Raw genomic sequence first — 43107 nt, 5'->3', positions numbered from 1 at the left:
AGCCGGCCCCAGCCTTTCCACCTCTCCGCGGGGCGGAGATGCCACCCCACCTTGTCTTCCCGGAAAACCGGCCCCGAAAACAAAGACGGCAAACCTCGTAATTTTACGAGTTGTTGTGCCAAAGCCTTTCTTATTAGCTGTGACAAACGAAAACGGACGTCGGGCCGCAGACGAAAAACTGTCTGCCCTGGCGTCGATACAATGTGGCGGCCGCCTAGTCCTGCATCAAAGGGGCGGCTGCAAAGGAGATTGGCATGGCGGACAAGAAAATCAAAAATGTCGTCTTCATCATGCTCGATACATTGCAGTACAACTATTTAGGCTGCTACGGGAACAAAACGGTGAAGACGCCGAACCTCGACCGTTTCGCGCGCAACGGCTTCCTCTTCGAGAACGCCTACAGCGAGGGTCTGCCCACCGTCCCGGTGCGCCGGGCCCTGATGACCGGCCGCTTTACCTTGCCCTTTGCCGGCTGGCAGCCCCTGTCCCAGGACGACACGACGCTCACCGACATCCTGTGGGGCCGCAAGGTGCAGACCGCCCTGGTCTATGACACCCCGCCCATGCGCCTGCCCAAATACGGCTACTCCCGGGGCTTTGACTACGTGAAGTTCTGCCCCGGCCACGAACTCGACCACACCACCTACGCCGACGAGCCCCTCGACCCTGGCATGCACCCCATCGACTACACGTCGCCGACCATGGTCTACAACGAGAAGGGCGAACTGATCGACGACGCGAGCAAGGCTCTGCTCGAGGAAATCGAGTGCTTCCTCAAGTTTCGGCAGCAGTGGCGCAGCGAAGACGACAACTACGTGAGCGTCGTGGCCCGCGAGGCCGACCGCTGGCTGCGTGACATCCGCATCAAGAGTCGCCCCTTCATGCTCTGGATCGATTCCTTCGATCCCCACGAGCCTTGGGATCCGCCATCGGTCTGGACCAAGGAGCCCTGTCCCTACGATCCCGAGTGGCCGGGCAACCCGCTGCTGCTCGCGCCCTGGACACCTGTCGAAGGCCGCATCACCGACGAGGAGTGCGCCCACATCCGGGCCTTGTATTCCGAGAATATCGAGCTCGTGGACAAGCAGATCGGCAAGCTCCTCGATTCCATCCGCGACCAGGGCCTGTGGGACGAGACCATGGTTATCATCACCAGCGACCACGGCCAGCCCATGGGCAAGGGGGAGCACGGCCACGGCATCATGCGCAAGTGCCGGCCCTGGCCCTACGAGGAACTCGTACACGTGCCGCTTCTGATGCACGTCCCGGGCCTTGAGGGCGGCAAACGCCTCAAGGGCTTCGTCCAGAACGTGGATGTCGCGCCCACGATCCTAAGCGCCCTGGGCCTGCATCAGGATGTCAACGACCTGGACGGCGGCCACGGTTTCCCGGTCTACGGCTGTATCGACATGCAGGGTAAGGATCTGCTTCCCATGATGCGCGGCCAGGTCGAGAAAGTGCGCGACTTTGCCATCGCCGGTTACTACGGCATGTCCTGGTCCATTATCACCGAAGACCACACCTTCATCCACTGGCTGCTGAAAGACGCCAGCCAGCGCGATTACGTCAGTGCCGACAGCCCCGCCAAGGAGATTATGAAGGACGAGGCCATGTGGTCCTGCACCGCCGGGGCCAAGCAGGAAGTGCCCGACAGCGACGAACTCTATGATCGCCGCAAGGATCCCTTCCAACTCGAGAACATCATCGCCGACAACAAGGATCTGGCCGCCGACCTGCTGCAAAAGATCAAGTTGTACATCGGTGAGCTCAAGACCCTCTAAGACAACACGCGGGGCCGCGCCTCGGCAGGCCCGGCCCCATCAGGGAGATGCGATGATCAAGGAAATCACCAATACCGACTACAAGGAAACGATCGCGGCCACGCCGGCCGGCGTGTGCATCGTGTTCAAGGAACTGTGCCCCCACTGCAAGAACATGGAGAAGGTCCTGGAAAAGTTCGGCCAGCTCATGCCCGCCGCCGTGCTGTTGGGGCTCGACATCCAGAAGAATCCCGACGCGGCCAAGGCGCTCGGAGCCGAGCGGGCCCCCACCGTGTGCGTCATCAAGGACGGGGCGGTGCGACGGACCAAGACCGGTCTCATGAATCCCAAGGAACTTCTGGCCCTGTACCAGATGGGGTAGCCACGCCATGAAACCGGAATACCACTACGACTGCCTCATCCTCGGCGGCGGGCCGGCCGGCATGACCGCCGCCATCTACGCCGCCCGGGCCAAGCTCAAGGCCATCGTCCTCGAATCCAACATCACGGGAGGCCTGGCCAATTCCACCTACACGGTGGAGAACTTCCCCTCCTATCCGTCCATCCATGGCATGGAGCTCATGGACCGGATGCGGCAGCACATGGACAGCCTGGACGTGCCGGTGGAGGAAGTCTGCGAGATCGAGCGCCTGGACTTGGCCGGCGAGGTGAAGACGGCCGAAACCGACGAGGCCGTGTACCGCGCCCCGGCCGTCATCCTGGCCACCGGACGCAAGCCCGTGCCGCTCGACGTCCCCACCGAATGCGACCAGATCCACCACTGCGCCATCTGCGACGGTGCGCCCTACGCCGGCAAGCGGGTCCTGGTGACCGGCGGGGGCAACAGCGCCTTCGACGAGAGCCTCTACCTCCTGTCCCTCGGCGTGGCCCACGTCACCCTTGTCGAGATCATGCCCAGGTTCTTCGCCGCGGCCACCACCCAGGAGGCGTTGTTCGCCTCGGGCAAGGCCGAGGGCCACACCGGAACCCGGGTGGTGGACCTGGAAACGGTCGACGGACGGCTGACGGCGGCCGTGCTGGAAGACACCGCCGCAGGCAGGACTTGGCGCGAGCCCGTGGACGGCGTCTTCGTCTTCCTGGGCCAGCTCCCCAACAATGCGCTGTTTAAAAATCAGATCGAACTGACCAAGGCCGGCTACATCCCGGCCGCGCCGGATGCGTCCACCAGCCTGCCGGGCGTCTTCGCGGCCGGCGACATCGTGGACAAGCCCTTCCGCCAGATCACCACCGCCGTGGCCGACGGCACCGTGGCCGCCTTGTCGGCGGAACGGTTTCTGCGCTGCCGGTAGCGGACGCTTGGCGGAAACGAGGCGACGGGCGTTTGCATTCTCAACCCGCAACGCACAGGGAGACTCCCCGGGACGCACCCGGCAACGGCGGGCCAACGACAGCCTGTTACCCGCAAAGGAGAGAAAAGCATCATGGCCGAATACAACATGGACCAGGTCCTCGAAAACGCCGGGAACGCGGCGTCCATGGGGCAGGACGAAGCCTGCGCGCCGGCACCGGACAGCGTCGGCGGGCCACTGCCCAAGGGTCGTTTCGCCAACAACTATTTCGACGGCATTCCCGTCACCGGCGTCCATAAGTTCCTGTTCTTCATCATCATGGCCGCCTACTTCTTCGAGCAGCTCGACAACTGGAACTTCGGCTTCGTGGCCCCAGCCCTGTCCCAGTCCTGGAACCTGGCCATGACCGACATCGCCACCATCGTCTTCTGGTATTTCATCGGCATGACCTCGGGAGGCTTTCTCGGCGGGGTCATCTCCGACCTGATCGGCAGGCGCAAGACGTTTTTGTGCTCCATCCTGGTCTTTTCCATCTCCTCCATCGTCACCGGCTTCACGGACAGCTTCGCGGTCTTCACCGTGTTCCGCGCCCTGACCGGCTTCGGCGTCTTCTGCATGATGGTCACGTCGCAGACCTATATCGCGGAGATGTCGCCCTGCGAGAGCCGGGGGAAATGGCAGGGCAAGGTGGCGGCCGTGGGGTTCTGCGCCGTGCCCGTCGTCGCCTTCCTGTGCCGCCTGATCATCCCCATGGGACCCGAGGCCTGGCGCATCATCTTCTACGCCGGCGGCGTCGGCCTGGTCGCCTTCTTCTTCGGCCTCAAATATCTCAAGGAATCGCCCCGCTGGCTCGTCTCCCGGGGGCGCGTCGCCGAAGCCGAGGCTGTGGTCGCCTTCATGACCCACCGCGACATCGACCTGTCCGCGGCCAGCCGAAAGGTCGAACCCAAAGTCAAGGTCACGGGCGTGATCACCGGCATGTTCACCCCGCGCTACCTGCTGCGGACCACGCTTCTGATCCTGCTTTTCGTCACCATCACCCCGGCCGGCTTCCTGCTGACCACGTGGACCACGCAGCTGCTCAAGATGAAGGGCTTCACGGTCACGGAGAGCCTCACCGCGGCCACCATCATCAGCATCGGCGTTCCCATCGGCTGCTTCCTGGCCTCCCTCGTCTCGGACCGGGGCGGCCGAAAGATCCCCCTGGCGCTTCTGAGCGTGGCCACGGGCTTAAGCGCCATCGCCTTCGCCTTCATGGACAGCCTCACGGGGCTCATCTGCGCCGGATTCACCGTGACCGTCGTAAACATGGCCGTGAACTTCATCCTGTTCTCCTATACGGCCGAATCCTACCCGACCACAATGCGCAACACCGCCACCGGATTTCAGAACGGGCTGGCCCGGCTGTCCGTTTCCGCCTCCCAACCGCTCATTCCGCTGATCCACCAGGCTTACGGATTCGCCGGCGTCTTCGACGCCGTGGGCATCCTGTACCTGGTGCCGGTCATTCCGCTGCTGCTGTGGGGCAAGCGGACCGGCGGCAAGAGCCTGGAGGAAATCGAATAGGTTGCGGCTCGGGCCGAACGGCGGCAGGGTCCCTTGACCTTGCCGCCGCTTGTCGGAGATGACAGAAGCGCCGACTGGGACGGGAGGTCCCGTTGCGAGGAAAACGCCTGAAAACACCTCTGTGGACGCCAGCTGCCCAGTTTTCCACAAGACGCCTGTGCCTGCTTCTTTTGTGGCTTGCCTGTCTGGGAAGCCCGGAGGCTCCGCTTTTCTCGTCGCACGGCGGGGACGCCTTGGCCGCCCCAGGCCCTGTTTCGGCCTGGACCGAAAAGCGGGTGGTGATCCTGTACTCCATGCCCCTGGATTTTCCGGCCACGCAAATGGCGGAGAAAGGACTGCAGGAGGCGCTCTCGGAGAAAGCCCCCTTCAAAATGCAGATTTTTTCCGAGTACCTGGACTTATCGCGATTTCGCCACGAGAAACAGCGACAGGCCCTCGCCGACCTGCTGCACCAGCGGTATGGGGCCATTCCCATTGATCTCGTCATCTCCGTCGATGTACCGGCGGCGCATTTCCTGATCGAACAGGCGGAGGAGGTCTTCCCGGGGGTTCCGGTCGTGGTCTGCGACATTCCCGAGCCGTACAAGGAGAATATCCTCGCCGCCTCCTTTGGCAAGCGCGTCAGCGGCGTCCTGGAGCCGGCGGAACTGGCCCGCCAGCTCGTGGCTTCGGCGTTGCGTTTCCGACCCGAAGCCCGGCATGCCGTGCTCATCTACGGGGCGTTCGAGAACGACGAGGTCAGGGCCGTGCTCTTGCGCCAGGCCATCGTGGCCTTGTACCCACGCGTCGAATGCATCGACCTCGGCGGCCTCGGGCTTGGCGAGATCCTTGACCGTTGCCAGTCCCTGCCCGCCGATTCCCTGATCTTCTTCTCGACGCTCTTCGTCGACGCCAAGGGCCGGTTCTTCGTTCCCCGGGATGTGATTCCGTCCGTCTCGAATTACGCCGGCTGCCCGATCTGGGGCATTTACGACTCCTACTTCGGCAACGGGATCGTCGGCGGACCGATGGTCAGCATGCGGCTGCAGGGACTCCAGGCGGGGAAGATCGCCCTGCGTGTCCTGGCCGGGCAACCGGCGGGCGAAATCCCTTTCGACGACGGGATGGATACGAAGGTCACGTTCTACGATTGGCGACAGCTCAACCGTTTCCAGCTCAACGAGAACCTGCTGCCGCCGGACGCCTTCATCGCCTACCGGGAAGCGACGACCTGGGATCGCTACAAGAAGTACATCATCGGCGCGGCTGTTCTTTTCGCCTTGCAGTCGCTGCTGGTCGTGGGCCTGTTTTTCAACCTGCGGCAGCGGAAAAAGGCGGAAGTCGCGTTGCGCTGCAGCCAGCGCGAACTGCAGACCCTGGCCAGACGGCTGATTTCCTCCCAGGAAGAGGAACTCAGCCGGCTGTCGCGGGAATTCCACGATGATTTCGTCCAGCGCCTGGCCGCCATCGCCATCGAGATCGGTACCGTGGAGCTGCACATCCGGCAGCCGGGAGCCCGGATACTGGACGAAATCATCGACGCGAAGGGAAAGATCATAAACCTTTCCGAAGACATGCATGCACTATCCCGAGAGTTGCACCCCTCGAAGCTCAAGGATTTCGGCCTCGTCAGGGCGATCCAGGCGATGTGCGGCAGTTTCTCCAACCGGGAAGGCCTGGTGGTGGATTGCAGTTTTGAGGGCGAGTTCGCGATAATTCCGTTGGATACGGCCCTGTGCCTCTACCGGGTCGTCCAGGAGGGCTTGCGCAACATCGCCAAGCACGCCCGTGCCGGTCGCGTTGACATTTCCCTGCAGGGTACGAAAGAGAAGCTGGTATTAACCATCAAGGACGACGGCGTCGGCTTCAAGCCGCAATGCGCCAAGCTGACTCCCGGCATCGGCCTGGCCAGCATGCGGGAGCGGGTCCAGTACGCCAAAGGGGAATTCGCCATCCATTCGGAACCATACCAGGGCGCCGTGATCCACGTGACGGTTCCCTTGGAGGAGAGGCGGCATGAAGAAGCCGAGAATTCTACTGGCCGATGACCATCGCATGGTGGCCGAGGGTGTACGCGGCCTGCTCGAACCCGACTACGAACTGATCGGGATCGTCGAGGACGGCCGTGCCCTGCTCGAGGCCGTCGACCGATTGCGCCCGGACGCCCTGGTGGTGGACATCTCCATGCCGCTGCTCAACGGCATCGACGCGGTGCGCCAGATAAAGAAGCGGCACAAGTCCGTGGCCGTCATCTTCCTCACCATGCATGTGGACGTCGATTATGCCGCCAGCGCCTTCGAGGCCGGGGCACTGGGCTACGTGCTCAAGCATTCCGCCTCGTCGGAGCTTCTGACGGCGATCAGTTGCGGCCTCAAGGGGAAGACCTACATCACGCCGCTGCTTGCCGGCGAATTGCTGCAGTACCAGCGGGAAAGACCGGCCGTGTCCGGCGATGCCTTTTCCCAACTGACCCCCCGGCAGCGCGAAGTGCTGCAACTCATCACCGAGGGGTTTTCCGTCAAGGAATCCGCCGCCATCCTGGGGATTTCCTCCCGGACTGTGGAATTCCACAAGTACACGATGATCGAATCGCTGGGGCTTAAGAGCTCGGCGGAATTGATCCGGTTCGCCGTGCAACACGCGAAAGGCGTATCCCGGGCCGGGGTACGCCTCGCCTGCGACCTCACCCCCTCGTCCAGCCGTTAAGCTCGTAAGCACGCCAAGTTGCCAAGTAGGAAAATGCGCGTGCACAGGTCGCCCCGCCAAATCGCCTCTGCCGCGCGGTGAATGGAGGCCAACGGGTGCGTTCGCCGTCCAGAGGCCGCAATTCCGTACAGTACGGCGAGCTTACCCCGGGCCGAGACAAAGACTGTCGAGGCTTTCTTTCTGGCATCTTGATTCAGACTCTTACTGTTTTTCTTCCAACATTCGATGCGTTTCGTATAGTTGTGCAATCTCTTACAACTTCACAAGATCTCTTTGTCGTCAGACAGACCTAAGCCTTGTATTTTTGTACTCCTGGATTTCCAAGCTTTTGTTCAACCATTTAAGAACTTTTGCAAGTTTTCCAATGCCGCTATCAATTGATCCAATTTCCTCTCCTGTTCTTCCTGACGCTCTTCCAGATTGACCAACGGTTTGCCCTGGGACTTCTGAGAAGAAGTGAATTCTTGTTGAAGCGTCTCCAGGCCGTTGGGGAGATGGCGTTCCAACTCGGTCATACTCCTCGTCTCCTCCACTTTCACAGCTTGCTGTTTGCCCACCATCCAGCCGGTGTGGGCCAGGGAAACCTTCAGTCCTTTGCAAGCACTTGACGCAGGCAGGCACGCAGCCATTTGTGCGCTTTGTCTGCTTCGAACCGGGGATGCCAAGCCTGGGAAATCGTGATCGAATCCGTCTGGACGGGCAAGGGAAAGACGCACAGGCCTTGTTGAATCGCGTTGGCGAAGCCTTCAGGTACGGACGCCACGAGATCAGAACTTGCGGCGAGCATGAGGGCCTCGGGGACAGATGCGGTGATGACCACGACTGCCCGCGACAGCCCCAGGGCTTCCAACTGGACATCGATGGGACCGTAGCCACGTCCTCGTCGGGATACGGCAATATGCTCGCAGGCTGCAAACCTCTCTGGCGTCACCGGGCCTTGCGCGAGAGGATGACCCTTGCGGACAACGCCGACGTAGTGGTCACGGAACAGGGCCTGGAGGCGGACTTCCGGACCCATCTCACCGATGACGCCGACGTCGATGTCGATGCGTCCATCGCGTAATGCCTCCACATCTTCTTCTCCCTCCGGAGCGAATCGGAGCTGAACGCCTGGAGCCGAAGCCCGAATCAGCGCCATAAGCCGTGGCGCGAGCATGAGGGTGAGGGCATCACTTGTCCGCACCGTGAAGACCCGCTCCAAATGCACGAGATCAAGGTCACTCTCCTGGCGCATGAGCGCCCGGGCGAGTTCCACGACCCTGTGCACGTCCTCCCGTATTTCCTCGGCCCGGGGGGTGGGCGCCATATTCCGTCCGGCCCGTACGAGGATCGGGTCCTTGAAGACATGCCGGATGCGGCCAAGGGTGCGACTTATGGCCGGGGGGCTCAGGTTGAGTCGTTCCGCGGCTTTGGTGACGCTCCGGTCCGTCAGGAGGGCATCAAGGGCGACAAGCAGATTCAGATCAATAGATTGCATGGTGGTAAATATATACTTACTTAGGTTGCACTGGATGCAAACGTAAAGGCCGCCCATAGTCCTGGCAACATCAATTTTGGAGGGTGTTGCCATGAATCGTAACACGATTACCCGGTTTCCGGAGAGAGGACGCGAAAGCATCCTGAAATTCGGAATGTATCTGGCCGGTTGCGCGGTCTTCTCCGCCGGAGCCTACCTCTTCATCTACTCCCAACTCGGGACCGACCCCTTGGACGTCTTCTCTTTGGGGTTGCTCAACCATGTTCCCCTGACCATCGGCCTAGCCCAGACGCTGGTGGCCATCATCTGTCTCTTGCTGGTGGCGGCCTGGACTTGGAAGCGGCCGCTTCTCTCGCCACTCTGGACGTTTTTCTTTTGCGGCAGCCTCATCGATCTGCTGCGCTGGATCGATGCAGGCCAGTGGCTTCCTCTGCCGCCTATGGCCATCTTGCTGGTCGGGTCGGTGTTGTGTGCCTACGGCTCGTCTCTGATCATCATGAGCGGGTTCGGCATTCGGGCCATGGACCTGCTGGCCTTGGTCCTCGGCGATCGGTGGGGTTGGCCGTTCTGGCTCGGCAAGGGGATACTGGAAGGGGTGCTGCTCCTTTCCGGCTACCTCATGGGCGGGCCGGTGGGCGTAGGGACCATCGCCTTTTTCCTTGTCGTGGACGGCACTATCCAGCCGTTGATGTGGATGAACCGCCACGTGCTCAGCCTCCCCCATTTCGTGTTCGCGCCAGTCCATTGCGTCAAGTGAAATGACTCCTTGCCGCGATTGCACTTATCCTCATGAACTGCCCCCTGTACCATTTGGGCAAAACCAACTCCAAGGAGGAGCTGTCATGTTCAGTGTACATCATGAGAGCATGGTTCTCGATGCCCCCTGTGTTCGCGAAACATTGGATCGCATCTGGGCCATGCAAAGCCAGGTCAACCCTGCCGGTGAAGCCCGTCTTAAGGCGGCCATGGCCAATCGGCAGAGACCCTTTACGGTGAGCGAATTTGTGGACCTGTGCGCCGCAGGTTCGTTTGCCGCGCCGCCTGAGATCGGCCGCCTGCTCTATGCCATGGTGCGGGCCATTCGACCGGCCACGGTCGTGGAATTCGGCACGGGGCACGGTTTTTCGACCCTCCACATCGCGGCGGCGCTCCGCGACAACGGCCATGGCCGGCTTATCACTACGGAGATGCACCCGGACAAGGTGATGGCCGCCCGCGACAACCTGGTGACAGCCAGACTGGCGGAATGGGCGGAAGTCCTTGAAGGCGATGCCATCGAAACCGTGGGGAGCATCCGTGACGTGGACATGCTCTATCTCGACGGCTGGACGGAGTTTTACCTCCCGGTGCTTCAAGCCGTCGAGCCGAACCTGCGTCCCGGAGCCCTGATCCATGCCGACGATGTGGGCAAATTCGGCAAGGGAGCCGTGCCGTATCTCGAATACGTGTGCAATCCCGCCAATGGCTTCATCTCCGTGTCGCTTGGCGACTACCAGGGATTCGAACTATCCAGTTGGACGGGAAGGAGCGCCGACTGATGCAAGAGCAGGCTCGTCGCCAGGCAATCCTGGCCATCATCTCCGGTTGCGTCGTCCTGGTTTTCGGCCTGGGCGCGAGCGTGAACCTCGCAGTTGGGAGGCTGGCCACCAGCCACCTCCATCCTACCCCAGCTCAGGTCCTCTGGATTGTCGACACCTATCTGGTCGTGTTTGGCTGTCTGCTCATCCCGGCCGGAGCGCTGGGAGACCGATACGGGCACAAACGGATGCTATCGGCGGGCCTGCTTATTCTTGGGTTTGGCTCCATCGCCTCCGCCCTGGCCCCGACCGTCCTGTTGCTGCTGGCCTGGCGGGCTCTGGCCGGGGCAGGGGCCGCCTTGATTCTGCCCAATAGTTTGTCGCTCCTGGTCGATGCCTATCCACCGGATGAGAGGCCCTATGCGATAGCCGTTTGGACGGGAATGACAGGACTTGGCGGTGCCTTGGGCAACATCGGCGGTGGGTTGGTACTGCAATACTACGATTGGCAAATGCTCTTCGCCATTGCCGCGCCCCTGGCCCTCATCGCGCTCGCCCTGGTCGCGCGGGCAACTCCGAACACGGTTGGCAACAAAAGACCGCTGGATATCCTGGGCGTCGGAATCCTGGTGCCGGCAATTTTTTCTTTGCTCTATGGGATCATCGTAGGACCGGAATACGGCTGGACGTCCCTGCATGTGCTTGGGGCCTTTACCGTATCCGCTGCAATCGTCGCTTGTTTTGTGCGTCACGGCCTGCGGCGGCAACATCCCCTGATCGATCCGCGCATTTTCCGCCTGCCAAGTCTGAGCGTGGGCGCATGCGGCATCGTGCTCTCCTTTATCGGGATGTATTCGATCTTCTACTTAAACGGACAGTACATGATGAGCGCCAAAGGCTATTCCCCATTCCTTGCCGGCGTGTGCGTCTTGCCCATGGCGATTGCCTTGTTTGTCGTCTCGCCACGGAGCGTCACCCTGGCCAGACGCTACGGAACGCGACTCACCTTGACGTCAGGCCTGCTGGCCCTCACTGCCGGCCTGGCACTCCTGGCATTTTGTACCCGCTCGACGCCCTATCCGGTCTACGGGGCGATCCTTTTCCTGATCGGCACCGGTTCGGGATTATCCAACCCGTTGCTTTCCATGGCCATCATCGTATCCCTGCCGCCGAACCAGGCTGGCGTCGGCACCGGCATCAACAGCTTCACCCGGGAAATCGGCGGCGCATTCGGCGTGGCCTTGTTCGGGTCCCTGCTCAATGGGGCCTACGTCCGACACCTGCCGGAACAAGTCCAATTGCTGGTCGGGAGTGGCCCGGCCGCCCGGGCCATCGGCTCGACCCTGTCTGCGATCCAGCAACACGCTGGTGCGCAGGCCTCCCAACTTGAAGCTGTGGCCCGCGACACGTTCACGGATGCTATGGGATTTGCCCTCTGGGTTATTACGATTCTTCTCCTTATTGGCACGGTTGCTGTAGGCCTTTGGATACGCGAAATTGTCCGTAACCCGAAACCGAATGCTGCCTGATGGCCAGGCAAAAGGAGCCAAGGCCCTCCGAGGGGTCGGAAAGGAGTCGGCGTCGCAGTGCACACTCCGGAAAGCGCTTGACGACCGGCAGGTAAGTGCAAAATCCCCCGCAAGAAATAGTTGGAGGCCTGCCGCCCGGCAAGCCATGCCCTGGCATCTGCCGTGCTCGATCCACCATCGACGGCAGGGCGACGATCTGACCGGCCGGAGATTCGTTTGGTCTCAAGACCGGCCGATGCCCGAGGGGCTCGCTGTCAAGCCACTCCACGGCTCCGGCCCGCCTTCTGGCTAGGAGGCGGGCCGGGGATCCGCTTTACCAGGAGAGCGTCTTGCCGCCATCCTGGAAAAGAGCTGCTCCGGTCGTGTCGGGATTGCCGAATTTGGCTCCCGGAGGCAAATCACTGGCAGCCACGCCGAATTTCTGACTGCAAACAGGGCATACGAACACCATGCCACCCTTGGCCGCAATGTCGGCCAGCGCCTGGTGTTGCTCGGCGAACTGAGCGGCATTTTTTTTGTCAGCGACCAGGACGCCCTTGTCGCTGAGGTAAAGAGTCAGGGGATGCCCGCGCTGCATCTGAGCCTGTCCGAAACTGATGGCCATCAAGGAGCGGTGGGCATCATCGCTCGTCAGACTGATAAACAGCGGGTCCGTACTCCCCGCAAAACCCGGTGATGCGGTTGCTGCAATCAGTACGGCTATCGCCGACAGCATGAAAGCGATACGTCGCATACATTCCTCCTTGAAAAATTTCCCGATCTTCTTTCCTTAGGGAGTAAACACCTTCTTGGCAACCATCATGGACACCACGGCGTCGGAAGTATAACGGATCGCTTGTTTTCATTCCCCGGCAAATCCTGCCAGGTGCACGATTTGCAGCGGCTGCCGCAATCCGTGCCCGGCAAAGACCGAGGAGGAACGGCAGCCTTTGCACCACATAAATGAGTTCTATCTCAGCCTGTTAGAAAGTTTGATGCCGGTTTTTTACATTCCCCTTGACAAATTTCCCACACGGGTATTGATGGGCTTATCTCCCCCACTCATACACACGCCTATACCAGGGCGGCCGATGCAGCGCTTCCTGCCTGTACACGAACGATGGAGTTAAATAGTTATTATTACAGAATAAAAATCCACATGTGGCCCGGCATGACTGTGCATCCGCGCAGGCACGGAAAGAGATCCGCATACAATTATAAATTGAAGGATTCTATCCTCCTGGCGACTGTCCCACCTCCCCCGCTCACCTCCCGGCCAGGGCTCCTGTTTCCATAAACGGCTCTCCTCAGGCCACCCACAACGGGAGGCACGTTCAGGCAGACAGCCTCGTGTTGGCCATGCGGGCAAATTCGCGATTGCCCAGATCCAGACAATGCAGATGTTAATTTCTCCGACCATAGTGGCATCAACACTGATAGCACTTACAAGGAGGATGTATGTACATCGCACTACGCTGTGGAGCCTGGCAAGTTGGTGAGGACCAAAAATCGGACAAAGTTGCGTTCAAGCTGTTTTTTCCCGACAGGGCCAAAGACGAAAGCCAGTACGGAGCCCGGCACGACCGTCCAAACTATGGCGACCCCCGGATTTCTTCCATCCAGGTAGCCGGAAACTTCATGAACCACCTGGGGTTGCAGGACTGGCATCCCGGTACCGCACCAAAGATGAGCCAGACAGCCCATTCCAAGGGGACGCTTTGGACGTACACCACACCAACGCCATTGCCCGAGGGTTTTTACCAGTACAAGTACCTGCTCACATTTAAAAATGGGCAACAACGCTGGGTAGGCGACCCCTGCGCCCGGTACGGCGGCACAGAAGAACAGAATTCAGCCTTTGTCATCGGCGGAAGCCGCCCTGGCGACAATACAGTCCTCCCCGTCCAAGGCGGGCGCAAACACCTGCGCGATCTCATCCTCTATGAACTCATGATAGACGACTTCACGGACGAGTACCGCAGTTTCCACGCACCACTCGACGCGATTCAAGAAAAGCTCGACTACCTGCAACACACCCTGGGCATCAACGCCATCCTGTTCATGCCATGGACCGCCTGGCCAAATGATGGCTACAGTTGGGGCTACACGCCACACCAGTATTTCTCTATCGAAACCCGCTACACCAATGATCTCAACGCCCCGGCTGAAAAGCTTTCCAAACTCAAACAACTCGTCAACGCCTGCCATGCGCGCGGCATCCATGTCATCATGGACGGTGTCTTTAACCATGCCGGCGACGTTGACGCCGCCGGAGCGGCAGCGCACGGATTCCCCTATCGCTGGCTCTACCAGGATCCAAACGACAGCCCCTATGTCGGCGTTTTCGGCGGAACATTCCCTGGATTGCTCGATCTTGACTACAACAACGGCTGCACGCAGGAATTTATCGGTGACGTCTGTCGCTATTGGATAGACCATTTTGGCATTGACGGCATACGCTTCGACAACACAACAAATTATTATATCCAGGGACGCAACGAAGGGCTGCCGCAACTGCTCAAAGACATTCGGCAGCATGTAAAAGACGACAATTTTTCCCTGACCCTGGAACATATCGACATGACTGCGGCCAATGTCGTCAACGCGACAGGGGCCGACAGCTACTGGAACGATGCCCTCTATGGCAAAACATTCGAAGGACTTTGGCATGGCTGCATCAGTCCGGGCATCATGAATGCGCTCGACAACCATCTTGGCCTGGACCCCGCCCGTGTCGCCACAACCTACCTCGGCAACCACGACCATTCCCATGTGGCCTGGCAAGCCGGTTGCCGCAACAATCGCGGCGCACTTGACTGGTACCGCATCCAACCCTACGCCATCACCTTGATGACCATGCCAGGTTGCCCGATGATCCCCAATGGCCAGGAGTTTGCCGAAGACTACTGGATCATGGAGGACGATCACGGCACCGGCAGACGCGTCCAGCCACGCCCTTTGCGTTGGAATTTCAGCCAGGACGCAATTGGAAGAAGCATGCTCTGGGTATTCTCCAAGCTCATTGCAGTCCGTAAATGCTATGCCGGTTTGCGGTCAAACAACATATACCCCTGCCAATGGGAACAATGGCAGACCCGCTTCAACCCGCAAGGGTACGGCGTGGACACGGAAAAGGGCTTGGTCATCTTTCACCGTTGGGGAGTGGGCGAGGATGAGAGGCTCCAACGATTCATTATCGTCCTGAACTTTTCCGACAACCAGCAATTCATCGATGTCCCGTTCCCGGAAAATGGCACATGGCTTGATGTCCTCAACGACAACCAACAGGTTCACGTTTCAGGCTACCGGGCCACAAACGTGCCTGTCGCCTCCTTGTGGGGGCACGTCTACTTCTTGTAGCCATTGCGCCCAGACCAATCAGAAGGCGCAGCGGCCATGACTTGGGCCGGGGCCAGGCCTTCCGGCTGCCCCCGGCATGCCCCTCCAAGGACGTCAGGCCACGGAACCGGCGGGTCCGACTCCATCGAACCCGATCAAAGAAAAACCCCAGGGACGCCCGGCGTCCCTGGGGTTTCGGCTGCGCCCCCTGAAAAGCCTCTTCTCATCCAGGCCCGTTGCAGGCATCCTGCGGACTGGCCACCGGCTTCCTGCCGTCCCGGAGCATGCTCCGGAGCTCTTGTCATACTGCCGCAAAGGCTGCCGAGGATCGACGCCATGAGACGATTTGCCCTGGCCCTGGCTGCACTTTTCACCGTCCTGTCGCTTCCCGCCCTGGCTGCGCCCCTGCCGCCGGCGCAAGCCCCGGTCCGCTATGAGCATATCGGCGACTACACCGTCGAGCGGCTCAATACGATCCTGACCACGGAACTGGCGGACTTCAGCCCGTTTCCGATCAGCTATCCGCCGGCGAAAAACGCCGTCAGCCTCTACAAGGTGTTTTATGAAACCGTGATTCCAGAGCGCGGCAACAAGCCGACCACGGCCACGGGCCTGATCGCCGTGCCGCAGGTGGAGCCAAAGGTCCTGCCGGTCGTTTCCTACCAGCACGGCACCGTGTTCACGAAAACGGCCGTGCCGTCCCATCCCGAAGAGTCCATGGAAACGCGGCTCATGATCGCCCGGTTCGCCGGCCAGGGCTATATCGTCATCGGCGCGGACTACATCGGCAAGGGCGACTCCCCGGAGCCGGACAGCTACATGGTCAAGGATGCCACGGCCCAGGCCTGCCTGGACATGCTTTTGGCCTCGCGCCTGGTCTGCACGGGCCTGGGGCTCACGCAGCAGGGCCTTTTTCTCAGCGGCTGGTCCCAGGGAGCCTGGGCCACGATGCAGTTTCGCCACAAGCTCGAAGCCCTGGACATGCCGGTCGAGGCCGCAGCCACGGCCAGCACCCCCTGCGACCTCTATGTGCTGCTGACCCGCTGGCTCAACAATCCCACGCCGCTGGACGCCTCCTGGCTTCCGGGCACGCCGCTCCTGTTTCTCTATGCCTATGAGCACTACTACGATCTGCCGGGCCTTTCCCGGGCGGCCATCCGGGAGGAATACTGGCAGACGGCCAAGGACCTCTACGAAAACAAGATCGATTGGGAACAGGCCTCCAAAACCCTGCCCGCAACGGTGAGGGAACTGCTGCGGCCGGAACTTGCGGCCGAAAGCTCCATGGGCCTCAGCCGTTTCTACCGGCAGCTCCAGGACAACGAGGCCTACCAGTGGCGCTCGCGCACGCCGAGCCGCTACTATTACGGCAAGATCGACGAAGTCATGCCCCCCTACGTGGCCACCCTTCCGGTGGACTATGCCAAGGTGGTGGGCGCAGCCCCGGCCGAGGCTGTCTACGCCGGGGACAACGCCGACCACCGGGGCACGTTTCTTTTCGGCGTCCTTGACCAGAAGGACTGGTTCGACCGCCTCGGCGCCAAATAGCGCTGTCGGTTGCAGGCCGCTTCGGACACGGCCTGCACCCGCGTCTTTTCAGGCAGGCCGGGCAGGCCGGGCAGACCGGCCCGGGTCTTTTCGGACCGGGGGAAACTTGAGAAGGTGGCTCACACCGACAGTGGGGGAGCCATGGGGAAGGGGAGATTTTCAAACGTGCGGCCGGCCGCACTCCTGGCCCTCCTGTGCCTTCTTTTGGGTTGGGGATGGGCCGGAAACGACCGGGACAGACCCCTTGCCCGGGACGGCGTACTCGATCTGACCGGTTGGGACATCGCCCGGGACGGCCCCGTGGCCTTAAACGGCCAGTGGGAATTCTACTGGGACCGGCTGCTTGCCCCCGAAGACTTCAGGCCCGGACTCCCGCCGCCGCAACGCTCCGATTCCATGACCCTTCCCGGCTCCTGGAAAGGACATGTGCTCCAGGGCAGTCCCTTGCCCGGCCGGGGCCAGGCCACCTTTCGCCTGCGCCTGTTGCCGGGGCCCCGGGAGAGCCGGCTGGCGTTGCGGATCCTCGCCATCAAAGCCGCCTACCGGCTGTGGGCCGACGGGACCCTTGTCGCCGAAGGCGGCGTGGTGGGGCAAAGCGCCGCAACCGAAATCCCGGACCGGACCCTGGCTCTGGCCAGACTGCCGGACGCCACGGCCCCCATCGAGCTGGTGCTCCAGGTGTCCAACCACTCTTTTCACCGTGGCGGCGTACAGCATTCCATCACGATGGGCCTCCCGGAACAGCTGGAACAAATCCACATCCGCACCTGGTCCCTGGCCATGCTGTTTGCCGGCAGCCTGCTGGTCATGGCTGTTTATCATTTCGCTCTGCATTTTTTGAAAAAAAAGGATGTTTCGGCCCTCTATTTCGGATGCGGCTGTCTGGTGTTGGTTGTCACCTATTCGGCCCTGGATTCTTCGGATTGGCTCCTCACCCTGTTTTTCCCGACCGCTTCCCCCGCCGTCGTCAGCAAGATTCCTCTGCTCGGCTACGCCATTCTGGCCTCCATTCTGTACAGGTTCTATCGGTCGCTCTATCCAAATGAATTCATCCGTTGTATCCAAATTATTTGCGACATCCGAAGCGTTGTATTCGTTTTCATCATACTGACCCAGCCAGGATTCATCCTCTACAGCGCCCTGCAATGGCTGGCGATCATCAGCTTTTTCATCCACGCCTGCTTCCTGGTCATGCTGGCCCTTTGCCTCAAGCATAACCGTGACGGCGCACTGGTTCTTTTCCTGGGCTACATCATCCTGTCGGCAACATCCCTAAGCGACATCTACCGGCATTTTTTTGGCGTCAACGTAATGCACCTCCTGCCCTTTGGCCTGCTCGCCTTTGTCCTGTCCCAGGCCCTGGCCCTGGCCCAGCGGTTTTCCAACGCATTTACGGCCGTGGAAAACCTGTCCCAGGCCCTGGAGGCCAACAACGCCGCCCTGCGGGCGGAAATGGACGAGCGCAACCGGTTGGAGCGGGAAATCGTCAACGTCAGCGAAGAGGAACGCCGCCGGTTAAGCCACGATCTGCACGACGGCCTGTGCCAGCAACTGGCCGCCACCCGGTTGCGCTGCTCTGCCCTCGAACGCCGGCCCATCGCGGAACAGGGCGTGGCAACGGAAGTCTCGGAGATTTCCCACTTGCTGGAGGAGTCGGTCAGCCAGGCCTACGCGCTCTCCCGGGGACTTTGGCCGGCAGAGCACGCGGTGGGGGACATCGGGCCGTCCCTGGCCGAACTGGCCCGGCGCGCCGGCGAAGCCAGCGGCGTGCATATCGAGTATTTCGAGAATCTGGCCTGCGTGCCCTGCCGCAACGAGCATCTCGTCCAGTTCTACCGCATCGCCCAGGAGGCGGTGGGCAACGCCGTCAAACATGCCCGGCCCGGCCATATCGCCGTCAGCCTGGGCTGCGGGACCAACCGGCAGTTGGTCCTCACCGTGCGCGACAACGGCATCGGCCGGCAGGCGGCGGCCGGGACCACCGGAGGATTGGGCCTGCGGATCATGGCGTATCGGGCCAGGATGATCGGGGCGGCATTTTCCATAGGCGACGCCGAGGCCGGCGGGACCATGGTGGCCTGTTCCCTCGCCTGCGCAGCGGACAGGACCGGACAGGAGGATGACGATGGATGAGGCTCTGACTCCCGGGGTGCGCGTCTTTCTGGTCGACGACCATCCGGCCATGCGCAACGGCCTGTCGCTGTTGCTGCATCAGGTCGGCCATACGGTCTGCGGCGAGGCCGGCAATCGGGCGGAGCTCCTGGCCCGCCTCGATGGTTCCCGGGCCGCCGTGGCCCTGGTGGACCTGTCCCTGGCCACGGAATCCGGACTGGACCTGATCGGCGATCTGGCGGCCCAGGGTATTCCCACGCTCATTTATTCCATGCACGAGGACCGGGGGACCATTGAGCGGGCCTTTGGCCGGGGAGCCCAGGGCTATGTCACCAAACGCGAGGTTGCCGACGTCTTGCTTGAGGGCATTGCGGCGGTCTCTTCCGGGCAACGCTACGCCAGCCCCGGAGCCATGCGCAGCCTGGCCGGCCGGTTCCTTGCCCCGACCGGCGGCGAGGAGGCGGCCTTGAGCCAGCGGGAGGAACAGATCATGGTCCGGCTCGGACGCGGCGAAACGAGCGCCGAAATCAGTCAGGCCCTGGCCATCAGCGCCCATACCGTGGAAACGTATTATGGCCGCATGATCCGCAAACTCGGCCTTTCCTGCATGAAGGAACTGCGCAAGTTCGCCATCGCCCGGCACGGCTGACCGGCCGACCCCGTTCCCGTTGCCCGGCCGGAGCCCGGTCGGAAACAGACCCGGCCCGAACCGACCCGTCTGCCTCCCGGCGGCCGCCCGATTCCGCCCCCGGCCGGGGCACGGCAGCCGGGCTGTCCCCAAAATCCACCACACAATATCATGGGAAGCCCTGACAGACCCCGGGCCGGTTTCGCGCTACCTCTCGTAGTGCCGGTGTACACTGACGCGGGACAAGGGTTTGCCAGGTCATGGAGTTCCGTCGTGCCCGCTCCCCTGCCAACGGTTCGCCGGGCCGGTCAATACTGTCGGGCGTCCGGCATCTCCCCAGACAGATCCTTCGCGCGGCAGTCGCACAGGAGCCAACCATGGGACACGCTATGAGTCGCCGACTTGCTTCCATCCTTCTCGTCCTTGTTTGCACCCTGTGGTCCGGGACCGTCCATGCAGTGCAACTGAAGGATTTCACGAGGCTTGCACCAGTAAACACCAGTCAATTCACCTATGGGGTGGGGACGGTCGTCAATGCCGTCATCAAAAGCGACGGCACGACCTACATCGCCAATGCAACGTATAATGAAATAGAAAAGCGTGACAGCTCCGGCAACTGGACAACAATCCCCGGCCCGGACGCAACTGTCGGCGTGATGGCCAATATGATCGCTGTTGATGCTGCCGGGACCATTTATTCCCCGGACAGCCAGAACAGCGTCATCTTGGTCGGAGACGGCGCCGGCAACTGGACGACCCTCGGCTCCAGCGGCTCCGGCGTCGGTGCATTCAAGAATCCCTGCGGTATCGCCGTTGACGACTCCGGGCAACTCTACGTGGCCGATTCCGGCAACGACCGCATCCAGGTCCGGGACACAGCCGGCACCTGGACGGCATACGGCTCATACGGCGCAACCGCCGGCCACTTTGCCTTTCCAAGCGGCATCGCCGTAGACGGCTCAGGCAATATCTTCGTGGCCGATTCCGGCAACAACCGCATCCAGATACGCAACGCCTCGTCCGGGACATGGTCGGCAGACGGATCTTACGGCACTGACCCAGGACAATTCTATTGGCCCCAAAGCATTTCCGTGGACGGATCAGGCAACATCTCCGTGTCGGACAACTACAACGGCCGCGTCCAGACCCGCAATACTTCCGGCACTTGGACAACCACCGCCATCGACAGTTTCACCAACCTCCAAAGTGTTGCCGTGGACAGTTCCGGCACGCTTTACGTGACCAGCAACAGCAGCGTTTTCGTCGGCACAGTGGCGACCGCCGGCATCTGGCCGATCTTCTGGGGCAGCACGAGCAGCGAGGCCGGCTATTTCTCCTCGCCCATCGGCGTGGCGACGGACGCCTCGGGCAACCTCTACCTTGCGGACCAGGGAAACCAGCGCATCCAGATCCGCGACGCCACCTCCGGCGCCTGGACGGCCATCGGCTCCGCCGGCTCCGACACCGGACAATTCATGGGCCCAAGCGGCGTGGCCGTTGACGCTGCCGGCAACATCTACGTGACCGAAACCGGCAACAACCGCATCCAGATCCGCGACACCGCCGGCATCTGGTCGAGCGTCGGCGAATCCGGCTCCAATGTCGGGCAGTTTCTCATCCCCACCGGCCTTGCTGTGGACGCAACCGGCAATCTCTATGTGGCTGACCTGGCGAACAATCGCGTCCAGATCCGCGACACCGCCGGTTCCTGGACGGCCCTTGGCAGCGATGGCTCCGCCGTGGGGGAATTTTCCAGCCCAAGCAGCGTGGCCGTGGACGCCGCCGGCAAACTCTATGTCGCCGACATGGGCAACAACCGCCTCCAGGTCCGTGACGCTGCCGGCAACTGGACAGCCATCGGAACGGCGGGCACCGGCCTTGGCCAGTTCCAAAACCCCTCAGGCGTGGCCGTGGACAGTTCCGGCACCATCTATGTGTCCGACTCCGGCAACAACCGCCTCCAGGTCCGTGACGCCGCCGGCACCTGGACGAGCTACGGCGGCGGCGCATCCGGACATGCCCCGGGCAGAGAAGACGGACAATTCTTCTTTCCCCAAGGTCTGGCCGTGGGCGCAGGCGGCATGCTCTACGTGGCCGACACAAACAACAACCGCATCCAGGCCGCCACGATCGAGTCCAAGACGCCGGCCTCGCCAGCCCCGGTCACCCTGTTGCTGCTGCAGTAGGGCCCAGGGGAGCTTTGCGACGGCACGAGGGCCGGTCCCGGAAGTCGCCCGGCTCCTGCGGGCAAGGCGGCGGGATGTTTCGCCAGACCTGCAAACGCAAAAAAGAAAGGCCCCGGCTGTACAAGCCGGGGCCAGTAATGGTGCGATATAAAAATGACTAATGGGTTATTGCGGCTGCCTCGACGAAAAACGTAGAGCTTGTGTTTACCACACGTGGAGTTTGCCAGGATTATTTTTATCTGGCCTGCAAGTGCTCTACTGCGAGGGAGACTGTCCGACTTCTGATTCACCCAATGGCATCACCTCCGTTGAGGTTGCAAAGAACCTTCACAAGGCACACGCCTAAGATATAGTTCCGGGCAGGAACCCTGTCTAGTGCTTTTTTTCGGCGGCAAGCAAAACAATCGCAGTGAATGCAGCCTGTTTTAAAAAAACCCAATAGAATCGCCCCCAAATTTCCGCCTTCTTCTTTTGATGCCGCAACCAGCCGAAAAACCAGCCTTTTCCCCTGCACCGGCCCATCCCTGGGCGAAAGACGGCCCTGGAGAGCCCAGGCCCGGGCCCATCCGGGGTTGCGGGAAGGCAGGGACGGCCTCTTGAAAAATGCCGGCGGCCATTGCCGGGATGCCGCTCAGGCTTCCGGCCCGCCCCCCAGCGTCTTTTGGAGGAAGAGGACCTCAAAGGGCAGCTGCTCGAACTGTGCGTTGCGCACGGCGCGAAAGCCCAAGGATTCGTACCAGGCGCGCAACTCCTGCTGCCTGGCGATGATGCCGATTTCAACACGCATCGCGCCGGCCCGCTGGGCCACGGACAAGGCCTGGCGGACCAGGATGCGGCCCAGGCCCTGGCGCCGGAAGGCAGGGGCGACGGCCAGTTTTTCCAGCGTGCTGACGCCCTCGACCGGCCGCCGCAGACCGACGCAGCCGCAGGGGCATGTTCCTTGAAACGCCAGCAGGAATTCGGTCCCGAGCCGGAAACCGCGCTCGACCCTGTCGCTGGTAATCAACGAGGGATGGCTCGGGCAGTTGTCGCGGCCAAGCCCAAAGCGCGTGGCAACATCGTGAAACGAAACCGCAATCAGGTCCGCAAGCAGGCTCGAATCCTGGATCGCAGCCCGGCGCAGCCCCCAGCCGTTCTCCTTGAGGTCTTCCACCAATTGCCTCCCGAGGCGCACGAAAGGGCCAAGATTCGCAGTGGACACCGTTCCCGGAATACCGCCCAAGCGCCGGCGGCCGCCGCCTTGGCACCTGGGCAAGGATAAAGGGGTACCGGTTTCTCTGCAACTCCCTGGCCGCCTTCGTGGTGCAGCCGGAGGGAATCGAACCAACGATCGATTGAATGGCACAACAACAGCAAATAAATATCACATCAATAATGCTGTAATTTTTAAAAATCACAGGGGAGCAACTGAGCCTTTGTTGGCTCCGGCCAACAGACAGCAGCCGGGTTGCGGCGCAACAGCCAACCTACGACCAATTGTAGCCAAAGCATCTGTGGCGTGCCAGCCAAGGTGCTCTTGCCCGCGACGGCCTGGCACAGACCTGCATCATTCTGGCAAAACAGCTCTTGTAGACGGCGCGTCTTTTTGCTACCTTTGCCCCGGTTCTCTCTCTTTTTTCCATACTGCTGGTGTTGTTTGGCAGCGCTGTGTTGGAAGCACGAAAAATACGATGAACAGGATGGCTCCACTGGCTGCTGCAATGAACTGATATTGTAACAGTCTTACAGAATGGAGGTCGTCATGAGATCGTCGGTCCCACTGTTGGCGAGTGATGGCAGGGAATTCCATGCGTTGCGGCAGTGGCTGTGCAAAATTGTCGCGCTCTCGACCTGCCTCCTGGGCTGCTGCATCGTCCTTGCCGGCGACGCGCACGGCCAGACGCGGCCGCGCTTCCACGTCCAAAACAAATGCGCCCGGGACGGCGTGCTCGTCTTCAACGCCGGACAATCCGGCAGCATGCCGGTCGAGCAATGGGGAACCACGTTTGGCCCGACGACCACCATCAGCGGCATCGTCTACAGCTCCACGCGGATTCCGGCCGGACAGATCGTCACCTTCAATCTCCCCCTGGCCGGAGCGGTCAGCGGCAACATGGTGCTGGCCTACGGCTGCCCCGAGGGCAGCACCGGCCTCGACGGCCAATGCCTCATCAATTACCAGGACACCACGAGCCACACCATTCCCGAGATCACGGCCGGCTGCGCCTACGTCACGGACACAGGGCTGTGCAATGGAAACCCTGGCGCGCCGATTCCGGGCCAGCCCGGCCAGTACTATCCAATCGCCCCCCAGGACTCCATCGACGTCTCGGCGGTCAACGGCTACACGTTGCCGGTCTACTTTGACATGACAAACGCCAGTCACACGGATTTCCAATACGGCGACCGCTCCGCCATCGACACCAGCATGCTCGATCTGGCCAGCTGCGCCAAGGAATACGGATACAACGGGGACAAACTGCAAACCATTGGTCTGGTAAGCGAAGACAAAACCATATACTCCTCGACCTATGCGCTGTTGCGCAATCCGGCCTACAAAAGCGGCATCAGCATGGCCACCATGATGACCAAGACCGATCCCATCGACAACCAGTCCAAGTCCTTCTTTCTCAGTTGCAGCCATCCTAAATTCTGGCTGACCAGCAACAGCATCGGCAACCCCACCAATCCCCAGGTCATGGCCCAAAATGCCGACGCCGACACCTCCGGCCCGACTCCCAAGGACAAGCTCCCGCCCAACACCGTGGATTGGTACGGTTGCTCCAACCACGGCAACCAGGCCATCTGCGTCGACAGCAGCACCACCTGCACCTGCACCGATCCGGGCTGCCGGGGCGCGCAGTGCTCCAAGGGCATCCTGGGCAACTACCGTAATTTATCCGTGGTCTACACAAACTATGTCAGGACGCTCAAGGAGACGCGGTACCTGGCCTACACGTGGTCCTATGACGACGCCCAGGGCGGTTTCGGCGTTGCCTGGAACACCGACCGCAGCGGCAGTGGCGCGGCCCTTCCGGATTACCTCGTGACGTTTTGTCCTGATGGCGGCGACCCCATCCTGCCGGCGCAAAAATGGGCCTACAGCGCCTCCTTCGGCAAATGCGTGGCCGACAACACCGGAGCGTACGCCTCGTACCACGAGTGCCTGACCACGGATGCGACCCCCAAAGCCCAGTTCTATGTCGTGCCGGACGTCATCCTGGGATTTCCCAACGCAGGCATCCCCAATCGGACCTTCAATTATTGCGTCTGGAACGGCGCAGGACTGGCCGGAGCGACCGGACCCATGGACTACGATGCGTGCGTGGCGCAGACCTACCCCGCGTCCATGCCTGGGGTCGTGGCTCCGGAAATCATGTTGCTGACCACCCAATAACCCGCTGTTTGGGTCCAAACCACCCGTGCCCTTCGATGAACTGCCAGGGATGCTCGTTGTTGCGCCTGGAGGCGGTCTTGGCCGTCTCCGGGCGCAACTGTCCCTGGCTTCCTGCCCTGCGGAGCGCCTTTTCCCGGTTGCAGGGCAGCGCGCCCGGAGCGATCACAGCCGGGCGGTCAGTTCCGGTCCGAACCTGTCCAACAACTCGCCCAGGGTTGGTCCCGTTTCCCGGGCGCGGATCGCCTCCAGCAATTGTCCGGCCACCGGGAACCGATGCACATAGGCAGGTTCCTTTCGCGGCTGCCCCAGGCCATCCAGGGCTTCGAGGATGGCCGCTCCCGGAACGGTCGCCAACGGGGCAAGAAGGACAAACACCCGGTCAGGCAGGGAGTTTACGACCTCCACCAGCAGGTTTGCCCCGGCCAGATGGGCAAAGATGTCCTCGACAAGGGCCTGGGACAGGGACAGGCGGTCGGCCAGGGCCCTGGTTGACGGCGGCAGGTCCCGCCGGACCGTGGCTTCGGCCAGCATCAGGACAAGCAGCAGGCCAATGGCGTGCCTGTCGGCCTGATTCAGGGTGGCGGATTCGGCCTCGATGGCCGTCTGGCGATGGTATTGGACCGTATGACTTATGATCGCACCCAGGAGCACAATGACCCAACTGATGTAAAGCCACAGAAGCATCAGGGGAATCTGGGCGAAAGTACCATAAATCGTGTTGTATCCCGTGGATGAAAACTGAAACTTTATGTAAAGAATTTGGACAATTTGCCACAAACTCCCGGCAATGAGGGAACCAATTCCGGCCGCAGTGCCATGAACTTTGGCAAACGGCAGGAACTTATAAAGCAGGAAAAAAGAAACCCAGACGACAAGATAAGGAAGCACGGACAAGAAAGCCAGATAGGCCGTATGCACCATGGAAAAACCGAGGAGCCAGCGGGTCAGGGCCAGGCTTTGCACCGTGGCAGTCACGCTCAAGGCTGCAAACAGCAGCGGCGGGCAGATCAGTGTCACGGTGACGTAGCTGGTGAACCGGCGCCACCAGCCGCGTTTGGCTGAAACATTCCAGATTGTATTGAGCGTCCCTTCGATGGTGAACAGCAGGGACAACGCGGTGATGATGAGCAGGGCCGTGCCCAAGGCACACAGGGTTTTGACATTGGTATTTTGTATATAGCCCAGGATGCCGTCCACCACTTCCTCCCGGTCGAGGAAGATCCGCAGCAGGACCTCCCGGACACGGGGAGCCTCATAGAATCCCAGTCCCTTGGCGATGGAAAAGGCCACGGCCAGAAACGGCACCACGGATAAAACAGTCGTGTAGGACAGGGCTGAGGCGAGAAGCAGGCAGCGGCCTTCGAAAAACGACCGCACCACCGAACAGAACAGCCGCGCCAACAGGGCCAACGGCCCATGGGCCTGGACGAGGCTCGTGGACTGGCCTGTGGGGTTCAAGGGCCGGTCATGGCCGGGGGAGGTTGTATCGGGCATGGTGCAGATGGCCCGCCACCTGGCGGGGCTTGGCCGTGGCCGGGGCGATGCCCTGCCCGCTCAACTTTTTCATGTGTTCTTCCAATGCCAAGGCTGTTCCCAGTGAGGCGTCTGCCCTTTTGGCCATGGGGATTCCTTTGGCCGCGCGGATTTGCTGTGACGCTTCTACCACAGTATTTGACACGACGGCGAGCCCTTCGCGGAAACAAGCCTGTTTCTGGCAATAGAATACCTTCATTCAGGCCGGTTATGGCGATGATCCGGGTGTCGGCCAGGGCCTTTGGCCCCTGTATGGCCATGCCGTTCCCGTCCAGGCTCGGCCAAGCAACCGGCAGGCTGCCGGCAAGATGCCGGACCGGTCAACTGGGAAGCCAGCACTTTCCGGCTGTATATTGGGGTGGCGGCTCTTTCACGCTACAGTCTTTGGCCGCTATCCGCGGTACAAGCACAACCAATTCCCGGGCACCGGCCGGGGCGGCATGCTGCGTCCACACGCTCCCTACGGCTGCGCCGCAGCCGTGCCCATGGCGAACCGGACGAGGCGGGATACGTCCAGAATCAGGGAGATGCCGCCATCGCCGTTGACGGCTGTGCCGGAGATGAAGTCCAGGCCTTTGTAGATGTCGCTTAGCGGCTTGATGACGGCCTGCAACTGGCCGACCACCACATCCACGGCCAGTCCCACGTCTTCCCCATCGACCCGGGCCAGGATGATGCGCTCGTAGCGCGGTCGTTCGCCGGCAACACCGAGAAGCGCCCGCAGACTCACGCACGGCGTCAGCCGGTCACGCCACGGGATGGAATCCACCGGCACGGCCGGCCCCTGGCAGGTGCGTTCCTGGCAGGCCACCACCGAGGACAGGGGCAGGATATAGAATTCCCGTCCGACCCGGACCTGCATCCCGTCGATGATGGCCAGGGTCAGGGGCAGGCGGATGGTCAGGCGGGTGCCCTGGCCAAAGGTGGTTTCCAGGCTGACCTGGCCGCGCAGGCCTTCGATGACCTGCTTGACCACATCCATGCCCACACCGCGGCCGGACACGTTACTGACGGCGCTGGCCGTGGAGAAGCCGGGTTCGAACAGGCATTCCAGCACACGTTTCTCGTCAGCCTCCTCGTCAGGGGCCAGAAGGCCCCTGACGAGGGCTCTCTGGCGCACGCGCGCCATATCGACCCCGCCGCCATCGTCGGTGATGCCGATATGCACCTCGCCGCTTTCGTGGGAGGCGCGCAGGCGCACGGCCCCAGCGGCCGGCTTGCCGGCGGCGAGCCGGGTCTCGGGATCTTCCAGGCCGTGATCGAGGCAGTTGCGCAGAATGTGGACCAACGGGTCCTTGAGGCGGTCGATGACGCTTTTGTCGAGTTCGGTATCGCCGCCCTCGGTCTCGAACACGGCCTGTTTGCCGAGTTCCCCGGAGAGATCGCGGACCAGCCGGCGCAGCGTGCCGAAGATGCTGCCGATGGGCACCATACGGATTTGCAGGGTCTCGTCGCGAAGCCGGGCGGCCACCCGGGCAAGCTCCTCGGCAAGGGTCCGGTCCTGGATGTCGTCGCTGGCCGCGGCCCGCTGCTGCAGGCGGGACTGGATGATGACCAGTTCGCCAACGAGATCTACGAGTTTATCCAGGCGTCCGGATTCCACCCGGATGGAGGAGGACGAGACGCCGGCCGGGTGTTCGCCGGCCGCAGCAGTCCCGGCGTCCTCGACCGGGCTGCGCCGGGCCAGCACGGCATGGACATGGCCGCTCATGGCGGCCAGGACGACAGGGGTTTCGTCCCAGCCGGTCGGCCCCAAAATGGCGGCGAACTCGTCGAGATCAGCAGCGCGCAGCGCCACTTCGGACAACCGGGTTACGAGCACGTCGTGGTCGTCCTCGACGAACATGAACACGTCGCGCAGCGCCGCCTCGCCGACATCGGCAATCAGCGCCACGTCCCACCACACGGCGACGCGTTCCGGATCGAGCCCGGCCACACCCGGCAGATGATCAGCATGGAGCACGACCCGGGTGAGCCCCATGCCGGCCAATTCGTCGAGCAGCCCCAGGGGATCGGTGCCGGTCAGATAGGTCCCGGGCAGGGGCCGGTAGCGGACCCACCAGGTGGCGGCCACTTTGTCCGCGGCCGCCGGCGGACCGCAGGCCGCAGCCGCAACCCGGGTGTCGTTGCCCCCGGCAACCGCACGCAGCCTGTTCATGAGAACATCCGACGCGCTGCAGTCTGCCGCGTCGGTTCCGGTACAGGCCAGCAGTTTGAGTATGTGGTCGCGGCAGGCCAGCAGCAGGGTCAGGACATCGCTCGAAAGCGCCACCACGCCGCTGCGGGCCAGATCCAGGAGCGTTTCCACTTCATGGGTGAAACGGGCCAGCTCGTCGAAGCCGAACATGGCCCCGGACCCTTTGACCGTGTGCATGGCCCGAAACAGCCGGTCGATCAGTCCCGAGTCCTGGGGACAGTTCTCCAGAGCGAGCAGAACATTTTCGGCATCAGCCAGCAGTTCCAGGGCTTCTTCCTGAAACGCCTTGGCGCCCTGATCCAGTTGCATGCGCGTCCCCCCTTCCCGGCTCAGGCGGCAGGGGCGTCCAGGCCGGCCGTTTCCAGCATGGAGCCGAGATCGTACGTGGCGTCTGTGGCAAAGATCCGATTGCCGTCAAGCATCAGGATGAACCGGCCCTCGTGGTTGGCGATGCCGCGCAGGCAGGCGGCGTCAGCGCTGTCGCTCATGGCCGGCGGCGGGGTAATGGCCGCCGGATCGATTTCCAGGACCTCCTTGACCGAGTCGGCCAGCAGGCCGACCATGGAGACTGCGCCGTCGCGGACCACCTCCATGATGACGATGCGGGTGTTTATCGTCTGGGTCACCTGGCCCAGGCCGAGTTTCTGGGCCAGATCCATCACCGGCACGGCCGCGCCCCGGACGTTGACCACGCCGCGCATGTACGGCGGGGCCTGGGGAATGCGGGTCACTTCCGTATAGTCCAGAATTTCCCGAACCGAGTCGATGCCAAGGGCAAACAGTTCCCGGCCAAGGGTCAGGGAAAGAAAACGTCCGGCCAGATGGGCTGCCTGTTCCTGCATTGCGTCATACTCCTCATCCCGGCCGGCAACAGCCGGGAAACCGCAGCGCTTATGATCGTCGTCGGCCGTTATCCGAGCGCCTCTCCGCCGCGCCGCGCCAGCAGACCGGGTCTATGGTCCGCTGGCCAGACGCGGCACAGAGGCGCGCCGGCAACCGCCGGTCCAGGTTCCGGGGGCGTGTGCAAACGCGGTCCCCCGGAACGCCGCAAGCTGCCGTCAGGCTAGAACCGCTCAAAATCGCGATCAGCCTCGGCGTCCAGATCAACAGTCCTCCCGGACGCAGGTCCGGGCCTGGATGCTTGCGGGGCCTGGGGCCGGGTCGGCCGTCTTTTCGGGGCCGGGGTGCGGCCCGTGGTCCGACGGGTGACCGAGGCAGCGCCGTCCAACTTGAAAAAGCCCACCGTGGCCTGCAACTGCTCGGCCTGGCTGGAGAGTTCTTCGGCTGTGGAGGCCAGTTCCTCGGAGGACGAGGCATTTTGCTGCACCACCTGATCGAGCTGTTGCAGGGCGCGGTTGACCTGGGATGCGCCGGCGCTTTGTTCGGTCGAGGAGGCCGCTATTTCCTGGACGAGTTCGGAGGTTCTGAGGATGTCGGGCACGAGCTTGTCGAGCAGCGCGCCCGCCCCTTCGGCCACACCCAGGCTGGAGGTGGACAGTTGGGTGATCTCGGCGGCGGCGGCCTGGCTGCGTTCGGCCAGTTTGCGGACTTCCGAGGCAACCACGGCAAAGCCCCGTCCCTGGTCGCCGGCCCGGGCGGCCTCGATGGCGGCATTGAGCGCCAGCAGATCCGTCTGGCGGGCGATTTCCTCGATAATGGAAATCTTGGCGGCAATGTCGCGCATGGCGGCCACGGTCTGGGTCATGGCCGTGCCCGAGGACCGGGCGTCGTCAGCGGCCTTGCGGGCCAGCGATTCCGTCTGGCGGGCATTGTCGGCGTTCTGATTGATGCCCGAGCTCATCTCCTCCATGGACGAAGAGCATTCTTCCACGGCAGAGGCTTGTTCGGACGCACCCTGGGACAGGGACTGGGACGAGGCGGAGAGCTCTTCCGAGCCGGAAGCCATGTTTTCGGCGCCGGATTGGACCTCCTGGACGATGCGGGTCAGGCGCTCGACCATTTCGCCCAGGGCGATCATGAGGCCGTCCGCTTCGGAGCGGGCGCTTACGTCCAGGCGCAGCTCGCCGTCGGCCAGCTTGCCGGCCAGTTCGGCCACGGCGTTTTCGGCCGCAGCCACGGCCCGCATGGCGTCGCAAACCTGTCCGACCTCGTCGGCCCGCCGGATGTCCAAGGTCTTTTGGGTATCACCCAGGGCCAGGGCCTTGGCGAAATTGACGCAGGCGGCAAGGGGATTGGCAATGGCCCGGGAAATGGCCAGGCCGAGGCCGAGGCCGAGCACGATGCTGGCGAGGACAATGCCGATCAGCAGCATACGGCTGTTTTCATAGATGCTCGTGGTCTCTTCCGAATACTCCTTGGCATTATCCTCTTTGAGTTTGGCCAGATCCGTCATGATATCGTCTATGACCTGAACCTTCTGGCGGCCAAGCCCCATGGACAAATCAACGGAAGCCCGCTTTTCCTGGAGGTCTTCAGCTTTGGCCAGTTCGACGATCTTGCCGAGAATCGGCAGGAATTCTTCCCAGGCGCGATCACACTTGCCCAACAACTCTTTGCCTTTGTCCGAAAAATACAGCTTCCGGGCAATATCCATCTGGGCAAGATAGTCGTTTTTGTATTTTTCGATCCGATCGAGATACCGGGTGCGGCTTTCCTGATCAGAGGCCAGCAGCAGATGCTTGACCGTCCGATCCAGGTAGATCAAATTGATATTGGCTTCCTTGATCGATGAAACTCCGATAAGTTCACGGAGATACATCTTATCGGCCATGTCGTTGATCTTGCCCATGTTGGTGATGCCAAACCAGCCGACGATGCCGGTGAGAATCGCCATAACGATAAAAGCTCCGAGGAGCTTTTTAGCCGACCCGCATATCGTGAAACCACTGCATGCCCATCTCCTTGCCAACTGTAAATATGTTGTGGACAAACTGCCGGGTACGCTTTCCAATCCCTGATTCCCGGAACTTCCGCCCGTACCCTGCACCACACCAATCTCTGTCGTCGCCGTCGCCGTAATCCAAATTTGTATTGTCGGGGGGGAAACGGAGGCGTGATGCCTGCCGCGCAGATGCCCTGGGGGATGTCGGCCTGCACTGCCCATCAAATCATGGATAAACAACGCGTTAGGCGATTCAGGGTTACGGGTTTATGCGATGTGAGCAATCGGTGTCCAGGCATAAAACTCCGATTGTACATTTTTGGACAAGGAAATGTGCTCGTGTATCCTGATTTATTCAATCAGATCGATGAGATATTGATCCAGACCGCCAATTGCGGTCTGCTCCCTGAGATTGGAACACCTTCACTTTGATCAAGGCCAAATGGTGGCCTGCCCGACCTTTTCGCACCATTTGAACCGGTAAGAGGTGGCCCCCGCCCAGAGCAGGGGCCATACAGAGGGGAATAGTTTCCCAATGGCTGTCGCTCGGTATCCTGCGCTGGCCAACCGTGAGCCGACAACCCGTCTTGCCAAGCTCCCCGGCATCAGCCAACAAATGCGCCAGGAGTGACGGCAATACCGCAGCAGTATGAACACCGATGGCAGCATAGAATCGCTGCCTTTGGAACGAGACGACACCAGACTGAAGAAACGCCAGGCCAATGAGGCATCGAGAGCGGGTTCATGGCGGACATTTCCGCAGACAGCCGCCAGCGAGCCGCAGTACCGAAAAAACGGATTGGTGGAGCAACACGCCAAAAACAAAACGGCGCGCAATGTCCTGTTCCTGATCGAGCTCGCAAGCGATGTGACCTGCCCGGGACTTTTCGGACTATCCGAAAAGTCCCGGGCAGGTCACATCCTCGAGGAGGAAAGCCCCGTGGGGACAAAGGCCGCAGGACCAGGGAAACGGCCCAGGCAGCGAAAGAGGCTGGCCGGCAATCGATCCCATGGGCCTCAATCAGCCAGTTTCTGCGCTACCTCCAGCCAAGGATGCGCGGCCCCGGGGATGTGTCTGTCGCACCCTCGAGTGCTCTTTTTCCCAGGCAATGCACCTGAAAGGTCCACGCAGCGACTTTTGATCCCTATTGATATAAATATGACATCAAATCGGGTAGTTATTGTCGCGGCCGAGGAGCAAAGAGCAATGCTGGCCCGTCATGAAGGCACAAAAAAGAAAGGCCCCGACTGTAAAAGCCGGGGCCAGTAAAGTTGCGATGTAAAAATGACTAATGGGTTGTTGTGGCAGCCTCGACTAAGAATGTAGAACTCGTGTTTACCACACGTGGAGTTTGCCAGATTTTATTTTTTACTGGCCTCTAAGTGCTCTACTGCGAGGGAACCTGTCCGACATTTGATTCACCCAAGGGCATTCCCTCCGTTAAGATTGCAATCAACCTTCACAAAGGACACGCTTAAGATATAGGGCCGGGCTGTAACTCTGTCTAGTGCTTTTTTGGGGGTTGCTTCAAAAGAATCACTTTGAATTCAGGGAGTCTGGAAAAAGCTCAATATATTCGCTGAGAATTTTATGCGCGTTTTCTATCGATGGCCCAACCCATGGGAAAATCGGGCATTCACCTTCAGGGGCCGGCCTGAAACGGGGACACCCAGGCGAACAAGGCCCCAGGGCAGGGGGAACGGCCCAGGCAAGGGCATCGGGCGCAAATCCAGGGGATGGCCAGGGCAGCGGCCGGGTGGGGATGGAGGGATGAGCCCAGGAAAAAGGGGCTACCACGTGCAGTGGTAACCCCGTTAGATCCAAGAAACCTTGGAAAATATGGCCACGTTGATTACTTCTGACGTTTAGCCACCCCAATAGCGACAACGCTGTCCGTTGCCTTCACATGACGGTAAACGATTTCAAGTGTATCCTTATTGGCAATCTTGCAATCAAAAAAACCATCCGTGTCAGAAGCGTACATAAATTTCCCGTCAGGAGTGATCATCGCAATAAACTTCTCTGTTCCACGAGCTGAAGTATACGTCCCTGTCACAAAGCGATCTTCTTGACTTGAAATGTCAATTTGTCCCTTCAAAACCTTTTGACCAGCAGTCCAATGTGTTTCTTTGCCTTCTTTTTCAGCATTGAGCATCATTCCGCCGGAGGACTCGACATTCCATTTTCCAACGAGCGAAGGGATTTTCCCGCCGGCCAAAGCAACTGATGCCGCAAGAATCAAAGAGAATAACAACGCGAGGGCAACCCTGAATCTCATACCTTGTTCTCCCGGTAGATAGGTGGTGCATGCTGACACAGCAACAATCCCGCTTCGACTCTCCAATCAGGCTTTTTCCCGACATTTGAATATTCACACAAAAGATACTCGAAGGCAAGAAGCTGACCAGCTGGAAATCCCCGGCGACAAACATGGCGTACCCGGGGTACCGACTGAAGCCGGTGTCCGGTTTTGGACCCGGAAGACCAATCGGCCCCGGCAACACCCCAGCCCCTGTGCCTTATTCGGCCAGTTCCTGAGGCATTCCCTACAACAGGAGCGGTCTTCGATGCCGGCGGCGAGAAACGAGGGAGCGGTTTTCACCTGGGCCAAATTTTCTGCGGCGGATGCCAAGCGCCCGCCCACCGGATACGACTTCTCCCTTGCTGCCCTGCCTTTGCCGGTTGCGCCCTCAGTCTCGACGTTGCGACCCGGGTGTTTCGCTGCCAAGCGCTCGGGTCATTGATTCTGCAGCAACAGCATGTTGGCCGGAGCCACGGCGTTGCCTGACGGCAGAATGCGCATGGCGTGGTCGAAACTGGTGTAATACCAAGCTGTTTGCCGGAAGGGCCGCAGATGGACCCCAAGCGGAATCGGCACGCCGTCGGAGTCGACGACCTCGTCGCCATGGCTGTCGATGACAAGCGGGTCCGGGCCGGAGCCAAGCGAGCCGATCCACATGATTACGTGCGTGATCGTGCCCGTTGGCGAGCCCTTGATGTAGAGGAGGTCGCCGGTTTGCAACAGGCCGCACAGGGTATTGAAGTCAGGCGGCACGTTGTTCACGGATTGAGCCACCACTTGGGGCGTGATGTTGCCGTCTCCCCCCGGGCCGGGAATGGGAGTGGTCGGCTCGGACTGGGTGAGCACGCCGGTTGCCAGTTTGATGCCCAAGCCGTAGTTGTAATACCATGAGGAAAAATCCGAGCAGTCGATGCCTGCTGTCTGGCAGCCGAGGCTGGCCGGATTGTAGGGCCAGTCGGCGGGCGGATTCCAGTCCGGTATGTGGTGGTGTTGGTAAAAGTAGCCGATGTATTTGGTGGCTGTGGCCACGATCCGTTCCCGCATCCATTGGACCGGAGCGCAGCCGGCGTTCGCTGGCACGGCTACGGCCGGATACTGGGCGGGCGGCGGTCCCCAGGTGACATCGCCGGCGCTGTAGTCCGATTGGATGTACCAATTCGCATAGGGCATACTGGATTCGAGTTCGATGTCGTTTCGCGGCGACTGGTCGAAACCAACCGTCAGACTGGCGGCGTTGCAGGTGTAGGTGATGGTGTAAGGCGAGGTGTAGGGGGGTGGACAATTACAGGTGTTGGGGTCGCAGGGGTAGGGGTAGCCGCCCTGGGCATTGCCGGATTCGGGCAGGACTATGGCGAACACTACAACAGATAAAACAAACCGAAAGACACCGCCACCGATCGAGCCGAAAAAACGGTACGTCATGAGAAGCTTCTCCAGACGCTGATTGCGCCCTCAAGGGGGTCACTACTCCATGCTGGGAGACAACAGCGCACCACCAGCAAAAATTCCATAACATTCCACACCGAAGCTGGAAACCGAACCAAGGGAGACACTTGGGGAGCTTTCCAGAAGCGTTGGGATACTTTCTCGTACAAATCGCAGGAAAAATCCAGGCAGGGAGATGGGGCGGGGTCCAACACCTGCGCCAACAACGCTAACTGATTTTTTTGAGCCGCAGAACTGTCCCTTCCACGCTTCTACCCTCGGAAGTGCGAAATACAACTCGCTCCACCTTCGTGAAGTTAGCTAGTAAAGTGGTAGCGCGCGCCTGTAAAATATGTTTAAGTTGCTCACCGACAAAGCAACGGACAAATCGCAGACACCTTCGATCGATTTATTGCGCCAATTGCTGATTCTCTGTCGATGATTTTGCCAGTTGCTCACGTTTGCTGGTGTCAGCCATTACCCGCTCCCATTCGAAGCATACGTCCTTTAAACTTCAAAAGAAGATCATTCAATTTCTCGTATCAACAAGTCTACGCGTCAGCTAGTTTTTAAATCGAGCTTCTCTCGTCTCGAAATCGATACCCCATGGCCTGATACCCACGTTGCCGTTTGCTCCACATCCGGTGTTGTCGCAACTGTTGAAAAAAAATCTACACTACTTTCGTTCCCGAAGAAGTTGCAGCCACTGTCGCCCTTTTTCCGTGATTTGATATCGCTGCAGGGGGCTATTGGGCTTGTCAGGGATGGTCATTATAATGAATTCATCCGCCAGGGCCGGCCTGAGATAGCGGGCTCGAAATGATTTCCGGTCTTGCAAATGAAGTAAATCTTGCAACGCTTCCCGGGACATTTCGCCGTCCATGCCCATCAACAGCTGGCCGACTTGGGGGGTGACTGGGGGGGTGACTTGGGGGGCAGAGGCGACAACCGCGTCGAAAATCATCGTGAGCATAAACTCGATAAAGGGTGAACTGTCAGCTTGTTGCGTGCTTTCCTGCAAGGCTTGATAATACTCGGATTGATGCTCAAAGACCAGATTTTCCACCGGGAGATCGGCAAATAAGGTATTCCAACGAGCCAAAATGAGGCTCTGCCACAACCGTCCCATGCGACCATTTCCATCGGCGAAGGGGTGGATGAACTCAAACTCGTAGTGGAACACAGAACTGGCGATCAGTGGATGCGCATCACTCGTAGCCAGCCAGTGAAAAAGATCTCCCATCAGCGCCGGGACGCGATCCGCCGGCGGAGCCATGTGGATGACATGGGGCCCCTCCATCACGCCGACCCCTCCACGGTGATACGTTCCGACCTCATCGATAAGACCGGACATCAGGATGCGATGCGCTTCCAACAAATCCTTTGCAGCGCCAGGATTCCAATCGTCAAAGCGCTCGTAGGCGGCAAGGGCATTGCGCACTTCCTGGACTTCCCGAGGTGGCGCAATGACCTGTTTCCCGTCCAGGATGGCCGTAATCTGCGCTTCTGTGAGCGTATTCCCTTCGATAGCCAGCGACCCGCGTATGGTGCGCACACGGTTGATGCGCCGCAACCGGAGCGATATTGCCTGCTCACGGAGGATGGTTAACCGCCCGACGGCTTCGCTGATTTTGCCGACAAGGGTGACGATGGCTGGCGTGATGGAGAAAGGCGGCTGACACTGGTGGCTCATGGAGCGCCCCTCTTGCGTGGCTGGCTGTCAAGATTTTGCTATTATGCCTGAATACAAGGGGAAAATCCACTTTGCCTGGGCCGCGGAAGAATCTAATGAGCATACCCCAAAAGACACTTGGGAAACTTTCCAGAAGCATTGAGATACTTTCTCGTACAAAGCGAAGGGAAAATCTAGATGGGGATGCTGGGGCGGGGTCCAACACCGTGGCCAACGAGTAGTGGTGGGGCAGGTGCTTTTTCTAAAAGAAAAAAGGGGCACCAATTTCTTGAGTAGTCACAAAATAAGCTCTTTCGTGTTAGGCAATTCATTTCTTTCGACACAAATACGAATCAAACGATTTAATAATAAGGCCGAATCTTGAACACTGCTCCTAGCTTTTTCTGTTATTGCTGCCCCATGGACAGCTACCGACCTATGGTTGTACAAAGATTTTACATGATTAAACAGGCGAATTCTTTCTTTTTTATCGTCTGGAGAAATATAATTTGCTATGTATAAACTCAGACGAAAAGAAATTTCGCTATGGATATCAAACAGCCCTTCAATGCCTGACCACAAAACTGCAATCTTTGTCCTTGGGTGTGGAAACCATCTATACTGACACATCGCGGTTACAGCGTTCATAAATGTGGAACTATTTGCAAGCAACTCAAATCCATTGCAAAAATATCTCTTAATCCAGATAGAATCATCTTCTGTCATAATGTAGCTACGATCAACAAGTCCTCTCATGTCATAGTTAGTTGTCAATATTTCAGATTTATTAGAAAATTTTTCGGCCGACTGATCTGATTGAAAGTTGCAAACAATATCATAATCAAAGACAGAGCTTAACAGGGAAACCATCCAGAGAGCATTCCATGCTGTATCCGCAAGCTGCTTTTGATTGTCAGCTACAATTTTCAACTGACTACCTATACGGCGCAAAAATATCGTAGCAATTCCAATATCTACTTCGGTTTTTGAAACAGCGATAATATCATTTGGGTCGGGATCACAATGGGCTGGCAGTAATTCAACTTGCTTGTCTAAACAAACAGGGCGAAGAACTTTTAGTCCATTCAAATAAAGATATGTTTTTTTGTCACCTAAAGATTGAACTTGCATGTAACTTTCTAGCTATTTTAGTTAAATGCTCACATTGATGAGGGCGGTAGGACAGGGTCTAACATCCTAGCCAACGCACCCGTTGGCGCGCGTTGGCGCTTGGGCAAAGAAAAAGGGGTCACCGATTTCTCGGTAACCCCTTGGCATTGCTTCGTGGTGGAGCTGGAGGGAATCGAACCCACGACCTCTTGAATGCCATTCAAGCGCTCTCCCAACTGAGCTACAGCCCCGCAGCGAGGTCCGTTTCTACGCCGAGCCCGGAAAAAGTCAATTGGAAATTTCGGCCCGCGCAACTTTTTTTTGCCGCCCTTTCCTTCCAGACCCGTTTCCCGTATAGAACAGACCTGTGATCGCGCGCCCTGCGCCACCCTGCAAGGAGTGCCAAAAAACGTGCTCGCCCTGGCCAAACGTCTGCTGCTCAAAACCCTCTGGGTCGCCATTGTCTTCTTCGGCATCACCTGCGTGAGCTTTGCCGTCATTCATCTCGCGCCCGGCTCGCCAACCGACATGCAGACCACCCTCAATCCCCTGGCCACCGCCGAAACCCGCGCCCGGCTCCAGGCCCTCTACGGCCTCGATCGGCCGCTTCATGTCCAGTACGTCGACTGGCTCGGCAAACTCGTGCGCTTTGATTTCGGCAATTCGCTCTCCGGCGACCATCGCCCGGTCTGGGACAAGATCAAGGAACGCCTGCCCCTGACCTTTTCCATGAACATCGTCTCGCTTTTCCTCACCCTGGCCATCGCCATTCCCATCGGCGTGGCCTCGGCCAAGCGCCAGGGCGGGCTTTTTGACCGCGCCGCCACCATCTTCGTCTTCATCGGCTTTGCCATGCCCGGCTTCTGGCTGGCGCTGCTCCTCATGCTTCTTTTTGGCGTCCACCTCGGCTGGCTGCCCATATCGGGCCTGACCTCCATGGATTTCGCCCGGCTCGACGTGCTGGGCAAGGCCGCGGATCTGGCCCGGCACCTGACCCTGCCCATTTTCATCTACACCTTCGGGTCGCTGGCCGGCATGTCGCGATTCATGCGCTCGGCCATGCTGGAGGTCTTGCGCCAGGACTACATCCTGACCGCCCGCTCCAAGGGGCTGTCCGAATTCGCGGTCATATACAAACACGCGCTTCGAAACGCCCTGCTCCCGGTCATCACCATCCTGGGCCTGTCCGTGCCGGGGCTGATCGGCGGCTCGGTCATCATCGAATCCATTTTCGCCCTGCCCGGCCTGGGCCAGCTTTTCTACCAGTCGGTCATGTCCCGCGATTATCCGCTCATTATGGGCAATCTGGTCCTTGGCGCGGTGCTCACCCTGGCCGGCAACCTGCTGGCCGACGCCGGCTACGCCCTGGCCGATCCGCGCATCCGGCTCGGAGGCGGCGATGATGCCTAGCCCGGCCCGGTTCCTGCGCCGCTTTCTGCCGGGGGGCGGCCTGTTGGCTGCCGGCCTTTTCATCGTCGGCTCGGTGTCTGCGGCCGCGCTTCTCGCCCCGTTTTTCGCGCCCTTTGACCCGCTGGCCCTGGACGTCAACGCCATACTGACCCCGCCGGGCGGGGCGCATCTGCTTGGCACCGATGCCCTGGGCCGCGACGTGCTTTCGCGGCTCCTCTACGGCGGCCGGGTGTCCTTGTGGGTCGGCTTTGTGGCCGTCGGCATCTCCGTGGCCATTGGCCTCTTTCTCGGCCTCTGCGCCGGCTATTTCGGCGGGTTGGTCGATGAGGGCATCATGCGCGGCGTGGATGTCATGCTGTGCTTTCCCTCGTTTTTCCTGATCCTGGCCGTCATCGCCTTTCTCACCCCGTCGCTGACCAACATCATGGCCGTCATTGGCCTGACCTCCTGGATGGGCGTGGCCCGGCTGGTGCGGGCCGAGACCCTGGCCCTGCGGTCGCGCGATTTCGTCCTGGCCGCCCGGGTCTCGGGCATGGGCGCGCCCGGAATCCTTTTTTACCACATCCTGCCCAACGCGGCCGCACCGGTGCTGGTTTCGGCCACCCTCGGCATTGCCGGGGCCATCCTCACCGAATCCTCGCTGAGCTTTCTCGGCCTTGGCGTGCAGCCGCCCACGCCAAGCTGGGGCAACATGCTCATGGAAGGCAAGGAAGTGCTGGAAGTGGCCCCGTGGCTGTCGATTTTCCCCGGGCTGGCCATCCTGTTCACCGTGCTCGGCTACAATCTCATCGGCGAAAGCCTGCGCGACATCCTGGACCCCAGGCTGCGGCAATAGGCGAGACGACCATGATCGAAGTATTACGCATCAAGAATCTGGCCCTGATCGACGATCTGGAGCTGGAATTCGGCCCGGGCCTCAATGTGCTGTCCGGCGAAACCGGGGCGGGCAAAAGCTTCATCATTTCCGCGGTCAATTTCCTGACCGGCGAGAAGATGCACACCGATCTGGTGCGTGTTGGCTGCGACAAGGCCGTGGTCGAGGCGCTGTTTGTCCTTGGCGGCGAGGAATTGATCCTGCGCCGGGAACTGGCCGCCGACACCGGGCGAAGCCGCATCTATGTGGGCGACGCGCTCGCCTCCCGCGACACCCTGGCCGCGCTGCGGCCAAAGCTCCTCCTGCACGTCTCCCAGCACGGCCAGGGCCGGCTCTTGCAGCCCGCCTTCCAGGCCGCCCTGCTTGACGGATTTCTGCCCGATCCGGCCGTGCTGGCCGAAAAGACCCGTCTGGCCCGTGGCCTGGCCGACATTGCCGCCGCCATCCGCGACCTCGACGCCAAGGCTGCCGCCCTGGAAGAAAAACGCCAGTTCCTGGAATTCCAGCACGCCGAAATCGCCAAGGTGAACCCCATGCAGGGCGAAGAGGACGAGCTTATCGGCCGCCGGGCCGCCTTAAACGAGTCGCGCAAGGCGGCCGAGGCCCTGGATCGGTCGCTGGAGTGCATCGAGCGCCAGCCCCGGCTGCTCGACACCCTGGCCGATCTCCACCGGGAACTGCTCCACGCCGGCGCGATTTTCCCCGATTTCCTGGCCGATGCCGAGGCCGTGGCCGGCTTTCGCCACCAGCTCAAGGACATAAGCGTCCGCCTGCGCCGCAAGCCGTCCAAGGCTGCCGACGATGATGCCGAGGCCATTGAAAAACGCCTGTTCGAGCTGGCCACCCTGCGCCGCAAGCTCAAACGGACCCTGGCCGAGATTGTGGACCTGGGCCGCGACATCAAGGAAAATCTCGATTTTCTCGATGATTGTGGCCTCAAACGCAAGGCCCTGGCCCGGGAAGAGGCCGCCGGTGTTGCCGCCCTGGCCGCTGTGCTGGCCGAGCTCGGGGCCGCCCGGCGCACAGCCGCCGGCACCCTGGCCGCCGCCCTGGAAGAGATTTTGCGCGGACTTGGCTTTTCCGAGGACGTGCGCGTCATTTTCGACTTTACCGAGGCCGTGGCCTACACCCCGGTGGCGTGCGACCTGCCGCCGCTGACCGAAGAAAAAGCCCGCATCCTGTGGCGGCCCAACCCCGGCCAGCCGCCCCAGCCCCTCGACAAGATCGCTTCCGGCGGCGAACTCTCCCGGTTCCTGCTGGCCCTGATGTCGCTTTCGGCCGAGCCCGGCGGCCCGACCCTTATTTTCGACGAGATCGACGCCGGCATCGGCGGCCTGACCCTGGCCAGCGTGGGCAACTACGTCAAAAAACTTTCGGAAACCTCGCAAATTCTCCTCATCAGCCACTGGCCCCAGCTGGCCAGCCTGGCCGACCGCCATTTCCGGGTGCAAAAGACCGTGGAAGACGGCCAGACCATTACCCGCTGCCTGCGGTTGGCCGGCGGCGACATTGCCGAGGAACTCTCGCGCATGGCCGGCGGCGGCGAGGCCGGGGCGGAAATGGCCCGCCGGCTCCTGGGGAACGGAGTGCTGCGCCCATGATCGACGTGCGCGGCCTGTCCCACCGCTTCGGCCACCGTACGGTTCTTTCCGACCTGTCCTTTTCCCTGGAAAAAGGCGGCTTCGCCTTTCTGACCGGCCCGTCCGGCTCCGGCAAGACCACGCTGCTGCGCCTTCTCCACGGCAGCCTGCCCCTGCAGGCCGGGCAGGCCGTGGTGGCCGGGCATGATCTGGCCGCCCTTCGCCCGGCCAAGCTCTACCAGTTGCGCCGGGACGTGTCGGTAGTCTTTCAGGACTTCAAGATCCTGCCCGAGCGCACGGTGGTGGAAAACGTGGCCCTGCCGCTGACCGTTCGCGGCACGCCCAAGGCGCGCATCGAACACCGGGTGCGCTCGATCTTAACCGCTCTTCGCCTCTCCGAGCTGGCCAACCGCCGGTGCGCCGAGCTGGCCGGCGGCGAGCAGCAGCGGGTGGCCATTGCCCGGGCCGTGGTGGCCGGGCCGCGGCTGATGCTGGCCGACGAGCCAACCGGCAACCTGGACTGGGAACTGTCGCTGCGGCTGCTCGATATTTTGCGGCAATTCAGCGCCCACGGCACGGCCATTCTCATGGCCACCCACAACCACGCCCTGGTGGCCGCCGCCCCGGACGCCCCGGTCGTCAGGCTCGGCGGCGGCGAACCGGATCCGGGCGGGTTTGACGTGGCCGACGCGGCCGGGCCGGATGCCGGCAGCGATGCGGCCCCGGAGGCGGGCCGATGACCCTGCGCCTGATCTTCTCCGGGGTGGCCTCTGTCCTGGCCCGGCCCCTGGCCTCGGCCGCGACCATCGGCGGCGTGGCCGGCACGGTCTTTGTCTGTGGCCTCATCGCCCTGGCCGTGGTCGGTCTGGACGGCGCCTTTGCCCGGGGCCAGGGCGTCATCCGCTTCCAGGTCTATTGGCAAAAAGGGGCCGACGCCGCCCTGGTCGCCCGGCAGATGGACTGGATGCGCGCCCTGCCCGGCGTGGTCGAGGCCAAGGCCTTCACCCCCGAAGCGGCCCTGGCCGTCATGCGCGGCAGCCTGGGCCGGGCAGCCGAACCGGCCCTGCCCGGAGCGGACAATCCCCTGCCCCACACCATGCTGCTGGGCTTTGCCCTGCCGGCCGAGGACGAGGCCTTTGCCCGGGAAAC

At 60.9% G+C, this 43107-nt stretch carries 30 protein-coding genes, 1 tRNA gene and 2 pseudogenes; 20 read left to right on the top strand and 13 right to left on the bottom strand.

Features of this window, described 5'->3' with window-relative positions:
- Positions 1-254: 254 nt before the first annotated feature.
- From DVDV_RS08230 to DVDV_RS08205, 6 genes are all read left to right on the top strand, one after another.
- Entirely contained in the window at positions 255-1781 is a 1527-nt protein-coding gene (locus tag DVDV_RS08230) for a sulfatase (RefSeq protein ID WP_075354200.1), read from the top strand.
- Between the two features lie 52 nt (positions 1782-1833).
- On the top strand, positions 1834-2142 hold the full coding sequence (locus tag DVDV_RS08225; protein ID WP_075354199.1) for a co-chaperone YbbN: 309 nt from the start codon (positions 1834-1836) through the stop codon (positions 2140-2142).
- Between the two features lie 7 nt (positions 2143-2149).
- A complete protein-coding gene (locus DVDV_RS08220) occupies positions 2150-3070 on the top strand; it encodes an NAD(P)/FAD-dependent oxidoreductase (protein WP_075354198.1) in 921 nt (306 codons plus the stop codon).
- Between the two features lie 132 nt (positions 3071-3202).
- On the top strand, positions 3203-4636 hold the full coding sequence (locus tag DVDV_RS08215; protein WP_254845309.1) for an MFS transporter: 1434 nt from the start codon (positions 3203-3205) through the stop codon (positions 4634-4636).
- Between the two features lie 92 nt (positions 4637-4728).
- Positions 4729-6663 (top strand): ATP-binding protein, encoded by a 1935-nt coding sequence (locus DVDV_RS08210; protein WP_075354197.1) that lies wholly within the window; start codon positions 4729-4731, stop codon positions 6661-6663.
- Complete coding sequence (locus DVDV_RS08205; RefSeq protein ID WP_075354196.1) at positions 6632-7321, top strand: response regulator transcription factor; 690 nt, start codon at positions 6632-6634, stop codon at positions 7319-7321. The genes DVDV_RS08210 and DVDV_RS08205 overlap by 32 nt, the downstream gene beginning before the upstream one ends.
- 332 nt (positions 7322-7653) lie before the next feature.
- Here DVDV_RS08205 and DVDV_RS08200 read toward each other — a convergent pair whose 3' ends face one another.
- Both DVDV_RS08200 and DVDV_RS08195 read right to left on the bottom strand, forming a co-directional pair.
- Complete coding sequence (locus DVDV_RS08200; protein WP_083634714.1) at positions 7654-7836, bottom strand: hypothetical protein; 183 nt, start codon at positions 7834-7836, stop codon at positions 7654-7656.
- 71 nt (positions 7837-7907) lie between these two features.
- Positions 7908-8798: a LysR family transcriptional regulator gene (locus tag DVDV_RS08195; protein ID WP_075354202.1), complete on the bottom strand. Its 891-nt coding sequence runs from the start codon at positions 8796-8798 to the stop codon at positions 7908-7910.
- 91 nt (positions 8799-8889) lie between these two features.
- On the opposite strand from DVDV_RS08195, the gene DVDV_RS08190 reads away from it, so the two are divergent.
- The 3 genes from DVDV_RS08190 (at position 8890) to DVDV_RS08180 (ending at position 11844) form a co-directional block, all read left to right on the top strand.
- Entirely contained in the window at positions 8890-9555 is a 666-nt protein-coding gene (locus tag DVDV_RS08190) for a YitT family protein (protein ID WP_075354194.1), read from the top strand.
- Between the two features lie 85 nt (positions 9556-9640).
- Positions 9641-10336, top strand: a complete 696-nt coding sequence (locus DVDV_RS08185; protein WP_075354193.1) for an O-methyltransferase — start codon at positions 9641-9643, stop codon at positions 10334-10336.
- Positions 10336-11844, top strand: coding sequence for an MFS transporter (locus DVDV_RS08180; RefSeq protein WP_075354192.1), 1509 nt, complete (start codon positions 10336-10338; stop codon positions 11842-11844). Before DVDV_RS08185 ends, DVDV_RS08180 begins: the two co-directional genes overlap by 1 nt.
- A gap of 313 nt (positions 11845-12157) precedes the next feature.
- Here DVDV_RS08180 and DVDV_RS08175 read toward each other — a convergent pair whose 3' ends face one another.
- On the bottom strand, positions 12158-12577 hold the full coding sequence (locus tag DVDV_RS08175; RefSeq protein WP_075354191.1) for a DsrE family protein: 420 nt from the start codon (positions 12575-12577) through the stop codon (positions 12158-12160).
- A 704-nt stretch (positions 12578-13281) separates the two neighbouring features.
- Between DVDV_RS08175 and DVDV_RS08170 the strand changes: the two genes are divergently transcribed.
- The 5 genes from DVDV_RS08170 to DVDV_RS08150 all read left to right on the top strand — a co-directional run bounded on the left by DVDV_RS08170 (position 13282) and on the right by DVDV_RS08150 (position 21636).
- A complete protein-coding gene (locus tag DVDV_RS08170; RefSeq protein WP_075354190.1) occupies positions 13282-15183 on the top strand; it encodes an alpha-amylase family glycosyl hydrolase in 1902 nt (633 codons plus the stop codon).
- 315 nt (positions 15184-15498) lie between these two features.
- Positions 15499-16710, top strand: coding sequence for a hypothetical protein (locus tag DVDV_RS08165; RefSeq protein ID WP_075354189.1), 1212 nt, complete (start codon positions 15499-15501; stop codon positions 16708-16710).
- Between the two features lie 165 nt (positions 16711-16875).
- Positions 16876-18843 (top strand): sensor histidine kinase, encoded by a 1968-nt coding sequence (locus tag DVDV_RS08160; protein ID WP_254845308.1) that lies wholly within the window; start codon positions 16876-16878, stop codon positions 18841-18843.
- The gene (locus DVDV_RS08155) at positions 18836-19471 is read left to right on the top strand and encodes a response regulator transcription factor (RefSeq protein WP_075354187.1); all 636 of its coding nucleotides are present in this window, start codon (positions 18836-18838) and stop codon (positions 19469-19471) included. Before DVDV_RS08160 ends, DVDV_RS08155 begins: the two co-directional genes overlap by 8 nt.
- A 356-nt stretch (positions 19472-19827) precedes the next feature.
- A complete protein-coding gene (locus tag DVDV_RS08150; RefSeq protein ID WP_175577082.1) occupies positions 19828-21636 on the top strand; it encodes an SMP-30/gluconolactonase/LRE family protein in 1809 nt (602 codons plus the stop codon).
- Between the two features lie 631 nt (positions 21637-22267).
- Here the strand turns inward: DVDV_RS08150 and DVDV_RS08145 are convergent.
- On the bottom strand, positions 22268-22789 hold the full coding sequence (locus DVDV_RS08145) for a GNAT family N-acetyltransferase (RefSeq protein ID WP_075354185.1): 522 nt from the start codon (positions 22787-22789) through the stop codon (positions 22268-22270).
- Positions 22790-23377: 588 nt separating this feature from the next.
- Here DVDV_RS08145 and DVDV_RS08140 point away from each other — a divergent pair.
- Positions 23378-25012, top strand: coding sequence for a hypothetical protein (locus DVDV_RS08140; protein WP_139311562.1), 1635 nt, complete (start codon positions 23378-23380; stop codon positions 25010-25012).
- A 162-nt stretch (positions 25013-25174) separates the two neighbouring features.
- On the opposite strand, the gene DVDV_RS08135 is transcribed toward DVDV_RS08140, so the two are convergent.
- From DVDV_RS08135 to DVDV_RS08095, 9 genes and pseudogenes are all read right to left on the bottom strand, one after another.
- Positions 25175-26506: a YihY/virulence factor BrkB family protein gene (locus tag DVDV_RS08135; protein ID WP_083634709.1), complete on the bottom strand. Its 1332-nt coding sequence runs from the start codon at positions 26504-26506 to the stop codon at positions 25175-25177.
- Positions 26507-27005: 499 nt separating this feature from the next.
- Complete coding sequence (locus DVDV_RS08130; protein WP_075354182.1) at positions 27006-29051, bottom strand: chemotaxis protein CheA; 2046 nt, start codon at positions 29049-29051, stop codon at positions 27006-27008.
- A 20-nt stretch (positions 29052-29071) separates the two neighbouring features.
- Complete coding sequence (locus tag DVDV_RS08125) at positions 29072-29584, bottom strand: chemotaxis protein CheW (protein ID WP_075354181.1); 513 nt, start codon at positions 29582-29584, stop codon at positions 29072-29074.
- A gap of 221 nt (positions 29585-29805) precedes the next feature.
- Positions 29806-31594: pseudogene (locus DVDV_RS08120) on the bottom strand (methyl-accepting chemotaxis protein).
- Positions 31595-33437: 1843 nt separating this feature from the next.
- Positions 33438-33863: a hypothetical protein gene (locus DVDV_RS08115; protein WP_075354180.1), complete on the bottom strand. Its 426-nt coding sequence runs from the start codon at positions 33861-33863 to the stop codon at positions 33438-33440.
- A gap of 459 nt (positions 33864-34322) precedes the next feature.
- On the bottom strand, positions 34323-35309 hold the full coding sequence (locus tag DVDV_RS08110) for a hypothetical protein (protein ID WP_075354179.1): 987 nt from the start codon (positions 35307-35309) through the stop codon (positions 34323-34325).
- A 679-nt stretch (positions 35310-35988) separates the two neighbouring features.
- The gene (locus DVDV_RS08105) at positions 35989-37005 is read right to left on the bottom strand and encodes a Fic family protein (RefSeq protein WP_075354178.1); all 1017 of its coding nucleotides are present in this window, start codon (positions 37003-37005) and stop codon (positions 35989-35991) included.
- A 276-nt stretch (positions 37006-37281) separates the two neighbouring features.
- Positions 37282-38115 (bottom strand): HEPN domain-containing protein, encoded by an 834-nt coding sequence (locus DVDV_RS22190; protein WP_075354177.1) that lies wholly within the window; start codon positions 38113-38115, stop codon positions 37282-37284.
- A 154-nt stretch (positions 38116-38269) separates the two neighbouring features.
- A tRNA-Ala gene (locus DVDV_RS08095) sits at positions 38270-38345 on the bottom strand.
- A gap of 160 nt (positions 38346-38505) precedes the next feature.
- Between DVDV_RS08095 and DVDV_RS08090 the strand changes: the two genes are divergently transcribed.
- The 5 genes and pseudogenes from DVDV_RS08090 to DVDV_RS08070 form a co-directional block, all read left to right on the top strand.
- Positions 38506-39504 (top strand): ABC transporter permease, encoded by a 999-nt coding sequence (locus DVDV_RS08090; protein ID WP_075354176.1) that lies wholly within the window; start codon positions 38506-38508, stop codon positions 39502-39504.
- The gene (locus DVDV_RS08085; RefSeq protein ID WP_075354201.1) at positions 39497-40339 is read left to right on the top strand and encodes an ABC transporter permease; all 843 of its coding nucleotides are present in this window, start codon (positions 39497-39499) and stop codon (positions 40337-40339) included. The genes DVDV_RS08090 and DVDV_RS08085 overlap by 8 nt, the downstream gene beginning before the upstream one ends.
- An 11-nt stretch (positions 40340-40350) precedes the next feature.
- Positions 40351-41979: a DNA repair protein RecN gene (locus DVDV_RS08080; protein ID WP_075354175.1), complete on the top strand. Its 1629-nt coding sequence runs from the start codon at positions 40351-40353 to the stop codon at positions 41977-41979.
- Positions 41976-42698 (top strand): cell division ATP-binding protein FtsE, encoded by a 723-nt coding sequence (locus DVDV_RS08075; protein WP_075354174.1) that lies wholly within the window; start codon positions 41976-41978, stop codon positions 42696-42698. Before DVDV_RS08080 ends, DVDV_RS08075 begins: the two co-directional genes overlap by 4 nt.
- Positions 42695-43107, top strand: a pseudogene (locus DVDV_RS08070) (cell division protein); the annotation flags it as partial. The gene DVDV_RS08075 and the pseudogene DVDV_RS08070, both read left to right, overlap by 4 nt.

The sequence above is a fragment of the Desulfovibrio sp. DV genome (genome assembly GCF_001936595.1).
Taxonomy (GTDB): Bacteria; Desulfobacterota; Desulfovibrionia; order Desulfovibrionales; family Desulfovibrionaceae; genus Solidesulfovibrio.
The sequence above is the reverse complement of the archived record's forward strand: the minus strand, read 5'-3'. Positions and strand labels throughout refer to the sequence as shown.

Bases quoted from the DNA above. Each gene is read 5' to 3' on its own strand.
- DVDV_RS08230 (WP_075354200.1), top strand. From the start codon at position 255: ATGGCGGACAAGAAAATCAAAAATGTCGTCTTCATCATGCTCGATACA.
- DVDV_RS08105 (WP_075354178.1), bottom strand. From the start codon at position 37,005: ATGAGCCACCAGTGTCAGCCGCCTTTCTCCATCACGCCAGCCATCGTC.
- DVDV_RS08135 (WP_083634709.1), bottom strand. From the start codon at position 26,506: ATGCCCGATACAACCTCCCCCGGCCATGACCGGCCCTTGAACCCCACA.
- DVDV_RS08205 (WP_075354196.1), top strand. From the start codon at position 6,632: ATGAAGAAGCCGAGAATTCTACTGGCCGATGACCATCGCATGGTGGCC.
- DVDV_RS08225 (WP_075354199.1), top strand. From the start codon at position 1,834: ATGATCAAGGAAATCACCAATACCGACTACAAGGAAACGATCGCGGCC.
- DVDV_RS08190 (WP_075354194.1), top strand. From the start codon at position 8,890: ATGAATCGTAACACGATTACCCGGTTTCCGGAGAGAGGACGCGAAAGC.
- DVDV_RS08130 (WP_075354182.1), bottom strand. From the start codon at position 29,051: ATGCAACTGGATCAGGGCGCCAAGGCGTTTCAGGAAGAAGCCCTGGAA.
- DVDV_RS08115 (WP_075354180.1), bottom strand. From the start codon at position 33,863: ATGAGATTCAGGGTTGCCCTCGCGTTGTTATTCTCTTTGATTCTTGCG.
- DVDV_RS08075 (WP_075354174.1), top strand. From the start codon at position 41,976: ATGATCGACGTGCGCGGCCTGTCCCACCGCTTCGGCCACCGTACGGTT.
- DVDV_RS08165 (WP_075354189.1), top strand. From the start codon at position 15,499: ATGAGACGATTTGCCCTGGCCCTGGCTGCACTTTTCACCGTCCTGTCG.
- DVDV_RS08220 (WP_075354198.1), top strand. From the start codon at position 2,150: ATGAAACCGGAATACCACTACGACTGCCTCATCCTCGGCGGCGGGCCG.
- DVDV_RS08175 (WP_075354191.1), bottom strand. From the start codon at position 12,577: ATGCGACGTATCGCTTTCATGCTGTCGGCGATAGCCGTACTGATTGCA.
- DVDV_RS22190 (WP_075354177.1), bottom strand. From the start codon at position 38,115: ATGCAAGTTCAATCTTTAGGTGACAAAAAAACATATCTTTATTTGAAT.
- DVDV_RS08085 (WP_075354201.1), top strand. From the start codon at position 39,497: ATGCCTAGCCCGGCCCGGTTCCTGCGCCGCTTTCTGCCGGGGGGCGGC.
- DVDV_RS08200 (WP_083634714.1), bottom strand. From the start codon at position 7,836: ATGACCGAGTTGGAACGCCATCTCCCCAACGGCCTGGAGACGCTTCAA.
- DVDV_RS08150 (WP_175577082.1), top strand. From the start codon at position 19,828: ATGGGACACGCTATGAGTCGCCGACTTGCTTCCATCCTTCTCGTCCTT.
- DVDV_RS08110 (WP_075354179.1), bottom strand. From the start codon at position 35,309: ATGACGTACCGTTTTTTCGGCTCGATCGGTGGCGGTGTCTTTCGGTTT.
- DVDV_RS08125 (WP_075354181.1), bottom strand. From the start codon at position 29,584: ATGCAGGAACAGGCAGCCCATCTGGCCGGACGTTTTCTTTCCCTGACC.
- DVDV_RS08155 (WP_075354187.1), top strand. From the start codon at position 18,836: ATGGATGAGGCTCTGACTCCCGGGGTGCGCGTCTTTCTGGTCGACGAC.
- DVDV_RS08185 (WP_075354193.1), top strand. From the start codon at position 9,641: ATGTTCAGTGTACATCATGAGAGCATGGTTCTCGATGCCCCCTGTGTT.
- DVDV_RS08080 (WP_075354175.1), top strand. From the start codon at position 40,351: ATGATCGAAGTATTACGCATCAAGAATCTGGCCCTGATCGACGATCTG.
- DVDV_RS08140 (WP_139311562.1), top strand. From the start codon at position 23,378: ATGAGATCGTCGGTCCCACTGTTGGCGAGTGATGGCAGGGAATTCCAT.
- DVDV_RS08180 (WP_075354192.1), top strand. From the start codon at position 10,336: ATGCAAGAGCAGGCTCGTCGCCAGGCAATCCTGGCCATCATCTCCGGT.
- DVDV_RS08170 (WP_075354190.1), top strand. From the start codon at position 13,282: ATGTACATCGCACTACGCTGTGGAGCCTGGCAAGTTGGTGAGGACCAA.
- DVDV_RS08215 (WP_254845309.1), top strand. From the start codon at position 3,203: ATGGCCGAATACAACATGGACCAGGTCCTCGAAAACGCCGGGAACGCG.
- DVDV_RS08195 (WP_075354202.1), bottom strand. From the start codon at position 8,798: ATGCAATCTATTGATCTGAATCTGCTTGTCGCCCTTGATGCCCTCCTG.